This window comes from Vibrio sp. TRT 21S02 (genome assembly GCF_050113675.1).
Taxonomy (GTDB): Bacteria; Pseudomonadota; Gammaproteobacteria; order Enterobacterales; family Vibrionaceae; genus Vibrio.
The window spans coordinates 1-57,671 of record NZ_JBNJOI010000012.1; the positions used below are offsets into that span (position 1 = coordinate 1).

The 57,671-nt window shown below is 45.1% G+C and carries 56 protein-coding genes, 1 pseudogene and 2 riboswitches (1 of these 59 running past the window's edge); of the genes and pseudogenes, 39 read left to right on the forward strand and 18 right to left on the reverse strand.

Going from position 1 to position 57,671, the window contains the following annotated elements:
- The 7 genes and pseudogenes from ACQEXU_RS15355 to rplI form a co-directional block, all read left to right on the forward strand.
- Positions 1-96, forward strand: a pseudogene (locus ACQEXU_RS15355) (elongation factor Tu); the annotation flags it as partial.
- Positions 97-422: 326 nt separating this feature from the next.
- Entirely contained in the window at positions 423-614 is a 192-nt protein-coding gene (locus tag ACQEXU_RS15360) for a (2Fe-2S)-binding protein (RefSeq protein ID WP_367988020.1), read from the forward strand.
- Between the two features lie 71 nt (positions 615-685).
- Positions 686-1,171, forward strand: a complete 486-nt coding sequence (gene bfr / locus ACQEXU_RS15365; RefSeq protein ID WP_427011488.1) for a bacterioferritin — start codon at positions 686-688, stop codon at positions 1,169-1,171.
- 248 nt (positions 1,172-1,419) lie between these two features.
- A complete protein-coding gene (rpsF, locus tag ACQEXU_RS15370) occupies positions 1,420-1,809 on the forward strand; it encodes a 30S ribosomal protein S6 (protein WP_367988023.1) in 390 nt (129 codons plus the stop codon).
- Positions 1,810-1,817: 8 nt separating this feature from the next.
- Entirely contained in the window at positions 1,818-2,120 is a 303-nt protein-coding gene (gene priB / locus ACQEXU_RS15375) for a primosomal replication protein N (protein ID WP_367988024.1), read from the forward strand.
- A gap of 16 nt (positions 2,121-2,136) precedes the next feature.
- Positions 2,137-2,364 carry a 30S ribosomal protein S18 gene (rpsR, locus tag ACQEXU_RS15380; RefSeq protein ID WP_000090472.1) on the forward strand — a complete coding sequence of 76 codons (228 nt, stop codon included), beginning with the start codon at positions 2,137-2,139 and terminating at the stop codon, positions 2,362-2,364.
- A 33-nt stretch (positions 2,365-2,397) separates the two neighbouring features.
- Positions 2,398-2,850 (forward strand): 50S ribosomal protein L9, encoded by a 453-nt coding sequence (rplI, locus tag ACQEXU_RS15385; RefSeq protein WP_427011489.1) that lies wholly within the window; start codon positions 2,398-2,400, stop codon positions 2,848-2,850.
- A gap of 82 nt (positions 2,851-2,932) precedes the next feature.
- Here the strand turns inward: rplI and ACQEXU_RS15390 are convergent, their stop codons facing one another.
- Complete coding sequence (locus tag ACQEXU_RS15390) at positions 2,933-3,697, reverse strand: DUF481 domain-containing protein (protein ID WP_427011490.1); 765 nt, start codon at positions 3,695-3,697, stop codon at positions 2,933-2,935.
- Positions 3,698-3,870: 173 nt separating this feature from the next.
- On the opposite strand from ACQEXU_RS15390, the gene ACQEXU_RS15395 reads away from it, so the two are divergent.
- Both ACQEXU_RS15395 and alr read left to right on the forward strand, forming a co-directional pair.
- Positions 3,871-5,295: a replicative DNA helicase gene (locus tag ACQEXU_RS15395; protein ID WP_367988027.1), complete on the forward strand. Its 1,425-nt coding sequence runs from the start codon at positions 3,871-3,873 to the stop codon at positions 5,293-5,295.
- A gap of 13 nt (positions 5,296-5,308) precedes the next feature.
- On the forward strand, positions 5,309-6,382 hold the full coding sequence (gene alr, locus ACQEXU_RS15400) for an alanine racemase (RefSeq protein WP_427011568.1): 1,074 nt from the start codon (positions 5,309-5,311) through the stop codon (positions 6,380-6,382).
- A 44-nt stretch (positions 6,383-6,426) separates the two neighbouring features.
- Here the strand turns inward: alr and ACQEXU_RS15405 are convergent, their stop codons facing one another.
- Positions 6,427-6,846 carry a secondary thiamine-phosphate synthase enzyme YjbQ gene (locus ACQEXU_RS15405; RefSeq protein WP_427011491.1) on the reverse strand — a complete coding sequence of 140 codons (420 nt, stop codon included), beginning with the start codon at positions 6,844-6,846 and terminating at the stop codon, positions 6,427-6,429.
- 291 nt (positions 6,847-7,137) lie between these two features.
- Here ACQEXU_RS15405 and pgi point away from each other — a divergent pair, with 291 nt between their 5' ends.
- Entirely contained in the window at positions 7,138-8,799 is a 1,662-nt protein-coding gene (pgi, locus tag ACQEXU_RS15410; protein ID WP_427011492.1) for a glucose-6-phosphate isomerase, read from the forward strand.
- A 57-nt stretch (positions 8,800-8,856) separates the two neighbouring features.
- Here pgi and ACQEXU_RS15415 read toward each other — a convergent pair whose 3' ends face one another.
- From ACQEXU_RS15415 to msrA, 8 genes are all read right to left on the reverse strand, one after another.
- On the reverse strand, positions 8,857-9,753 hold the full coding sequence (locus ACQEXU_RS15415; protein WP_427011493.1) for a TIGR03899 family protein: 897 nt from the start codon (positions 9,751-9,753) through the stop codon (positions 8,857-8,859).
- A 298-nt stretch (positions 9,754-10,051) separates the two neighbouring features.
- Entirely contained in the window at positions 10,052-10,555 is a 504-nt protein-coding gene (locus ACQEXU_RS15420) for a DUF3299 domain-containing protein (protein ID WP_427011494.1), read from the reverse strand.
- Positions 10,556-10,559: 4 nt separating this feature from the next.
- The gene (locus ACQEXU_RS15425) at positions 10,560-11,819 is read right to left on the reverse strand and encodes an ABC transporter permease (RefSeq protein ID WP_367988033.1); all 1,260 of its coding nucleotides are present in this window, start codon (positions 11,817-11,819) and stop codon (positions 10,560-10,562) included.
- A complete protein-coding gene (locus ACQEXU_RS15430) occupies positions 11,816-12,526 on the reverse strand; it encodes an ABC transporter ATP-binding protein (RefSeq protein WP_367988034.1) in 711 nt (236 codons plus the stop codon). The genes ACQEXU_RS15425 and ACQEXU_RS15430 overlap by 4 nt, the downstream gene beginning before the upstream one ends.
- Positions 12,527-12,593: 67 nt before the next feature.
- Positions 12,594-13,277 (reverse strand): zinc uptake protein ZrgA, encoded by a 684-nt coding sequence (gene zrgA / locus ACQEXU_RS15435; RefSeq protein WP_427011495.1) that lies wholly within the window; start codon positions 13,275-13,277, stop codon positions 12,594-12,596.
- A 48-nt stretch (positions 13,278-13,325) separates the two neighbouring features.
- Positions 13,326-13,559 carry a DUF2607 family protein gene (locus ACQEXU_RS15440; protein ID WP_427011496.1) on the reverse strand — a complete coding sequence of 78 codons (234 nt, stop codon included), beginning with the start codon at positions 13,557-13,559 and terminating at the stop codon, positions 13,326-13,328.
- Positions 13,560-13,696: 137 nt separating this feature from the next.
- Positions 13,697-14,248, reverse strand: coding sequence for a YtfJ family protein (locus ACQEXU_RS15445; RefSeq protein WP_427011569.1), 552 nt, complete (start codon positions 14,246-14,248; stop codon positions 13,697-13,699).
- 88 nt (positions 14,249-14,336) lie between these two features.
- Complete coding sequence (gene msrA, locus ACQEXU_RS15450) at positions 14,337-14,966, reverse strand: peptide-methionine (S)-S-oxide reductase MsrA (protein WP_427011497.1); 630 nt, start codon at positions 14,964-14,966, stop codon at positions 14,337-14,339.
- Positions 14,967-15,086: 120 nt separating this feature from the next.
- On the opposite strand from msrA, the gene tamA reads away from it, so the two are divergent.
- The 3 genes from tamA to ACQEXU_RS15465 are packed head-to-tail and all read left to right on the forward strand — an operon-like array spanning position 15,087 to position 20,946.
- Entirely contained in the window at positions 15,087-16,802 is a 1,716-nt protein-coding gene (gene tamA / locus ACQEXU_RS15455) for an autotransporter assembly complex protein TamA (RefSeq protein ID WP_427011498.1), read from the forward strand.
- On the forward strand, positions 16,799-20,587 hold the full coding sequence (gene tamB / locus ACQEXU_RS15460) for an autotransporter assembly complex protein TamB (RefSeq protein WP_427011499.1): 3,789 nt from the start codon (positions 16,799-16,801) through the stop codon (positions 20,585-20,587). The genes tamA and tamB overlap by 4 nt, the downstream gene beginning before the upstream one ends.
- A gap of 11 nt (positions 20,588-20,598) precedes the next feature.
- Positions 20,599-20,946, forward strand: a complete 348-nt coding sequence (locus tag ACQEXU_RS15465) for a gamma-glutamylcyclotransferase family protein (protein ID WP_427011500.1) — start codon at positions 20,599-20,601, stop codon at positions 20,944-20,946.
- Positions 20,947-20,976: 30 nt separating this feature from the next.
- Here ACQEXU_RS15465 and ppa read toward each other — a convergent pair whose 3' ends face one another.
- Together ppa and fbp are read right to left on the reverse strand one after the other, a co-directional pair.
- Positions 20,977-21,504 (reverse strand): inorganic diphosphatase, encoded by a 528-nt coding sequence (gene ppa, locus ACQEXU_RS15470; RefSeq protein WP_427011501.1) that lies wholly within the window; start codon positions 21,502-21,504, stop codon positions 20,977-20,979.
- Positions 21,505-21,698: 194 nt separating this feature from the next.
- The gene (fbp, locus tag ACQEXU_RS15475) at positions 21,699-22,715 is read right to left on the reverse strand and encodes a class 1 fructose-bisphosphatase (RefSeq protein WP_367988044.1); all 1,017 of its coding nucleotides are present in this window, start codon (positions 22,713-22,715) and stop codon (positions 21,699-21,701) included.
- Between the two features lie 305 nt (positions 22,716-23,020).
- Here fbp and mpl point away from each other — a divergent pair, with 305 nt between their 5' ends.
- The 5 genes from mpl (at position 23,021) to thiQ (ending at position 28,523) form a co-directional block, all read left to right on the forward strand.
- Positions 23,021-24,373 carry a UDP-N-acetylmuramate:L-alanyl-gamma-D-glutamyl-meso-diaminopimelate ligase gene (gene mpl / locus ACQEXU_RS15480; protein WP_427011502.1) on the forward strand — a complete coding sequence of 451 codons (1,353 nt, stop codon included), beginning with the start codon at positions 23,021-23,023 and terminating at the stop codon, positions 24,371-24,373.
- A gap of 14 nt (positions 24,374-24,387) precedes the next feature.
- A complete protein-coding gene (locus tag ACQEXU_RS15485) occupies positions 24,388-25,011 on the forward strand; it encodes a flavin prenyltransferase UbiX (RefSeq protein ID WP_427011503.1) in 624 nt (207 codons plus the stop codon).
- A gap of 45 nt (positions 25,012-25,056) precedes the next feature.
- Positions 25,057-25,171, forward strand: a riboswitch (TPP riboswitch).
- A gap of 63 nt (positions 25,172-25,234) precedes the next feature.
- A complete protein-coding gene (gene thiB, locus ACQEXU_RS15490) occupies positions 25,235-26,227 on the forward strand; it encodes a thiamine ABC transporter substrate binding subunit (RefSeq protein WP_427011504.1) in 993 nt (330 codons plus the stop codon).
- A gap of 9 nt (positions 26,228-26,236) precedes the next feature.
- The gene (gene thiP / locus ACQEXU_RS15495) at positions 26,237-27,832 is read left to right on the forward strand and encodes a thiamine/thiamine pyrophosphate ABC transporter permease ThiP (RefSeq protein WP_427011505.1); all 1,596 of its coding nucleotides are present in this window, start codon (positions 26,237-26,239) and stop codon (positions 27,830-27,832) included.
- On the forward strand, positions 27,819-28,523 hold the full coding sequence (thiQ, locus tag ACQEXU_RS15500; RefSeq protein ID WP_427011506.1) for a thiamine ABC transporter ATP-binding protein: 705 nt from the start codon (positions 27,819-27,821) through the stop codon (positions 28,521-28,523). Before thiP ends, thiQ begins: the two co-directional genes overlap by 14 nt.
- Positions 28,524-28,595: 72 nt before the next feature.
- Here the strand turns inward: thiQ and yjgA are convergent, their stop codons facing one another.
- A complete protein-coding gene (gene yjgA, locus ACQEXU_RS15505) occupies positions 28,596-29,123 on the reverse strand; it encodes a ribosome biogenesis factor YjgA (RefSeq protein WP_367988050.1) in 528 nt (175 codons plus the stop codon).
- 118 nt (positions 29,124-29,241) lie between these two features.
- On the opposite strand from yjgA, the gene pmbA reads away from it, so the two are divergent.
- On the forward strand, positions 29,242-30,585 hold the full coding sequence (pmbA, locus tag ACQEXU_RS15510; RefSeq protein WP_427011507.1) for a metalloprotease PmbA: 1,344 nt from the start codon (positions 29,242-29,244) through the stop codon (positions 30,583-30,585).
- Between the two features lie 64 nt (positions 30,586-30,649).
- Here pmbA and lysC read toward each other — a convergent pair whose 3' ends face one another.
- A complete protein-coding gene (gene lysC / locus ACQEXU_RS15515; protein ID WP_427011508.1) occupies positions 30,650-32,002 on the reverse strand; it encodes a lysine-sensitive aspartokinase 3 in 1,353 nt (450 codons plus the stop codon).
- A gap of 108 nt (positions 32,003-32,110) precedes the next feature.
- Positions 32,111-32,289, reverse strand: a riboswitch (Lysine riboswitch).
- 177 nt (positions 32,290-32,466) lie between these two features.
- Between lysC and ACQEXU_RS15520 the strand changes: the two genes are divergently transcribed.
- Entirely contained in the window at positions 32,467-33,585 is a 1,119-nt protein-coding gene (locus ACQEXU_RS15520; RefSeq protein WP_427011509.1) for a pyridoxal-phosphate-dependent aminotransferase family protein, read from the forward strand.
- A gap of 50 nt (positions 33,586-33,635) precedes the next feature.
- Here the strand turns inward: ACQEXU_RS15520 and ACQEXU_RS15525 are convergent, their stop codons facing one another.
- From ACQEXU_RS15525 to ACQEXU_RS15540, 4 genes are all read right to left on the reverse strand, one after another.
- Positions 33,636-35,399, reverse strand: coding sequence for a PglL family O-oligosaccharyltransferase (locus ACQEXU_RS15525; RefSeq protein ID WP_427011510.1), 1,764 nt, complete (start codon positions 35,397-35,399; stop codon positions 33,636-33,638).
- Between the two features lie 73 nt (positions 35,400-35,472).
- Positions 35,473-38,295 carry an excinuclease ABC subunit UvrA gene (gene uvrA, locus ACQEXU_RS15530; RefSeq protein ID WP_427011511.1) on the reverse strand — a complete coding sequence of 941 codons (2,823 nt, stop codon included), beginning with the start codon at positions 38,293-38,295 and terminating at the stop codon, positions 35,473-35,475.
- Positions 38,296-38,432: 137 nt separating this feature from the next.
- Positions 38,433-39,305 carry a UTP--glucose-1-phosphate uridylyltransferase GalU gene (gene galU, locus ACQEXU_RS15535; RefSeq protein ID WP_367988056.1) on the reverse strand — a complete coding sequence of 291 codons (873 nt, stop codon included), beginning with the start codon at positions 39,303-39,305 and terminating at the stop codon, positions 38,433-38,435.
- Between the two features lie 118 nt (positions 39,306-39,423).
- Positions 39,424-40,068, reverse strand: coding sequence for a LuxR C-terminal-related transcriptional regulator (locus tag ACQEXU_RS15540; RefSeq protein WP_427011512.1), 645 nt, complete (start codon positions 40,066-40,068; stop codon positions 39,424-39,426).
- Positions 40,069-40,312: 244 nt separating this feature from the next.
- Between ACQEXU_RS15540 and ACQEXU_RS15545 the strand changes: the two genes are divergently transcribed.
- From ACQEXU_RS15545 to ACQEXU_RS15635, 19 genes are all read left to right on the forward strand, one after another.
- Positions 40,313-40,684 carry a VanZ family protein gene (locus tag ACQEXU_RS15545; protein WP_427011513.1) on the forward strand — a complete coding sequence of 124 codons (372 nt, stop codon included), beginning with the start codon at positions 40,313-40,315 and terminating at the stop codon, positions 40,682-40,684.
- Positions 40,685-40,818: 134 nt separating this feature from the next.
- Complete coding sequence (locus tag ACQEXU_RS15550) at positions 40,819-41,346, forward strand: single-stranded DNA-binding protein (protein WP_367988059.1); 528 nt, start codon at positions 40,819-40,821, stop codon at positions 41,344-41,346.
- Positions 41,347-41,479: 133 nt separating this feature from the next.
- The gene (csrD, locus tag ACQEXU_RS15555) at positions 41,480-43,489 is read left to right on the forward strand and encodes an RNase E specificity factor CsrD (protein WP_427011514.1); all 2,010 of its coding nucleotides are present in this window, start codon (positions 41,480-41,482) and stop codon (positions 43,487-43,489) included.
- A gap of 6 nt (positions 43,490-43,495) precedes the next feature.
- Positions 43,496-44,935, forward strand: a complete 1,440-nt coding sequence (locus ACQEXU_RS15560) for an MSHA biogenesis protein MshI (RefSeq protein WP_427011515.1) — start codon at positions 43,496-43,498, stop codon at positions 44,933-44,935.
- Positions 44,932-45,582, forward strand: coding sequence for a type 4a pilus biogenesis protein PilO (gene pilO, locus ACQEXU_RS15565; protein ID WP_427011516.1), 651 nt, complete (start codon positions 44,932-44,934; stop codon positions 45,580-45,582). The genes ACQEXU_RS15560 and pilO overlap by 4 nt, the downstream gene beginning before the upstream one ends.
- Complete coding sequence (locus ACQEXU_RS15570) at positions 45,575-45,898, forward strand: MSHA biogenesis protein MshK (protein WP_427011517.1); 324 nt, start codon at positions 45,575-45,577, stop codon at positions 45,896-45,898. The genes pilO and ACQEXU_RS15570 overlap by 8 nt, the downstream gene beginning before the upstream one ends.
- A 15-nt stretch (positions 45,899-45,913) precedes the next feature.
- Entirely contained in the window at positions 45,914-47,560 is a 1,647-nt protein-coding gene (gene mshL, locus ACQEXU_RS15575; RefSeq protein WP_427011518.1) for a pilus (MSHA type) biogenesis protein MshL, read from the forward strand.
- Positions 47,561-47,563: 3 nt separating this feature from the next.
- On the forward strand, positions 47,564-48,406 hold the full coding sequence (locus ACQEXU_RS15580) for an ExeA family protein (RefSeq protein WP_427011519.1): 843 nt from the start codon (positions 47,564-47,566) through the stop codon (positions 48,404-48,406).
- Positions 48,403-49,452 carry a tetratricopeptide repeat protein gene (locus ACQEXU_RS15585; RefSeq protein ID WP_427011520.1) on the forward strand — a complete coding sequence of 350 codons (1,050 nt, stop codon included), beginning with the start codon at positions 48,403-48,405 and terminating at the stop codon, positions 49,450-49,452. The genes ACQEXU_RS15580 and ACQEXU_RS15585 overlap by 4 nt, the downstream gene beginning before the upstream one ends.
- On the forward strand, positions 49,442-51,166 hold the full coding sequence (locus ACQEXU_RS15590; RefSeq protein ID WP_427011521.1) for a GspE/PulE family protein: 1,725 nt from the start codon (positions 49,442-49,444) through the stop codon (positions 51,164-51,166). The genes ACQEXU_RS15585 and ACQEXU_RS15590 overlap by 11 nt, the downstream gene beginning before the upstream one ends.
- Before the next feature lie 9 nt (positions 51,167-51,175).
- The gene (locus ACQEXU_RS15595; RefSeq protein ID WP_367988068.1) at positions 51,176-52,396 is read left to right on the forward strand and encodes a type II secretion system F family protein; all 1,221 of its coding nucleotides are present in this window, start codon (positions 51,176-51,178) and stop codon (positions 52,394-52,396) included.
- Between the two features lies 1 nt (position 52,397).
- The gene (locus ACQEXU_RS15600) at positions 52,398-52,859 is read left to right on the forward strand and encodes an MSHA biogenesis protein MshF (RefSeq protein WP_427011522.1); all 462 of its coding nucleotides are present in this window, start codon (positions 52,398-52,400) and stop codon (positions 52,857-52,859) included.
- Between the two features lie 73 nt (positions 52,860-52,932).
- The gene (locus ACQEXU_RS15605; protein ID WP_427011523.1) at positions 52,933-53,505 is read left to right on the forward strand and encodes a prepilin-type N-terminal cleavage/methylation domain-containing protein; all 573 of its coding nucleotides are present in this window, start codon (positions 52,933-52,935) and stop codon (positions 53,503-53,505) included.
- A gap of 39 nt (positions 53,506-53,544) precedes the next feature.
- Positions 53,545-54,000, forward strand: a complete 456-nt coding sequence (locus ACQEXU_RS15610; RefSeq protein ID WP_427011524.1) for a type II secretion system protein — start codon at positions 53,545-53,547, stop codon at positions 53,998-54,000.
- Between the two features lie 124 nt (positions 54,001-54,124).
- On the forward strand, positions 54,125-54,601 hold the full coding sequence (locus tag ACQEXU_RS15615) for a type II secretion system protein (RefSeq protein WP_427011570.1): 477 nt from the start codon (positions 54,125-54,127) through the stop codon (positions 54,599-54,601).
- A complete protein-coding gene (locus tag ACQEXU_RS15620; protein WP_427011525.1) occupies positions 54,598-55,149 on the forward strand; it encodes a type IV pilus modification PilV family protein in 552 nt (183 codons plus the stop codon). The genes ACQEXU_RS15615 and ACQEXU_RS15620 overlap by 4 nt, the downstream gene beginning before the upstream one ends.
- Positions 55,149-55,856: a PilW family protein gene (locus tag ACQEXU_RS15625; RefSeq protein ID WP_427011526.1), complete on the forward strand. Its 708-nt coding sequence runs from the start codon at positions 55,149-55,151 to the stop codon at positions 55,854-55,856. Before ACQEXU_RS15620 ends, ACQEXU_RS15625 begins: the two co-directional genes overlap by 1 nt.
- Positions 55,846-56,265 (forward strand): MSHA biogenesis protein MshP, encoded by a 420-nt coding sequence (locus ACQEXU_RS15630; RefSeq protein WP_427011527.1) that lies wholly within the window; start codon positions 55,846-55,848, stop codon positions 56,263-56,265. The genes ACQEXU_RS15625 and ACQEXU_RS15630 overlap by 11 nt, the downstream gene beginning before the upstream one ends.
- Positions 56,262-57,671, forward strand: partial view of a DUF6701 domain-containing protein gene (locus ACQEXU_RS15635; protein WP_427011528.1) — the start only. Its footprint extends 1,983 nt past the window's final position; only the first 1,410 of its 3,393 coding nucleotides appear in the window; the start codon lies at positions 56,262-56,264; the stop codon falls past the right edge of the window. Before ACQEXU_RS15630 ends, ACQEXU_RS15635 begins: the two co-directional genes overlap by 4 nt.

The window sequence follows — 57,671 nt, forward strand, 5'->3', positions numbered from 1 at the left end:
ATCGCACCAATCGCGATGGACGAAGGTCTACGTTTCGCGATCCGTGAAGGTGGCCGTACAGTTGGTGCTGGTGTTGTAGCTAAGATCTTCGAATAATTCTTAATGAATTAATTGAAATCTTGCTCTTTTCTTCATTTTTGAAGAAAACGCACTAAGAAAAAGGGAAGCTTCGGCTTCCCTTTTTCGTTTTCTGTTATAAGGGTAAGTGTTTAAATAACAGTAGGTACTAACGAATAATTAGTTCTTAAACAGGAAGTTAGTTATTTATCCATATGGTTACTCCGGTTTTTGACTGAATGACCATGCGCTGTAGCAAATTTTCTTATAACAAATCAGTCTTAATATTCACTTTAACCAAGTAGTAATAACAACGATTCTCGTTTATATTTACTTTGTCTCTTAGTGAAGTATTTGGAAGTTGTATGTACGTTTGTGTTTGCCATGGTGTATCGGATAAAAAAATTCGAAAGCTTGTTCAGAATGAAGGAGTTACGGATATTCGGGGCATTAAACGTTGTACGGCTTTGGGTAGTCAGTGTGGCAAATGTGTTCGCCATGCTAAAGAGCTCATTAGTGAAATCGCTGTATTTGCTGAGCTAAAACAAGCAAGTTAGCCATTTTAACGCTTTTTGACACCTTCTTAATTGGTTCTACATTTAAAGGAGCCAAACAGGAGGGCTTTGTCATGAAAGGCGATCCAATCATAATCCAACATCTCAATAAAGTGCTCGGTAACGAGCTTGTCGCTATTAATCAATACTTTCTTCATGCTCGCATGTATAAAGACTGGGGCTTAAAACATTTAGCTCATAAAGAATACGAAGAATCTATTGATGAAATGAAACATGCTGATGAACTCGTCGAGCGTATTTTATTCCTCGAAGGGTTACCTAATCTACAAGATCTCGGGAAGCTGATGATTGGTGAAAATACCAAAGAAATGCTTGAGTGTGATCTAAGAGTTGAAATGGCCGCTATTCCGGATTTAAAAGCCGCTATTGCTTATGCGGAAGATGTCCATGACTATGTATCACGAGATCTGTTTCAAGATATTTTGGAAGACGAAGAAGAGCACGTTGACTGGTTAGAAACACAACTTGGTTTGATCAAGCTAACTGGTATCGAAAATTATCTCCAAGCGCAGTATGTAGATGATGATGAAGACGATTAAAATTCTAGCGTAAATCATATGGCCGTTGTGAATGAAGCAGCGGCTTTTCTTTTTCTGGCCCTTCATTTATTAAATCAAAATCGAACATGGAAATAAGGTCAGCATCTCAGTGTGATTCCTCTTGCTAATACTGCTTTCTTTCTGTACTATTCGTGCTCTTAAATTCTCGGTCAATTATCTTTAGTTCCTTGCTTCCTCTGGATGACCGAGCCATTTGTGGAAGCTGAATAATCCGTAAGGAGCAACCAATGCGTCATTACGAAATCGTATTCATGGTGCACCCAGATCAAAGCGAGCAAGTTGCTGGCATGATCGAGCGTTACACTGGTTCTATCACTGAAGCTGGCGGTAAAGTACACCGTCTAGAAGACTGGGGTCGTCGTCAACTGGCTTACCCAATCAACAAGCTTCACAAAGCTCACTACGTTCTAATGAACGTTGAAGCTGACCAAGCTGTAATCGATGAGCTAGAAACTGCTTTCCGTTTCAACGATGCAGTTCTACGTAACATGATCATGCGTACTAAAGCGGCTATCACTGAGCAATCTATCATGCTTAAGCAGAAAGAAGAGCGTGCAGAGCGTGCTCCTCGTCGTGAAGAGCGTGCTGAAGCTAAGCCAGAAGCAGCTGCTGAGTAATTTCTCTTATGACCAACCGAATGGAGCTTTCTGGCACCATAGCCAAACCGCCCATTCGTAGTAAAAGCCCCAGTGGTATAGAACACTGTCGATTTTGGTTAGAGCATCGCTCTACGGTTATTGAGGCTGACCTACCTCGACAAGTTTATTGTCGAATGCCGGTAGTTGTTAGTGGGCAAAGGTCACAAGCAGACACTCAGAATTTAGTACAAGGCAGTAACATTAAGGTGAGTGGATTTGTCGCTTACCAAACCGGCCGAAATGGCGTTGGTAAATTAGTGTTACACGCCGACAACATTACTCAAATTTAAGATCAGGAGATAGCCCATGGCTCGTTTCTTCCGTCGTCGTAAATTCTGCCGTTTCACTGCAGAAGGCGTACAAGAGATTGATTACAAAGACGTAGCAACTCTTAAAAACTACATCACTGAAGCTGGTAAAATCGTACCTAGCCGTATCACTGGTACAAGTGCTAAGTACCAGCGTCAACTAGCTCGCGCTATCAAGCGTTCACGCTACCTAGCTCTACTACCGTACACTGACAAGCATCAGTAATCGGTTCGTTTTATTAAGAAAGAGGATTAAACAATGCAAGTTATTCTACTTGATAAAATCGGTAACCTAGGTGGTCTTGGCGACACTGTAAACGTTAAATCTGGCTACGCTCGTAACTTCCTTATCCCTCAAGGTAAAGCAGTTATGGCAACTAAGTCTAACGTTGAAATGTTCGAAACTCGCCGTGCTGAACTAGAAGCTAAAGTTGCTGAGCAACTAGCTGCTGCAGAAGCGCGTGCTGAGAAAGTTAACGCTCTAGAAGCAGTTGTTATCGCTTCTAAAGCTGGTGACGAAGGTAAACTGTTCGGTTCTATCGGTACTCGTGACATCGCTGATGCAATCACTGCAGCAGGCGTTGAAGTTGCTAAGAGTGAAGTTCGCCTTCCTGAAGGTGCTCTACGTAACACTGGTGAGTTCGAGATCAGCGTTCAACTTCACTCTGAAGTTTTCGCTGCTGTGAACCTACAAATTGTTGCTGCTGAGTAATTCAGTACCAAGACGAATATGAAAAACACCAGCTTCGGCTGGTGTTTTTTTATGTCTTTAATTTGCTCTAATCGCAACGCTATTAGAATAGAAATAGTAAGTTTGCAGAGAAGACAGTATCTGCTTTTTTAAGCCCTTCAGGTACCTTATCGTGGTACTGGCGAGAGTGGGTTAGCTTAAGTGCGATATCTTCTGTGATGTTGTTGGTAATGCTGATATCACTATCGGTTCGGGTGTTGCTGTGTCCAGACACCATGGTTAAGGTTGCACCGACCCGTAAATTGTCCAGCGCTTGCCACTCGCTATTAATCTTGCCACGAAAAATCGCTTCTTGGACGATGTCAGGAAAAATGATGTCATCGTCATCTATTTCATCATGATTAGGTTCTTGGTAGCGAAAGCCTGGCCCCACTTCAAGCTCAAATACGAACGTATCTGTGTTAGAAAACTGGTAACCCAAACCACCTGACATGGTGTAATCCTTAAAGTAGGCACTATAGCGTGAGTCAACGCCTTTAAAACTGCCATACAAGTAGGTTTTAGGACCTAACTTATAGTCACTTTGTGCGGTATAAGTGGATTGACGCTTATCTTCTTCACCATCTTTGTACAGCAAGTAAAACTTCCATTCACCACTGGTACGGTGGCGCCCAGACGTATAATCGGCACTTAATCGAGAGTTCAGAGATTGTGAATCGGAGTTGCCGGAGTGAGACTGGTAACCAAACTCAACTTCGCTATTCCAAGGTGATGGGACCTCAATATCCTTTGAGTCTTTGGTGGCATCTTGCGCGTAAACAAAAGGTGCGCTTAACAGCGTAATCCCAAGAAACCATATTTTCGACACAAAGTTCTCCGATATTGATGAAGCTAATGGGTGAATATTAAAAACTTCGCCTCGCTTGTCCGTCAGCAACAGGTTAATTCTCCTTAAGAAAATCACAAACCCTATCCTACATAATTACAAATCAATTATTCTGGTTATAATGGGCGGTTAGTTAGTAGTTTTTGAGCATCCTCATGGCAGACACCAGAATCGATACAAAGTTGGATCCACGTAAGCGCAAACCGTTAGATGCGCAAGTCGACGCAATTAAAGTTCCTCCTCATTCTCTAGAAGCAGAGCAGTCCGTAATTGGTGGTTTGCTGTTGGACAATGAGCGCTGGGATACGGTCGCAGAGCGTGTGGTTGCAAAAGATTTTTACAGCAGACCACATCGATTGATTTTCGATGGGGTGAAAACGATTCTGGAAGACAGTAAGCCGCTCGATCTGATCACTCTATCGGAGTTTCTTGAGCAGCGTGAGCAGCTAGAGGATGTTGGCGGTTTTGCTTACCTTGCTGATCTGGTTAAGAATACCCCGAGTGCTGCCAATATCAACGCATACGCCGATATTGTGGCTGAGCGTGCGTTAGTTCGTGACTTGATTGGGGTCGCAAATGAAATTGCAGATGCTGGTTACGATCCGCAAGGGCGCAGTTCAGAAGACTTGGTCGATCTTGCGGAAAGTAAGGTTTTTGCGATTGCTGAGTCTCGTACTAATGAAAGTGAAGGCCCTCAGAACGTCGATAATATTCTTGAGAAAACCCTTGAGCGTATCGAACTCTTATATAAAACCCCACAAGATGGTGTAACGGGTGTTGACACTGGTTTTACCGATTTAAATAAGAAAACTGCGGGTTTGCAGGGATCGGACTTGGTGATTGTGGCAGCGCGTCCATCGATGGGTAAAACCACCTTTGCGATGAACCTGTGTGAGAATGCGGCGATGTCACAAGACAAGCCGGTTTTGATCTTCTCACTGGAGATGCCTTCAGAACAGATCATGATGCGTATGTTGGCGTCACTGTCTCGTGTTGACCAAACCAAGATCCGTACTGGCCAGCTTGATGATGAGGATTGGGCGCGTATTTCTTCTACCATGGGGATCCTGATGCAGAAGAAAAACATGTACATTGATGACAGTTCTGGTTTAACACCAACCGAAGTTCGTTCTCGTGCTCGTCGTATTGCCAGAGAGCATGGTGGGTTATCAATGATCATGGTCGACTACTTGCAATTGATGCGAGTGCCTGCGCTGTCAGATAACCGTACACTCGAAATTGCCGAAATCTCTCGCTCATTAAAAGCGCTGGCGAAAGAATTGAACGTTCCTGTTGTTGCTCTGTCTCAGTTAAACCGTTCTTTGGAGCAGCGTGCAGACAAACGCCCAGTGAACTCTGATTTGCGTGAATCGGGCTCTATCGAGCAAGATGCCGACTTGATCATGTTTATTTACCGTGATGAAGTTTATAACCCAGAAAGTTCGATGAAAGGGACGGCAGAAATCATTTTAGGTAAGCAACGTAACGGCCCGATTGGCTCGGTACGTTTAACTTTCCAAGGACAATGGTCTCGTTTCGACAATTATGCTGGCCCAGCATTTGATATGGATGATGAGTAATTCAATGAGCTATATGAAAGCAGCGACGGCATGTGTAGAGCTATCTGCACTGCAACATAACCTGCAACAGATCAAGCAACAAGCGCCACACAGTAAAGTGATGGCAGTTGTGAAAGCGAATGGCTATGGTCATGGGCTGCGTCATATTGCGAAACATGCACAGGGAGCCGATGCTTTTGGGGTTGCGCGTATTGAAGAAGCGCTTCAACTGCGCGCCAGTGGTGTCGTGAAACCGATCTTATTGTTGGAAGGTTTCTATTCTTCTGGCGATTTGCCTATTTTAGTCACCAATAATATTCAGACCGTCGTTCATTGCGAAGAGCAGTTAGATGCGTTAGAGCAAGCAGATCTTGAAGTTCCGGTTGTGGTCTGGCTGAAAGTTGATAGTGGCATGCATCGCTTAGGGGTGCGCCCCGAACAATTCGATGAATTTGTTCACCGTTTAAAAGCATGCAGCAATGTGGCGAAACCATTGCGTTATATGAGCCATTTTGGTTGTGCTGACGAACTGGATAAAAGTACCACCAATGAACAAGCGGATCTGTTCCTGTCACTGACTGATGGATGTGAAGGTGAGCGCTCTCTCGCTGCTTCTGCGGGGTTACTTGCTTGGCCTGACAGCCAATTAGATTGGGTTCGTCCGGGCATTATTATGTATGGCGTTTCTCCATTTAATGACAAATCGGCAGCAGAGCTAGGTTATCGATCTGTTATGACTCTTAAATCCCACCTTATTGCCGTGCGGGATGTGAAAGCGGGAGAAAGTGTCGGGTACGGTGGGATCTGGACCAGTGAACGCGACACTAAAGTCGGTGTAATTGCCATTGGTTACGGAGACGGCTATCCAAGAACGGCTCCGAATGGGACACCAGTGTTAGTTAATGGTCGAAAAGTGCCAGTAGCTGGACGAGTCTCGATGGATATGCTGACGGTGGACTTAGGACCAAACGCTAGCGATCTCGTTGGTGATGAAGCCATTTTATGGGGACAGGATCTGCCAGTTGAAGAAGTAGCGCAGCACATTGGCACCATTGCCTATGAGTTGGTTACCAAGTTAACCTCTCGTGTTGAGATGGAATACCGTTAATTAGACAGAAATGCAGGCTTTCAGCCTGCATTTTTTATAGGTGGTTATTCACCTTGTATGGTCGCAATTATTTTTCGGCTACCACCGTGATCACGATGTTCCCCCAAATAAATGCCCTGCCATGTTCCTAATGCTAAACGTCCGTTACTGATAGGGATGATTACGCTCGCACCCAATATCGAGGCCTTGATATGTGCAGGCATATCATCATCACCTTCGTAGGTATGTTGGTAATAAGTAGCACGTTCTGGCACAAATTGGTTGAAGTGCTGCTCCATATCAAGACGAACAGTTGGATCGGCATTCTCATTTAAGGTCAAACTGGCAGAGGTGTGTTGAATAAAGAGCTGTAACATTCCCACAGAAAGACCGTTAATTTGAGGTAATTGTTGTTCAATTTCATCAGTGATCAGGTGAAAACCGCGCTTTCTAGCTTGGAGTTGGATCGTTCGTTGAACCCACATATGGCATCCTCTATATTCTATTTGGCAAATGAATAGAGAGGCGTTATCTTCTCTATCCAGATATTATGGTTCTTCTGACCATTGGAATTGCTTTACGTGACCTACCTCAATGATGGGGTAAATCGGCTGAGTCATAATTGCGACTTGAAAATTTATTACAAAGTTTTTGCTGCAATTTCGCAATGTAGAAACGACACTAATTTTATTTGCTTAATCGGGGGCTTCTGCAATTCTAAACATTATGCTTAGGATTTGTAGAGTGAAACCTACTGTAACATCGGGATCAATACCATGTTGAAAAATATCAACCCAACGCAAACACCAGCGTGGAATGCACTGACTGCACACTTCGAATCTGCACAAGATATGGATCTAAAAGCGCTATTTGCTCAGGACGCGACTCGTTTTGACAAATTTTCAGCACGCTTTGGTGACGACATTCTTGTCGATTACTCTAAGAACCTGATCAACGAAGAAACACTAAAGCACTTGTTTGCGTTAGCACAAGAAACAGAGCTTAAGTCTGCAATTGAAGCGATGTTCAGTGGTGAAGCGATTAACCAAACGGAAGGTCGCGCTGTACTTCATACGGCTCTTCGTAACCGCAGCAACAAGCCAGTAATGGTGGATGGCGAAGACGTGATGCCTGCAGTTAATGCAGTACTTGAGAAAATGAAATCGTTCACTGACCGCGTTATCGGCGGCGAGTGGAAAGGTTACACAGGCAAAGCGATCACTGATATCGTAAACATCGGTATCGGTGGTTCTGACCTAGGTCCTTACATGGTGACTGAAGCGCTAGCACCATACAAAAACCACCTAAACCTACACTTTGTTTCTAACGTTGATGGTACTCATATCGTTGAAACATTGAAGAAAGTAAACCCAGAGACAACGCTATTCCTAGTTGCGTCTAAGACGTTTACCACTCAAGAAACCATGACCAATGCCCACAGTGCGCGTGATTGGTTCCTAGCTTCTGCTGGTGATGAAGCACACGTTGCTAAGCACTTTGCGGCGCTTTCAACCAATGCACCAGCGGTATCTGAGTTCGGTATCGATACTGACAACATGTTCGAGTTCTGGGATTGGGTTGGCGGCCGTTACTCACTATGGTCAGCAATCGGTCTTTCTATCGCTCTAGCTGTCGGTTACGACAACTTCATCGAGCTGCTAGATGGCGCGCATGAGATGGATAACCACTTCGCGTCTACTGAACTAGAAAGCAACATCCCTGTGATCCTTGCGCTTATCGGTCTGTGGTACAACAACTTCCACGGTGCTGAATCAGAAGCAATTCTACCTTACGATCAGTACATGCACCGTTTTGCTGCGTACTTCCAGCAAGGCAATATGGAATCAAATGGTAAGTACGTTGACCGTGACGGCAATGCCGTAACTTACCAAACTGGCCCAATCATTTGGGGTGAGCCGGGTACTAATGGCCAGCACGCGTTCTACCAGTTGATCCACCAAGGTACTAAACTGATCCCATGTGATTTCATCGCACCAGCAATCAGCCATAACCCAGCAGGCGATCATCACCAGAAGCTAATGTCTAACTTCTTTGCTCAAACAGAAGCGCTGGCATTTGGTAAAGATGAAGCAACAGTAAAAGCGGAATTTGCTAAAGCAGGTAAGAGTGAAGAAGAAGCGGCGACACTAGCACCATTCAAAGTGTTTGAAGGAAACCGCCCAACGAACTCAATCCTAGTTAAGCAGATCACACCTCGTACGCTAGGTAACTTGATTGCGATGTACGAGCACAAAATCTTTGCTCAGGGCGTTATTTGGAACATCTTTAGTTTTGACCAGTGGGGCGTGGAACTTGGTAAGCAACTTGCGAACCAAATTCTACCAGAGTTAGCTGACAGCTCAGATATTAGCTCTCACGATAGTTCAACAAACGGTTTGATCAACGCATTTAAAGCATTTAAAGCATTTAAAGCATAAGTTGTTTGCTGCTTAAAATAGAAAACGCCAGCCTAAAGGCTGGCGTTTTTGTATGGGTTAAACGGTGTGATGCACCGTGTTTTTCACTTCCGTATGTACGGTAAATTTCTGACTCAGCACCGCCATCATTTGATCGTAATATTGCATATTGGGTTTATTGCCTAACAGCTTGCACAGTTCATTGCCAGTTGGACTGAAGCGGTAATAAAGTAAACGAATTCCTTTGCCATGAGCTTGCAGTGACAACTGCTTACCTTGATATTTTAATGGTAAAGCTGGCTCCAGTTCGATTTCACCAGATTCTAATTCAGTGCCGTGCATGAGGCCTAGTTCAAACAACACCAATAGGCTGGAGTAGGGTAATTGGAAGCTGCCAATATTAATATTGCTGGTCGTGCTGCGTTTACCAAAGCTAAAGATGCCTCCTTGAGCGCGGTACCCCACCAATAATTTACGACTGTTGTCGCCACCAAAACTGCAGGCAAGAGAAGCTGCACGTTGTAAAATTTGCGCTTCTTTCGGAGTCATGTCTTGCAGCACTTTCAACGCTTTCATCGAGGTGGAGCCGGGGTTGGTTACTTCACGTTTCAGTACCTGTGCCCAAAGTCGCTGCATTGATGGATTATGAACTTCCTGAGCCATATCGAAAAAGCGGTACAGCCAATCTTGGTCTGGATCGCCAGCCGTTTCATCTTTGCACGAGAGGTGAGCCAGTTTGAGAATTTGTTCGAGGTTTTTCTGCCGCTGTTCTCTGCGCTTTCTTTCTCGATTTAATGCTCGTTCCAGCGCGGGTTTTTCTGGCTTTTCTGTCTGCAGCAGGGCATCCAGACCGTTGATTTGAGCAATGTTAAGGATGCGACTTGCACTGTCTTTTATGTAGGTACTTTTCTTGTCCTGACGCGAGCTTTGGCTGGGCTCGTGCTCGATCACGACAGGTTTATTGCTCTCGGCCATAATCTTTAACTCGAAACTTTAGTGGTAATAAAGAATTACTCTACCTCGGAAAACCGAGCCTCGCTACTGAAACTATGTGAGCCGCTTTAGAAATTTGCGCTATCACAATTGATAATAAATTGTTAAAATTGTTATTGAAGTTTTTGAGAGGGCTTATGAAGTTTCTGAATGAAAATAAACTGAGAAAGCACCTGTCAATCGCCTTGCTTTTGCTATTTTACCTTGCTGTTCTGGTTTATTTGTCCAGATACATAAGTTAAAGCAGGATAATTAACAGGTGTCTTTTTGTTAATCTTGTTTACATATCGTCGTATTCAGCGATTGCTGTTCCTTCGATGACGTAACCTGTTTCAGCCAGTTCATGGCTAATAGTTTCTGTTTTTAATGTACCTATCACGTAAATCACATCCCATAATTGTTGTACAGGCGCGCCTTTAGGGAATCGTACATAAATAATTTGATTCGGTGGTGGTGGTGGCACATGAATGCATGCGCCAAAATATGGCACTAATAAAAACTCTGTTACGGTATTTTCATCCCCTTCTAATGGGATCACAAACCCAGGGATTTTCACCTTACTACCATTCAGCTCTTGTCGTACGCTGCCAACTTTGGATTGCTGAGCGGCATTGCCTGAATGATCTTGTGCCATCGGCATGCCGACAGCATCAAACTGATTTCGCTCTTTCTCTGGCACCAGATCTATCCAGTCCAAGGTTAAAATATCTTCCGAGGCGTAGCTGTAGGGGGCTGCAAAAGCCGTAAATACCAGCAGCAATGGAAGCAGCAGTTTTCTTATCATCGTATTAAATCCTAATTGTCATTCCGTCACTAAGAGATTGTCGGTAAGCGCGCAGTGCCGGAATAAATCCGATCACGATGCCCGCCAGTTGAACAAAACCTAATAGCATCCATTCGTGTGGGGTGATTGAAGTAATTGCCAGATTGAGTCCGTAATTTTGTTGGATAAAAGGGTGCGCTAAGCCAAGCAGCAAATAAACGCCGAGCACTCCAGCAATAATACCAATACTGGTGAGTGCGCTGGCCTCTAATATCAATAGAGAAAACACATGGCGTGGTCTTGCCCCCATCGCGCGGAGAATTGCCATCTCACGACGACGTTCCTGTAAGCTGGTCAATAAACTGCTCAACATCCCCAGTAAGCCTGCTACGACTACAAAGATAGAAACAGCCATCAATGCTTGTTCTGCCACAGACATCATGCCCCATAATTCATGCAGCGCGACACCCGGCATAATCGCGCTGAGTGGCTCTTTAGGGTAAGTGTTGATCTGTCGTTGTAGCGCGAAGGTCTGTATTTTGGATTTTAGCCCAAGCAACATGGCCGTGATTTGCTTTGGTTGGAAATCGTATTGCTTAAGTTGCTCCGCACTTGGTGTGTTACCAAGATGAGCGCCTGATTCCCAGCCGACATGAATAGCTTCGATGGCTTCCAGCGAAACGTGGACGGTTTTATCCACTGGTGTCCCTGTTGGTGCAAGAATACCGACGACTTTAAAAGGTAAGTTTTCGTGGCGGCTGAAGCCCACGTCGCTGATCCCATGCGCGATAATAATTTCACTACCAATCTGGTAGCCGAGCTGTTTGGCAACATCGGCGCCAAGTACGGTTTCAAACAACCCATGAAATTCTTGACCTTGCTGGAAGGCTAACGGTTGTTTCTGCCCATAGCGGTAATGTTCGAAATAGCTGTGATTCGTGCCCATGACACGAAAGCCTTTATGGGAATCGCCTAATGAAATGGGGATTGCCCATGCGACACTGCGGTGTTGGCTAAATTCCTGATAGCTTTTCCAGTCAATGTTATTGGTTGCATTACCAATGCGAAATACTGAATACAGCAGCAGGTTTACCTGTCCAGAGCGCCCACCGACGATTAAATCTGTTCCTGAAATGGTGTTGGCAAAGCTGCTTTTGGCTTGGGTTCGAATGCGCTCTACTCCCATAAGCAGTATGACAGAGATAGCGACAGTAAGAATGGTCAGAATAGCAGTCGCTTTACGGTTACGAACGCTTTTCCAAGCTAGGGTCATCGTGGTACTCATGCTACCCCTCCGGCTTGGTTGAGTTTATTTAGGTGCACCGTCTGGTCAAATAGAGATTCCAATGTTGGATCATGGCTGACAAACAGTAGCGTCGATTTCGCTTGATTCGATTGCTCCATTAACAGCTCAATAAACGCCGCTCGGTTTTCATAATCTAGTGAAGAGGTGGGTTCATCGGCAATGATTAATGGTGGTGCGCCAATCAAAGCTCTGGCAGCGGCGACGCGTTGTTGCTGACCAATACTGAGCTCAACGACAGGCTTGTTGATGTAGGAAGAAGGAAGATGCAATCTATCTAGCAGTTGTTTCGCTTCATGGTGAAGGTCGCCTTGCACGCGTTGTTTACGTAACGCAGAAAAGCGGCAGGGAAGTGTCACATTTTCTACAACACTTAAGTACGGCAGCAAATTAAATTGTTGGAAAATATAACCAAGATGATCAGCACGGAAGCGGTCACGTTGACTGCCTTTCATGGCTGATAAATTTTGTCCCAGTACGTAAACATTCCCTTGTTGTGGGCGATTAATACCGGTGAGAAGGCTTAGCAGTGTCGATTTACCACAGCCGCTTGGGCCTTTGATAAATAAATGCTCACCCGCTTGAATACGAAATTGAGGAATATCCAGAGTCGGTTCGGCTGTTTCACTCCATCGAAACACCACCTGTTGCAGTTCAACAACAGGATTTGAGCGCGAGACTTGTTTCATCGTCATCTACCCGGTTCTTTATTCACATAAGTCGCGCTGGCAAAACGGTTCTGCCAGCGCGATATGGTTATAGTGAAATAACAGTTTTCTTCGCCGAAAGCTCAGTGGCTGTTTGGACTGAATCTGTCAGTACATTTGCGCTGATGGCTTTGGTGTTACCGAAATTGGTGAACCAGTGTGTATCGATCTGTTTAAGTTCACTGATGTTATCGCAGTGATACTGATATTGAACGGTAAATGATCCATGGCCACTGTGTTCAGCATGAGCTTCATGTTGGGCATGATCGTGGTGTTGCTCATGTTTTTCGTCATGCTTGTGATGATCATCATGGTCATGATGTTCATGCGCTTTATCATCATGCTGGTCGTGGTCGTGGTCGTGGTCGTGGTCGTGGTCGTGGTCGTGGTCGTGGTCGTGGTTATCCGCCCCCAAGGTATGTTTGACACTCGCCGTTTCAAGGTGACATTTCGCACCGCTGCTTAATGTGAAAATAGAGTCAGCATTGTTGAGTAACTCTTCTGCTTGGCGTAAAGCGAGCTTTTGTTCATTGTTTTTCGGGGCGTGCTCAAAGCCAATCACATCCGCGCCGGGAGCGGTGATTTCAATCAGTAGATCTTTTCCATCTTGAGCAATATTGAATTCCACATGTCCGTGAACGTGAGCTTCATGTTGACGAAACCCTTCTTCAGCAAATGCAGATGCGCTAACCGCTAGCCCTACAAACAGAGCTACTTGAGAATATTTAGACATTGTTTTTCCTATAATTTTAGTTAAATCGTTCAGTAATCTGGGATCTAATTAAACTATAGGCGGTGAACGTGCTTGATAGGAAAAAGGAAAATAAAACGTTTGAGCCACCAACGGTTGAGGTTCGCGAACTTCAATCGATGGGGTATTGAACCAAATAAGAGGTGGCGTTGAAGCGCCATGATGGGCACTTGCAAACAGTTGGCAGTGATGCTGTGCATGATGTTCTGGTGTGATGTCTAATTGATGCTCAATATAGGCAAAGTTCAGCCATACGGTGAGCACAACCGCACACAGGGCAAGCAATTTACAACGGTGTGAATTGAGGTTAAACAGCACAGCAGTGACAACAGCAAAAGACCAGAAGTGTTATACCATAACATTTCTGGTCTGATCGGTGAAAGGGTTATCTGTAACCAATATTAAAGGCTTTGCTTTATCAGTGATAAAACTTGTTCGATATCCGCTTGGCTCAGCGCTCCCTCTTTTACAAACAAGATTTTGCCTTGTTTGTCTTGCACTATGATGGCAGAAGATTCTTCTTGTAGCTGCCACCCCTGAGCCACGACACCATTTTCATCAAGGACGATAGATGACCAAGGAAACTCTGCTTTACTGTCTTCGGCTGAAGATTTCACCAAAGAACCAGTTCCCCACATGGCATCATCCTGATTAATAATGGTGGTTGTTTGGTATTTTTCGCCAGAAAATTCGGCTGCAGTCAGTGCTGCCATTAATGGCGCATTCATTTCTTTGGCAGCACTACGCCCTGCGATTGCCTGAATGACACGGACTTTTCCAAGCATGTCAGCCGTTTTCCAACGGTGATAAGTCGGTTTATCTTGCTGAATGAGGATCTCACCGTGTTGGTCGATGGTTGCAGCTGGTAAGGTTTCACCAACCGTTAGGTTGTGTGCAAGAGCAAGAGTGGGAGAGCAAGCCACGATCAAAGCTAACAGGGTTTTGTTTTTCATCATATTTCTTCCTTTTGTTTGGTGCGCAGAAAGTATATACCCAAAAATATTGAGCTGTTAGAAACGTGGTAATAATTTGGGCTGAGGGTTACTCTTGCGAAGGTGGAAAGCAGACACCAGTGCCGCCCAAGCCACAGTAGCCGTTAGGATTCTTTGCCAAGTATTGTTGGTGATAGCTTTCCGCATAGTAGTACTTACCAGCGGGTAGAATTTCGGTTGTAATTTCGGTCGGGGTACCCAGCAAAGCTTGGTATTGTTGTTTGGACTTGAGCGCCTGCTGGTATTGTTCGTCATTGTATACGTAGATAGCTGAACGATATTGGGTTCCGAGATCATTACCCTGACGCATGCCTTGTGTCGGATCATGACGCTCCCAAAAACGTTGAAGCAAGGCTTCTAGTGAAATAATGGCGGGGTCAAACACGATGCGAACCACTTCAGTGTGTCCTGTTTTGCCTGAGCATACTTCGTCATAGGTTGGATTTGGGGTAAAGCCACCGCTGTATCCTACTGACGTGCTGACAACACCTTCTAACTGCCAAAACAAACGTTCTGCGCCCCAAAAGCACCCCATACCAAACAGAATTTTCTGTTCTCCTTGTTTTGGCTCACTTGTGAGACTGGATTGGTTGACATAGTGAGAATCTTCAATCAAGAGTTGAGTTTCTCGCCCCGGTAAGGCATCTTGAACCGTGACCATCGTTTGTTTGTTGTGCATTCTGTAACTCCTTCCTAAGTTTGTCTTGATTGTTAGACAATCAATTGACGGTTCCTGTACAGACTTATCTATTTACTGGCGTTATTATTCGCTCTACGTTGTATGTGTTGTTAATTAAGCATGTTAAGAAAACCATTACCAGTATTAATCGCGCTGATGTTTTTACCAACGACTGTGTTGGCCAATGATGTTGAACTCACGATTAAAGGTCTAGATGGTAAGCTTGAAGAAAATGTGGATGCTTACCTTTCTTCTATTCCCAAGACCGATTACGACACGACACTGCGCTTTCAGGCTCGGATTGAGCAAAGTGCGACTGAAGCACTTAATGCTTTAGGTTATTACCATCCAGAGTTTCGTTTTGAAGTTTTAGAAAAAGACCAAGAGCTGGTGGCTTATATTACGCCAGGTGAGCCAGTGATTATTGCTGAGCTGGATGTTCGTATTGATGGTGAAGCAAGCGAAGATCCACAATTTGCCAGTTTGATCACCAAAAGCTACTTAGGGGCTGGAGAGATACTTGAGCATAATCGCTACGACAACCTGAAATCTAAGATCCGCAGTCTAGCGTTGAAAAAAGGTTACTTTGAAGGTGACTTTACTCAAGCGCGTCTGGAAGTCTCCCCTGAGCTGAATCAGGCATATGTTCGTTTGCATTTTGATAGTGGTATTCGCTATCAGTTTGGTGAAACCAGCATTGAAGGCAGCCAGATAGACACTGACCGCGTGCTATCGATTAGCCCATATCAGCAGGGTGAACCTTATTCCGTTTCTAAAGTGGGCGCATACAACCAAGATCTTTCCAATACGGACTGGTTTTCTTCCGTATTTGTTGAACCCGATCTCTCGAATCTCGGCGAAGGACGAGAGTTACCAATGAAAGTTTCGTTGGCACCTCAGGCTCGGAATAAGATAGAAACGGGTTTGGGATATTCCACGGATGTTGGTGTTCGAGGTTCTTTGAAATGGAAGAAACCTTGGGTCAATTCACGTGGACACAGTTTTGATAGTAGCTTCTCCCTTTCCGCGCCTGAGCAGACGATCACAGCGGGTTATCGTATTCCGTTGGACGACGTTTTGCATCAGTACTACAAGATCCAATATGGGATGAAGAAGCAAGATAGTCGCGATACGAAGAGTTTGGAATCCAATTTTGCGATTGAACGACACTGGTTGTTGGATAACGGTTGGCACAGAACCTTATTTATTCGTCATTTGATGGAAAACTACGAACAAGGTCTGCAAGACGACAACGGTCAATTTGTGCTGCCAGGGATCTCATACTCACGCAGCCGTACCCGAGGTGGGGCGATGCCAATGTGGGGTGATCGCCAGAGTGTCACTCTTGAATATGGTGACCCAGCAGTTTTATCGGAGACTCGTGTACTGCGCGTGCAAGCCACTACGTCTTGGATCCGTAGCTTAGGTAACAACCATCGTGGCTTATTCCGCATTGATGGTGGTGCGAATATTACTGATGAATTTGAAAAACTGTCACCCTCTTTACGTTTCTTTGCTGGTGGCGACAACAATTTGCGCGGTTATGGTTATGAAAGTATTTCTCCACGAGATGCGAGTGGTGCATTAACTGGTGCGCAATACATGGCAACCACGTCATTAGAATATCAATATCGCTTAACCGGAAACTGGTGGGCTGCGATGTTTTATGACTACGGTGATGCCTTTAACGATACACCTGATTTCAAAAGTGGTGTCGGTGCAGGGATTCGCTGGGCTTCGCCTGTCGGACCGATACGTTTAGATTTTGCTTGGGGCTTGGATGCTGCACCGGGCGATGAATTCAAAATCCATTTTACCTTGGGGCCTGAGCTATGACCAAAGTGGTTTTTAAGTGGTCTAAGTGGCTATCTGCATCCTTATTGGGACTGTTACTGTTTTTACTTGTCGCATTAGTCGGTATTTTGTTTACCAATACTGGCTTGAACTTTGTGCTTTGGGGCGCTCAAAAAGCGCTCCCTGAATTGAAAGTGGAATCGGCCACTGGTGCGTTAGTTCCTCGCTTTACGTTGACGAATGTGAGTTATCAGGATGCATCGTTAGGTATTGATGCCGATGTACACATGCTGACATTAGGTATGAATGCCGCTTGTTTTACTGAGCCTGCCTTGTGCATTAATGATGTTGCTATCGATGGCTTGCATTTCAATATGCCAGAGTTGCCGCCTTCTGAGGCGCAAGAGCCGGAACCTGCGGAAGAATCAGCCGCCCGCATTACTACACCTATCGCTATCAATGTAAACCATTTGGCGTTAACAGATATTGACCTCAATATTTTAGGGAATCAGGTTCAATGGCAGCAGTTTTCCTCTGCCCTGCAATTTCAAGGCAATCGCCTACGTTTACACCCAACGATCTGGAATGATGTTCGTGTTCAGCTCGCCCCATCTGAAGCCTCTGAAACGGACGAATCAACAGAAGTAAAGGGTGGCGATCAAACAACACCGGACGCAAAAGCCGAGCCACAAGATATCGTCTTACCGGAGGTAACGCTACCGCTCCAAATTGAGTTAGTTCGCTTTGATCTACGCCGTTTCACCTTAGAACAAGAAACCCCAATCACAATTGACCATCTTGGTTTAGAGGTATTGGCTGCCGAGCAGAACGTTTCGATCAAAACCCTAGAACTGACAATGCCTCAACTGGATGCGACGCTTGATTCAAATATCACCTTAACAGGTGACTATCCGTTGGATCTTAATTTAGTGGCGACGGTCAAAGATGAGATGGCCAAAGGGCAAAAGCTTAAAGTTGCGGCGAACGGCAGCGTGGCAGACCTTGCGCTCAATGCTTCGTTATCCGGCCTTGCTAAAGCCGAGCTTAATGCGAACGTACAGCCACTCAAAGCGGATCTCGCCTTTGATGTTGATTTATCTGCGGGCAAGGTGCAATGGCCACTTACCGGGAAAGGGGATTACCACGTTGATTTAGACCATCTGACGGCCAAAGGGGCGCTGTCTGGCTACCAACTATCACTCGATACCGATATCAAAGGAAAAGATATTCCAGCGCTTAGTGCCTCTATTGATGGCAAAGGCACTTTATCTCAAGTGGATATTGACCATATCGAGCTCGATACATTAGGCGGTAAGGTGACAGGCCAAGTGATGGCTAACTGGGATCAACCAATTAACTGGCAAGCAGCGCTGGCGCTACAAAATATTCAGCCAGGTCTTCAATGGCCGGAAGCTGAAGGCAATATTAGCGGCAAACTCTCGACCAATGGATCATTGACTGAGCAAGGGGGCTGGAAAGTTCAACTGCCGCTCTTGGATATTGATGGCATGTTCCGAGGGTATCCTCTCAATATTGAAGGGGAGCTGAGTGCGTCCGATATTGCTGGAAAAGGGGATTTCAAAGTGGATACGCCACGGTTGGTGTTATCCCACGGTCCAAATGGCTTGCATGCAAAAGGCAAGCTGGATAAAGAGTGGCGCATGGATGTCACGATCAATGTTCCAGATCTAGAGAAGTCGGTCCCCGATCTTAAAGGAACGGCGAATGGTGAGGTCCATCTAACTGGGCCGTTGAAAGCACCGGAAGTTAAAGTTGATCTGGATATAAATTCTGTAAAATGGCAAGACTTGGCGAGTATTGAGCACATCTCAGTTTACGGTGATGTCAAACCACTGCCAGATCCGATGGGCTCGCTTAAGTTAACTGTTAATCGCGCTCATTATGAAGATAATGTACTCAATGATGCTCGACTTGAGTTCAGTGGTAATCAACAGCGTCATGAGCTCACTTTGGATGTTAACTCCAATGTTGTGACCACACGTTTAGCATTAAATGGCACCATGCTCAATAAGCCGAGCTTAGTGTGGAAAGGGGCATTAGAGCGTGTTGAAATCCTATCTAAGCAAGGTAAGTGGTTATTGAACCACCCCACTAAAGTTGGCTATGACGTGGACAAACAACAAGCCAGTGTTGCTGCGCATTGTTGGTTGCAAGGGAACTCATCCGTTTGTCTCGATAAAGACATCGTGGCGGGACAGCAAGGGGAAGCCACGCTTTCAGTCAAGGATTTCGATTTTTCACAAGTTGCGATGTTCTTACCGCAAGAGACTGAGTTACAAGGTCAAGCAGATGCACATGTTTGGGCAAAGTGGGCTCCGAAAACAGCACCTCAGCTTAAGTTTGACCTGACCTTACCGAAAGGCAGTGTGACGCAGAAGCTCGAACCGAATGTAACTTTTGGTTGGGAGTCGGTCACGCTGGATGCAAACCTTGCGAATAATAAATTAGAAGCGAAGTGGCTATTTGATGTCACTGACAATGGCGATGTGTCTGGTCATATCACCATTCCTAATGTTCAGGTGGAAGATAAGCAAATAGATGGCCGCTTAAAACTGTCTACGTTTAATTTGGATTTCTTAGCGCCAATGGTTGGGCAATACAGTCAGTTGAAGTCAAACATAGAAACCGACCTCGCGATCAAAGGGCCATTGTTGCAACCGAAAGTGAATGGTCAGTTTTTGATTGATGATATTTTGTTACATGGCGATATCACGCCAGTTGAAATCGATACAGGCCGAGTCGCTATCGATTTTACTGGTTATCAAGCGAAACTGAATGCCGCCATTCATACTCCAGATGGTGAGTTGGATATGCTGGGTGATGCGGATTGGCAAGACTTAGCGAATTGGCATACCAACGTGCGCATTTTTGCCGATGAACTCAAAGTTGAAGTGCCACCTATGGTCAAAATGAAAGTGATCCCAGATATGACGATTGCTATCACACCAAAAGAAGCGAAAATTGATGGTGACATAGAGCTGCCTTGGGGGCGCATTGTGGTGAAAGATCTGCCACCGAGTGCGGTAGGTGTGTCGAAGGACCAAGTGATCGTCAACAGTGATCGAAAACCAGTGAGCGAAGAGTCCATTGTGCCATTTAAAGTGGAAAGTAACGTCCACATTAAGATCACGGATGACTTTAGACTGTCTGCTTTTGGTCTAAAGGGTAATGTCGAAGGTAACCTCAAAGTTGCTCAACGTGACAAAGGTCCATTTGTGAATGGTGAAGTCCAGATTGTTGATGGAGAATACAGCTCATTTGGTCAGGACTTACTGATCAAAGAAGGTAAAATCCTGATGAATGGCCCAGTGGATCAACCTTATGTCGCCATCACGGCGATTCGTAATCCAGCTAACACCCAAGACGATGTGATTGCCGGCGTGAAAGTGACGGGTTCAGCAGATGAACCATCGCTAACGATCTTCTCTGAGCCATCAATGCCGCAAGCCAATGCTTTGTCGTACCTGCTCCGTGGTCAAGATATAGATGGAGAGTCAGGTGGTAATGCCATGACGACGACCTTGATTGGGTTGAGTTTGGCACAAAGTGGTCGTGTAGTTGGAGAAATTGGTGAAGCTTTTGGGGTTCAGGATCTTCAATTAGATACCGCAGGATCGGGTGATGACTCTCAGGTCACGGTCAGTGGCTATGTGCTGCCGGGGCTTCAGGTGAAATATGGTGTAGGGATATTTGACTCAGTTGGTGAGTTTACGGTGCGCTACCGCCTTATGAAGGATCTCTACGTTGAAGCAGTATCTGGCCTTGATAGTGCCGTCGATCTGCTGTACCAGTTTGAGATTAAATAGGGAGACAATGGATGCAACATTTAGTTTTTGTCTATGGGACGCTGCGTCAGGGAGAGAGCAATCATCATTTTCTGGCAAGCGCTCAGCTACTGGGAGTGCACGAAACGCAACCAACTTACGCACTACATGACTTAGGGGCTTACCCAGCCCTTACGGAAGGGCAACACTCCATTCGTGGTGAAGTTTACCTCATTGACAGCGATACATTGCAAACGCTGGATAGGTTGGAAGAGGTGCCAGTGGAATATCGCCGTGAAACCATAGATACCCCCTTTGGTGTTGCGTGGATCTATCTCTATCAAGATGCCAATCAGTTAGATAGCCTGATTGCTACTGGCGATTGGTGCCAACGAGTGTAAAAAAAGCCAGCGTTGCTGGCTTTTTCTTGATTACTTTTGTGCTCGCTCGTAAGAGGTGAGAATTTCTTCACGGGCCGCAGCGGCATCAGCCCAGCCATCGACTTTTACCCACTTTCCTGACTCAAGCTCTTTGTAGCGTTCAAAGAAGTGTGTGATTTGTGCCTTTAACAACTCAGGCAGATCACCGACATCTTGAATGTGGTCATACTCTTTTGACAGTTTGCTGTGTGGCACCGCAACAACTTTGGCATCTTCACCCGATTCATCGGTCATTTTTAACATGCCAACTGGACGGCAGCGGATCACCGAGCCCGGTAGTAATGGATGCGGTGTGGGAACCAACACGTCAACAGGATCACCATCGAGTGACAAAGTGTGGTTAACGTAACCGTAGTTGCAAGGGTAAAACATCGGTGCAGACATAAAACGATCGACAAATACCGCGCCAGAGTCCTTATCAACTTCATATTTGATAGGGTCAGCATTAGCTGGGATTTCGATGACCACATAGATGTCATCGGGTAGGGACTTACCCGCAGGTACGTTATTTAAGCTCATTGAATTATCCTTTTCCTTAAGGGCTGAAACGAGGTCAATCGACCTGAGTTGCCATCAAATTTAACGGAAAATCGTACGAAATGTAACCTCGTTGCCGATGAACTTTCATGGTAGGCGTTATCTTTAAAAAAATAAGCCACCAACAACATCATTTTAGTTGGTTATAAAAAACGCCTGCATAGCAGGCGTTAGTATTATTCTTCGTTTGGATTGAGTTCTAAAAACTCTTCTACTTTCCTCACCATATTTTTCGAACCGACGAAAAATGGCACACGCTGATGCAATTCGGTTGGCTTAATATCGAGGATCCGATTCACGCCATCTGAAGCCAAACCACCCGCTTGTTCAATGAGGTATGCCATAGGATTACATTCGTAAAGCAGGCGCAGCTTTCCGCTTGGGTGACTTTGAGTGCTTGGGTACAGGTAAATGCCGCCTTTGAGTAGATTACGGTGAAAATCAGCCACCAGCGAGCCAATGTAGCGCGATGTATAAGGGCGTTTCTCTTCCGGTTTATTTTCTTGGCAGTACTTAATGTATTTCTTTACCCCTAGCGGGAAGCGGATGTAATTACCTTCATTGATCGAGTAGATGGTGCCATCTTGTGGGATCATCATATTTTCATGAGACAAGCAGAACGTGCCTAGTGAAGGATCATAGGTAAAACCGTTGACGCCATGGCCTGTGGTGTACACCAACATGGTGGATGAGCCATAAATCACATAGCCAGCAGCGACCTGTTTGTGTCCCGGTTGAAGAAAATCTTCCTGAGTTGGTGGGGTTCCGATAGGGGAGACGCGGCGGTAAATCGAGAAAATGGTGCCGACTGACACATTCACATCGATGTTGGACGATCCATCTAAGGGGTCCATCAACACCACGTATTTGGCATTTTTGTTTAACTCTTTACTAAATGCGACGGCTTCGTCTTCCTCTTCACTGGCGACACCACAGACTTGATCGCGTGCTTCAAGTGCTGCTTTGAATTTTTCGTTAGCGTAAACATCCAGTTTTTGTTGAGCCTCTCCCTGAACATTTTCAGTACCGACGGCACCTGTAATATCACCAAGTCCAGCCGCATTGATTTCTCGGTTGACGATTTTCGCAGCAAGTCGAATCGAAGAGAGAAGAGATGATAGATCACCGCTAGCGTGGGGGAAGTCCGCTTGTTTTTCAACAATGAACTCGCCAAGGGTGCGCATTCCAGACATGTTATTTCCTTAAACTTCACTCAAATTAAAATAGGGGGAATAAGCCAAGTATGATCTCTTATGGATCATTGGTAGGCTTCATTGCAAAGTGTAAGAGTTGGATCTTTTTATTGGTAATGAACTAACTGTTTGAGATCTCAATTTAATTGTCGACTTGATTCTCGTTTGCATTCAGTCAAAAACTGCCCAATAGTTGAGCGGTTGAGTCCAGCCTCGGTCAAAGGGTGATCAAAGAGGTTCGCATTTCAGGCCATAATCGCGATAATGAAGATCGATTAATTTCAGCACATGACAAGGTCAGGTTTATGCATATTCATATCTTGGGGATCTGCGGTACTTTTATGGGTGGCGCAGCGGTTCTAGCGCGTCAACTCGGGCATAAAGTCACCGGGAGTGATGCCAATGTTTATCCACCAATGAGTACATTGCTAGAGTCTCAAGGCATTGAAATCATTGAAGGCTTTGACCCATCACAATTGAATCCTGCCCCAGACCTTGTGGTGATTGGTAATGCGATGAGTCGTGGTAACCCGTGTGTCGAGTATGTGCTGAATAACAACCTGCGTTACACCTCAGGCCCTCAATGGCTACAGGAATTTTTATTGCATGATCGTTGGGTGTTGGCGGTGTCCGGTACCCACGGTAAAACAACCACTTCAAGTATGTTGGCTTGGATTCTGGAAGCATGTGACTACCAGCCCGGTTTCTTAGTCGGTGGCGTGCTGGGCAACTTTGGTGTGTCGGCTCGATTGGGGGAAAGCATGTTTTTCGTGGTTGAGGCCGACGAATATGACAGCGCTTTTTTCGATAAACGTTCTAAGTTTGTTCACTACCATCCGCGTACGCTGATCATGAATAACCTTGAATTTGATCATGCAGATATTTTTGATGATCTCGAAGCGATTAAGCGCCAATTCCATCACTTGGTGCGCACCGTTCCGGGTAATGGGCGCATTCTTGCACCAAAACAAGATCAGGCTCTGGTGGATGTGTTGCAACGTGGCTGTTGGTCTGAGACGGAGTACTCTGGCGAAGAGGGGGATTGGTGTGCAGAAAAAGTGACGCAAGACGGCTCACAATTCCACGTACTCTACCAAGGTGAGCGTGTAGGTACGGTAACATGGGATTTGGTAGGGGATCACAATGTTGATAACGCCTTGATGGCGATTGCGGCAGCTCGACATGTTGGAGTGACACCAGATTTAGCTTGTGAAGCACTGGCTAAGTTTATTAATACCAAGCGCCGATTGGAGCTTAAAGGCGAAGTGAATGGCGTTACGGTTTATGATGACTTTGCCCATCACCCCACCGCGATTGAACTGACGCTGGGTGGCTTACGTAATAAAGTCGGAGAGCAAGAGATCATTGCGGTACTTGAGCCTCGTAGCGCGACGATGAAGCGTGGTGTCCATAAAGATACTTTAGCTGCGTCTCTCAAGCAGGCAGATAAAGTTTTCCTATACCAGCCAGATACCATTGATTGGTCGGTTGAAGACGTGGCGAAACAGTGTCAGCAACCAGCGTATGTCAGTAATAATATTGATCAGCTTGTCAGTGATATAGTCGCTCAGTCTGCTCCGGGTACTCAGATCTTAGTGATGAGTAATGGGGGCTTTGAAGGCATTCACGGCAAATTACTGGACAAGTTAGCACAATAAATTAGTGTTGAATTATGAGCGGAAATAACAAAGCGATAACACTGGCATGGACGGGCGCTTCCGGCGCACCTTATGGATTGCGATTGCTGCAATGCTTACTCGCGGCGGACTATCAAGTTTACTTGTTGATCTCATCTGCCGCTCGAGTGGTGCTGGCGACAGAACACAATCTGAAATTACCAGCTGGACCTGAGGCGGCGCAAAAAGCCTTGGTTGAGCACCTTAAGTGCGAGTCCGACAAACTGATTGTATGTGGTAAAGAAGACTGGTTTTCACCTGTGGCTTCGGGTTCGGCTGCGCCGAAACAGATGGTGGTGTGTCCGTGTTCAGCAGGGAGTGTCGCTGCCATTGCTCATGGCATGTCGGATAATCTGATAGAGCGTGCTGCAGATGTGGTGATCAAAGAACGCGGTCAATTGATGCTGGTGGTCCGTGAAACGCCATTTTCGACCATTCACTTAGAGAACATGCACAAGTTGTCACAAATGGGTGTGACTATCATGCCTGCGGCGCCCGGTTTTTATCATCAACCACATAGCATCGATGATTTGGTCGACTTTATGGTAGCTCGTATTCTTGACCATTTAGGGATAGAGCAAGCGCTGGTGCCTCGCTGGGGCTACGATCAGCGTCAGTGATAAACTTGTTGGTAGCCAAGTTGTGACATAACGATTACAATCCACCCATACTCATCGGGGAGCTATTGATTGGATCAATGAAGCTGAGATCGAGCACTGCTCGGGACCCGTAATACCTGAACCAGATAATGCTGGCGTAGGAATTGAGTCAGGATATTTATCGCCGACAGGACGATCAAACCCTACCTCAAGCCTGTGCCGCTCAACAAGGAGAGAGCGAGCCGTGAAAACCACTCTTAGCGCGATTGCCATCGCAACCATTACTTCATTTTCCGCACATGCCGCAGACAAGACTTTAACGGTTTATACCTATGACTCCTTTACGGCAGAGTGGGGACCGGGTCCGAAAGTAGAAAAAGCCTTTGAAGCCAAATGTGGTTGCGATATTAATTTTGTCGCCTTAGACGATGGCGTCTCTATTCTCAATCGCTTACGTTTAGAAGGCAAAAACAGCAAAGCGGATATTGTGCTTGGTCTTGATAACAACCTAATGGCTGAAGCAAAAAAAACAGGCCTCTTGGCACAGCACGATGTTGATACTTCCAATACCACATTACCAAATGGTTGGTCAGACAAGACCTTTGTTCCTTATGATTATGGTTACTTTGCTTTTGTTTATAACAAAGAAAAGTTGATCAATCCGCCAAAGAGTTTGAAAGAGCTAGTTGAGCAGCGTGATGATCTAAAGGTGATTTACCAAGATCCTCGTACATCCACGCCAGGGCAAGGCTTGATGTTATGGATGAAAGTGGTTTATGGCGATAACGTGACGGATGCGTGGCAGCAACTGGCTAAGAAAACGGTCACTGTTACTAAAGGTTGGTGGGAAGCGTATTCAATGTTTCTTGAAGGGGAGTCTGATATGGTGCTGTCGTACACCACATCTCCTGCGTATCACTTAATTGCCGAAAGTAATGCAAACTACGCAGCAGCCGACTTTACGGAAGGCCACTACACTCAGGTTGAAGTTGCTGCGAAGCTAAAAAGCTCACAAAACCAGAAGCTAGCAGATGAATTCATGCACTTTATTTTGAGTGATGAGTTTCAAAGCGTGATGCCAACGGGCAACTGGATGTACCCGGTTACTGACGTTAAACTGCCGCAAGGATTTGAAACGCTTACGGTACCGAAACAAGCATTGAGCTTTAGCTCCGATGAAGTGGCTGAAAACCGTAAGCCGTGGATTCGTGAATGGCAAAACGCGCTAACATTTTAAGGATTTTGTTTGAACAAGACGCCTAAGATCGGCATTGGGGTCGCGATAGTTATCGCGGCCTTTGTTATTTCAGCCTTGAGTGCTTTGTTGTTGGAAGCGCCGACGTTGGATCTGCGCCATATCTGGAATGATCGTTATTATCGCCATGTTACGCAGTTCAGTTTTTATCAATCTTTGCTTTCGACCCTATTAAGTGTGGGGTTCGCTATTCCTGTCGCCCATGCCTTGTCTCGACGTCACTTTTCCGGTAAGTCGCTACTACTTAAATTATTTGCAACCACGCTCGTTTTACCAGTCTTAGTTGGCGTCTTTGGCCTGCTGGCGATATACGGAAACAGCGGCGTGCTAGCTGAGCTATTTGAGGCTTTTGACCAAGCGTTTCCTTTTTCGATATACGGCCTCAATGGGATTTTGCTGGCGCATGTCTTCTTTAACTTACCTTATGCGAGTCGCTTGTTATTGCAATCATTGGAAGGCATTCCTGATGAACAACATAAACTGTGCGCGCATTTGGGGATGAGTCATTGGCAAAAATTCAAACTAGTAGAATGGCCAAGGCTGCGCCAACAAATACCGCATGTATGTGGTTTAGTGTTTATGTTGTGTTTCACCAGTTTTGCCGCCGTGATGGCACTTGGCGGTGGACCGAAATCTACCACCATCGAACTGGCCATTTATCAGGCGATAAAGTTTGATTTTGATCTGCAAACAGGGGCCATTCTGGCATTGTGGCAAATGCTACTGTGTGGCGTTATGGCGCTTTCGATACAACGCTTGGCGAAGCCAGTTTCAGTCAGCCGTGGCAGTCATCGTCGTTCAGCGACGCTTTACCAATCCTCTTTTAGGTCAACATGTTGGGACTGGAGTTGGATTGGTTTTTCGATGTTACTTGTTTTGCCTCCGCTCGCGATGGTGTTCATCAGTGGCTTAAACAGCCAAGCTTGGAAAGTGTTCAGTGATGACCGCTTTTGGTTGGCACTGAGTTCATCGCTGCAAGTGGCATCACTGGCGAGCGTTATTGCGCTAGTGGCAGGGATTACTATTCTACTGACGAGTCGTCACTGGCGAGTGCGCTCCCAACACTATCGCGCCGATCAAATTGAGTTGATTGGCACCATCATTTTGGTGACACCGGGCTTGGTCATTAGTACTGGATTATTCTTGCTATTACGCAATTTTACCGATGCATTCAGTTATGCCTTTTGGGTTGTGGTAGCAGTGAATGCATTGATGGGATTGCCGTATGTTCTGAAGACCTTATCCCAACCTATGTTGCATATAGAGCAGCGCTACCAGTATTTGTGTGCCTCGTTGGGCCTGACTGGGTGGCAGAGACTTAAGCTGGTGGAGTGGCGAGCTCTACGCAAACCGATGGCACACGCTTTTGCTATCAGCTTTATGTTTGCCATTGGTGACTTAAGTGCAATCGCGCTGTTCGGTAGCCAGCAATTTAGCACTTTACCGCTATACCTATTTCAGTTGTTAGGAAGCTACCAAATGCAGGCCGCTGCGGTGGTGTCACTCACGCTTTTACTACTTAGTGTGCTCTGTTTTACCTTGATAGAGACATTATTTAAAACAAAGGAAACTCATGCTAACGGTTAATCAGGTGAAGTATCACTATCACAATGAAATGTTTGCCTTTGATCTTGAAGTGCAGCCACAGTCGATCGTCGCATTTATGGGGCCAAGTGGCGCTGGTAAGTCAACGCTACTGGCATTAATGGCAGGCTTTATTGACCCTGTCAGTGGTGATATTACTGTTTCTGGCCAATCTGTTCTCGGTGAGCCGCCACATAAGCGACCATTCGCCATGCTGTTTCAGGAGCACAACCTTTTTGCTCATTTGAGTGTCAGAGACAATATTGGCTTAGGCATTCATCCGGGGTTAAAGCTAAATCAAAGTCAGCGAGAACAAATCGAAAAAGCGGCTCAACTGGTCGGCTTAACGGATTATCTTGACCGATTGCCTGAGCAGCTATCTGGCGGGCAACGGCAGCGAGTGGCGTTAGCCCGATGTTTTGTTCAGCCTCATCCTATCTGGTTATTGGATGAGCCATTTTCTGCGTTAGATCCGATCTTACGTGAAGAGATGCTTGTGTTGGTTCAGTCATTAGCACGGGAAAGAGGTGTAACGGTGGTCATGGTGACACACCATCTAAGTGATGCTAAAGCCATCGCCAGCCATTTTGCGTTTATGGCTAATGGCCGAGTGGATGTGACCGGTGAAATCTCACAGCTCAATGAGCAACATGACAATGCACATTTGCGTGAATTTGTGGCAGCAGGCCAATAATAATTTGAAGTAAAAAGCTGAACAAATAAAAAAGCCTGACTCACGTCAGGCTTTTTTGTCTTTGGTCGGCGTTTAGAACTCTTCGTCGTTAAGCTCTTTTAAGATTTGGAAGATCTCTCGTGCCGCTTTTGGTGTTTTTTCCGCTTTTTTCTCTTTGGCTGCCTGACGTGCAAGCTGGCGTAAGCGCTGACGATCTGCGGCAGGGTATAGTTCCATCACATCAGCGATAGCACTGTCACCTTCGCTGACCACGCGATCACGCAGCGTTTCAAGTTTGTGCAGTACCGCGGTATTTTGCGAGTGTTTATTACGGACTTTATCCAGTGCCGCTTGAATCGGTTCTGGATCTTCATGACGCATGAGCTTACCGATGAATTGTAGCTGGCGGCGTCGCGCTTCGTTTTTAAAACGCTGCGCATCTTTGATCGCATCCGCCAGATCTTCACTCAATGGAAACTTCTCTAAAACAGAAGGTTTCAAATTCACAAGCTCTTCGCCAAGCTTCTGTAATTCTTCCATATCACGTTTCATCTCGGTCTTACTTACCCAGATGATCTCTTCTTCCGGCTCCCAAGGCGCTTTTTGGTTTTTACGGGCCATGTTTAAACTGCCTATATCACTATCTCGAACTAATATTGATCTATTTTAACAAGAATCGTGGGGAGAAAGCGAAATTCTTGATATCCTAACTTCAATAGACGCAAAAATTGAATGAGATATGGACGTAAAACAACAAGTTGCTCAACAGCGTGTTGAGTTAGAAGCTGCCGTTGCTAAGGCGCTCGATATGGCTGCTGAAAAAGCGGATGCTGCGGAAGTCGCGATCACTAAAACTACCGGGATCAGTGTTTCGACCCGAATGTGTGAAGTTGAAAACGTAGAGTTCAACAGCGATGGCGCTTTGGGTATCACGGTATATCGTGGGCAACGTAAAGGCAGTGCATCAACGTCCGATCTGAGTGAAAAAGCGATTCAGCAAACGGTACTCGCCGCATTAGATATTGCGCAATATACCTCGGAAGATCCTTATGCAGGTCCTGCGCCGAAAGAGCTGATGGTGAAAGAGATCCCTGATTTGGATCTTTTCCATCCCGATACACCTGATCCTGATTACGCAGCAAAGATTGCCATTGCCGCAGAGCAGCAAGCGCTTGGTTTCAGTGATGCTATCAAACAAAGTGATGGCGCGAGCTATGATAGCCATTATGGCTTGAAGGTATACGGAAATAGCCATGGTTTACTTGCCAGTTATGCATCCAGCCGCCAAAGCACCAGCTGCTGTGTGATTGGCCAAGGAAAAAATGGCGAGATGGAACGTGACTACAGCTATACGGTAGCACGCCACAAAGATGATTTGTGGAGCCCGGAAGAGGTGGGACGTCGTGCGGCGGAAAAAACAGTCAGCCGTTTAGATGCCAAAAAATTAGCAACTGGCCAATACCCAGTGATGTTTGCCGCTGATGTTGCAACAGGGTTGATGGGACATTTGGTCATGGCGATCAGTGGCGGTAACTTGTATCGCAAATCCTCTTTCTTGCTTGATCACCTTGGCAAACAGATTTTACCTGAATGGTTTAATATCGAAGAAAAACCCCATGTACTGCGTGGCTTAGCATCTAGCCCATTTGATAGCGAAGGTGTGTTTACCCAAGATCGCCAAATCATTACCGATGGTGTGCTATCGAGCTACCTATTAACGAGTTACGCGGCGCGTAAGATGAATATGACGCCAACAGGCCATGCTGGTGGTATTCATAACTGGTTTGTACAATCGACAGGACAAAGCTTTGAGCAGATGCTAAAAGAGCTAGGTACTGGTCTGCTGGTTACGGAAGTGATGGGACAAGGTGTCAACGTGGTGACTGGCGATTACTCTCGTGGTGCAGCGGGATTCTGGGTTGAAAATGGTGAAATTCAGTACCCTGTCTCTGAAATCACCATCGCGGGTAACCTCAAGCAGATGTTTAGCCAGATTGTCGCGGTTGGTAAAGATGTTGAAACGCGCTCACAAATCCAAACAGGTTCGGTTCTATTGGAATCGATGAAAGTAGCGGGTGAGTAAGCATTACCGTTTTAGTCGATACAAAAAAGGTTGGCATATGCCAACCTTTTTTCTTGATAACGATCTAGCCTTCAAACAGTTCGGTATGCAGTTTTTGAATTGCGGCTTTGGAAACTGACTCGTGCAGTAAAAAGCACAAATTATGCGGGCTGGCGCCGTAACAAATCATACGCAGATTAAAGTCTTCCAGTGTGCCAAAGACTTGCTTTGCGTAGCCTTTGCTTTCACTCATGTTGTTCCCGATAAGCGCGACCAGACATAGGTTGTGTTCCACTTCCACAGTACATAACTCTTCAAGTTCACGTTTCGCTTCTTCAGGCAACTGCGGTGCACCACCTGACGTATCAGTTTGGTCAAGTGTTAAAGAGACACTGATCTCTGATGTGGTGATGAGATCCACCGAGACTTTGTGTTTGGCTAAGATTTCAAAAACTTTAGCTAAGAAGCCATAGGCGTGGAACATCTTTGCACTGCGTAGTGTGATCATGGTTTGGTTGCAACGAAGTGCTAGGGCACGGAACAGTGGTGAGCTTTCCACTTGGTGTCGAATCCAAGTGCCGCCTTTTTCAGGCTCTTTTGAGGAGCCGACAAAAACAGGAATATCATGACGCAATGCCGGAACAAGCGTGGAGGGGTGAAGGATCTTGGCACCAAAATTGGCCATTTCAGAGGCTTCACTGAAGCTGATTTCAGGAATTGGTGAAGCTTTGGCTGCAATGCGTGGATCGGTGGTATAGATGCCAGGTACGTCCGTCCAGATCTCTAAGCCTGCGGCTTCAACGGCTTCGGCAATGAGTGCCGCACTGTAATCGCTGCCACCACGACCTAAGGTCGTAGTATTGCCATGTTCGTCTGAGCCAATAAAGCCCTGTGTAATCACCACATGTTCACGACAAAGCGGTACCAGTTTCTCTTGTGCTAGCTGATAAATAGTCTCAACATCGGGTTCAGCTTTACCAAAATTATTGTCGGTGCGTAAAATATCTCGGATATCAAAGCGGACGGCATTCACACCACGTTCGCGCATTAACTGAGTCAGTAGATGTGTCGACATAAGTTCGCCACAAGCAACCAAGTGATCCGTAAGCTTTGCACTGGCTTGGATGGAGGCCGCTTCGGCAAGACTGGTGACGGTATCTAGAATGGCATACACTTCGGTAGCAGTTGCTGTTGCATCTTGAAGCTGGCTCAATACCGCTTCATGAATATTCGCAAGTTGTTGCAATACTTCATTTCGGTGGTCGCTATCGGTGACACCATTGGCCAACTCAACCAATAGATTGGTTACGCCTGAGCAGGCACTGCTCACGACTAATTTGGTTTGTGTATTATTTTCTATGATGGCCGAACAGCGGCTCATGGCTTCAAAATTAGCGACACTGGTTCCGCCAAACTTGGCTACGTTAAATGCGCTCACAGCATTTCTCCCACGACTTCCTTAAAAATTACAGTTGTTGTAAATCAACATCCAATGTACGAAGAGAGTTTTAGAGCAATAGAGAGGTAGAGTTATTTTAGAAAGGATCTCCTCAGAAGCTCTTCATCAGATTTTGCTGATGACAGTTGATGGGACTCAACCCAAGTCAACCGACAGATCAAACCCGACAATTTTGATCTATCTCGGCACTGCTCCCCCTGAATGTTTTGTTTCGGAATTGCGGTTCCACAAAACATCTGCCTGGGCAGTGCTCCTCTTCTGCATAAAAGCCCATTCATTGAACGTTTTTATGTGACCTTTGTCAATGAGTAATTTCACCATATAGAAGTAAATGGTTAACAACTTTGTGACACTGGTTTGACCTCTAGACTTAGGGCTAATTGCCGCATTGGATTATTTCTATTACTGTGAATAGATGCCTTATTAAGCTGCCAGGAGCAATTATGACAATTCAAAGCTTTAATCCACCACGCCGTATTCTTATGGGCCCCGGCCCGTCCGACATTTCTCCACAAGTATTACAGGCCCTGAGTCGACCGACTGTTGGTCATTTAGACCCACTTTTTATCCAGATGATGGATGAAGTGAAGCAATTGCTTAAATATGCGTTCCAAACAGAGAACGACTTTACCATTGCGGTTTCAGCGCCCGGTAGCGCCGGCATGGAGGCTTGCTTTGTCAACTTGATAGAGCAAGGAGATAAAGTCATTGTTTGTCGCAATGGAGTATTTGGCGAGCGAATGCGTGAGAATGTGGTTCGTGCAGGTGGTGAAGCGGTTGTCGTGGATGACGAATGGGGCCAGCCAGTTTCACTTGCTAAAGTAGAACAAGCATTAAAAGAGAATCCTGATGCCAAAATTCTGGCCTTTGTTCATGCAGAAACATCCACAGGGGCATGTTCTGATGCTCAAGCATTAGGGGCGCTTGCCAAGCAATATGGTGTATTGAGTATTGTGGATGCGGTGACGTCGCTTGGCGGCGTCCCACTTAAAGTCGATGAATGGCAATTGGATGCTGTGTATTCAGGCAGTCAGAAGTGCTTATCCTGCGTGCCGGGGTTGTCACCCGTGACATTTTCTCCAGCGGCAATTGAGAAAATACAATCAAGAAAAACGCCAGTACAGAGCTGGTTTCTCGATCAAAGCTTAGTGTTAGGCTATTGGAGTGGGGAAGGAAAACGCAGTTACCATCATACCGCACCAGTGAATAGCCTTTATGCGCTGCATGAAGCGCTGCTGATATTGAAAAATGAGGGGTTAGATAAGGCTTGGCAGCGACACCGCATCATGTATGACAAGCTTAAGGTAGGATTGCAGAAACTGGGCTTCGAATTTGTGGTTGAAGAAAGCTCTCGCTTGCCTCAACTGAACGCGGTATATGTGCCTGAAGGTATCGATGAAGCTCATGTTCGTCAGCATTTATTGACCAATTACAATCTTGAAATTGGTGCGGGTTTAGGGGCATTGGCAGGAAAAGCGTGGCGAATTGGTCTTATGGGGTATGCTGCACGTGAAGAAAACGTCGCTTTGTGTTTGAAAGCGTTGGAAGAATCGCTCTCTTAATAAAGGGCTAATTGAGAAAGTTAAGGGCGACATGTTGTCGCCCTTTTTATTTACTCTTTTGTCGCGCCTTGCTGAGCTGCACTGATTGTTGGTGGGATATATTGCACCTCAGTAAAGTCGATATTAGGGAATAAAAATTGCGCTTCACTGCGGATTTGTTCTGCTCGCCCATCTTGTCCTAAGCCTTGATAGGCCAAGATCAAGTTATTGTAAAATGCAGGTCTTGGTTTGCTTTTTATGATATTCAGTGACCAATCAATATAGGGCTGAATCAGTTCCGCATCTTGTTTGAATAAACCGATATTAAGATAAGTACTGTAGATATCCCAATCGTAGCGATCTTTCCAGACGACTGGGTTAGTTACTTGCTCCAAAATCTCAGGATTGGATGGATTTGAGGTTTCGTATTTGGTGAGCACGTAATTGGTATGGAGCGCGCTGAGCATATACACGCTGGTCAATATCGGCAAAACTAAGCTTGTGACTCTGAGTAAGGTTTTACTAACGATACTAAACGAAACTTCTCGTTGGCTCGATACGCGTTGATCTACCCAATAAAGCAAAATAATAAAGACGAGCCAATGCACTGCGGAGTGATAAAACGGGTATTCAAGTTGGGAATGCAGCACGATGGGAACAAACAAGGCAAACATTGCCAAGCGTGTTCCTTTTTTAGCTTGGTAGAGGCGCGCGAGTACAAGGCCTGCGGCGAGAAGGATGCCCAACACGGGGAGTAGACCTCCTTCAACTGCCCAGTAAAGGAGCTCATTATGGGGGTGATCCATCGAAGGGAGCCCTGCTTTGTAATCAGGATTGAGTTGGTGTTGTCTAGCGGTATATAAAATGTACTCAGACTCAAACTTTCCGTAACCATAGCCAGTAAAAGGCTTTTCGACCACCATATCTAGCGTTTGAGGAAAGGTGTAGCTTCTCGGGCTTTCCATATGCACTTTGTCTGCCGCGATACCGTCACTTGAACTCATTACGATGGTTAACCCTACAATGATGCCACTCACTGAAAAGCCGAGCCAACCCCAGAAACGTTTTCGATTGGCAAAACGGTATAGGTAAGGCAATAACATGACGACAGAAAGGACAGAGGCCAACCAGCCAGTACGAGAACCAAGAATGATCAATAGCGGCAATGTCAGAAGTGGCAGTAGATAAAGTAGGGCAACATCACTAATTTTCCGATGATACTTCACCGGCTGACGAGCAAGCAGATAGCCAGAAATTGCAAGGCCAGTAGCAAGAAAACTGGCCATCACATTGGGTTGTTGGAAAATACCATAAGGGCGGTTGGCTAGAGTGTCATAACCAAACAGGTTACCGGGCTTAAGCATGGTGTATTGAAACCAACCTAATAAGGCTTCGATGACTACCCCAATGACGATAAACCAGAGTAGTCGCTGTTTTTGTTTGTTACTGAAGCGAAATTGCTGCAATACGATAAAAAACAGTAACCCTGCCCATAGCCCTGTGAGTTTGCCAACCGAATGGGATAGGCTGGAATCAGGGTAGATCACCGGTAAGGTGAGCATGATGGCGCTGATAAACAGGCCTATGGTCAGTTTGTTATAACGAAGAGCTTGTTCGGTGCCCAGTTGATATAACCCAAGGGCTAAAGCGAAACTAAAGGCTAACCATGTAGTTGGATTGAATGATAAGGCGAGTCCAGAGCCTCCTGGATTTGGCATAAAAAAGTGCATGGCAATCACAAACAACACTGCAAGCGAAACCAGAAAAGGTTTGTTCAGTGGAAGTTTGGTCGCTTGAGGTTCAAGCTGAGTGCCAGAAAGGTGTACCGTCGCCATTGTATTTGTTGCCTCAACATAAAAAGAAACCAGCGATGACATGTCGCTGGTTTTACGACTTTACTACTTTTTATTAGTCTAACATAGGCTTAAGGAATCGTGCTGTGTGCGAACCTTCGACTAATGACACATCTTCCGGTGTGCCTTGTGCAATGATTTCACCGCCGCCTTGTCCTCCTTCCGGACCTAAGTCGATGATCCAGTCGGCTGTCTTGATCACATCGAGGTTGTGTTCAATGACGACGACGGTATTGCCATGATCACGTAGGCGATGCAGTACTGTAAGTAACTGTTGGATATCGTGGAAGTGCAACCCTGTCGTCGGCTCATCTAAGATGTATAAAGTTTTGCCTGTATCGCGTTTAGAAAGCTCACGAGCCAGTTTTACCCGTTGTGCCTCACCACCTGATAGCGTTGTTGCCGCCTGACCGAGTCGGATATAGGACAAGCCTACATCCATTAATGTTTGCAGTTTACGCGCAATCACGGGGACTGGATCGAAGTATTCACGTGCGTCTTCCACTGTCATTTCCAAGACTTCATCAATGGTCTTGCCTTTGTAGCGTACTTCTAGTGTTTCTCGATTATAGCGTTTGCCTTTGCACACATCACAAGGGACATATACATCAGGGAGAAAGTGCATTTCTACTTTGATCACACCATCACCTTGGCAGGCTTCACAGCGTCCGCCCCGAACGTTAAAGCTGAAACGTCCCGGTTTATAGCCGCGAGAACGAGATTCTTGAGTGCCGGCGAATAGCTCTCGGATTGGGGTAAAGATGCCCGTATAGGTGGCTGGGTTTGAACGCGGAGTTCGCCCTATTGGACTTTGGTCGATATCAATGACTTTATCAAAATGCTCTAGCCCTTGGATCTTTTTGTATGGTGCAGGTGTCGCGGTTGTGGCGCCATTGAGCTGAGTGTGGGCAATCTTAAAGAATGTATCGTTAATCAGAGTCGATTTACCTGAGCCAGAAACGCCAGTAATACAGCTAAATAACCCGACAGGGATGGTTAGGTTAACATCTTTTAAGTTGTTGCCAGTCGCGCCAGAGAGTTTCACCACTTTCTTTTTGTTTATTGGCGTGCGCTGTTTGGGGATTTCAATGGCTTTTTTTCCGCTGAGGTATTGGCCTGTCAGAGATGCAGGATTGGCGATGATCTCTTCCATTGTACCTTCCGCCACCACAGAGCCACCGTGCACACCGGCGCCAGGACCGATATCGATGACATGATCCGCCATGCGAATGGCGTCTTCATCATGTTCAACCACTAAAACGGTATTTCCCAGATCGCGCAGATGGGTCAGAGTTTGTAGTAAGCGTTCGTTGTCTCGTTGATGTAGGCCGATTGAAGGCTCATCTAACACGTACATGACGCCCACTAATCCGGCGCCAATTTGACTTGCCAGACGAATACGTTGTGCTTCTCCGCCAGATAACGTTTCTGCACTACGGGAAAGGTTTAGATAGTTTAGTCCCACATTAACAAGGAATTGCAGCCTGTCATTGATCTCTTTCATGACCTTTTCTGCAATTTGAGCACGTTGTCCTTCGAGTGTTAGCGACTGGAAGAAAGAAAGTGCATCGGCAATGCTGAGTTCGGTAATTTCAGGCAATGTGGTGTCATCAATAAACACATTTCTCGCTTCTAAACGCAGGCGGCTACCATTACAGCTGGTACATGACTTGGTCGAAATGTATTTGGCCAAATCTTCACGCACCGCGTTTGACTCTGTATCGCGATAACGACGTTCGAGGGTATTAAGGATCCCTTCAAATGGGTGGCGTTTCACACGAATATCACCACGGTCATTGATGTATTTAAATTCAATTTCTGTGCGACCTGAGCCTTTTAAGATGATGTCGCGTGTTTTACTTGGCAATGACATAAAGGGCTTATGTAGATCAAACCCATAATGTTCCGCTAAAGAGGTCAGCATCTGAAAGTAATAGTAGTTTTTCTGATCCCAGCCACGGATGGCACCTTGCGCCAAGCTAAGAGTGTCATCTTGAATCACTCGCGCGGGGTCAAAATACTGCTGCACACCTAATCCATCACAGGTACCACAAGCACCTGCTGGGTTGTTGAATGAGAACAGGCGAGGTTCAAGCTCTTGCATGCTGTAACCACAATGTGGACAGGCAAAATTAGCAGAAAACACAGTTTCTTCACCGTCGCCATCCATCGGTGCGACAACGGCGATGCCACCAGATAACTCTAGTGTTGTTTCAAATGATTCAGCAAGGCGTTGCTGGAGATCGTCACGTACTTTAAAGCGGTCAACTACCACTTCAATCGTATGCTTTTTATGCAATTCAAGTGTCGGTGGATCAGATAAATCGCAAGTTTCACCATCAATGCGTGCTCGAATAAACCCTTGTGCCGCTAAATTTTCAAGCGTCTTGACATGCTCACCCTTTCGCTCCTTCACGATCGGAGCAAGTAACATCATTTTTGAACCTTCTGGCAGTTCAAGAACTTTATCCACCATTTGGCTGATCGTTTGGGCGGCAAGTGGTGCGTGATGTTCTGGGCAGCGAGGTTCACCAACGCGAGCGTATAATAAACGCAGATAGTCGTAGACTTCGGTGATGGTACCTACGGTAGAACGGGGGTTATGAGAGGTAGACTTTTGTTCAATAGAAATCGCAGGTGATAAACCTTCAATATGATCAACATCAGGCTTTTCCATCAGTGATAAAAACTGACGAGCATAGGCTGACAATGACTCAACATAGCGGCGCTGACCTTCAGCATAAAGGGTGTCAAAGGCGAGTGATGATTTGCCTGAGCCGGACAGGCCTGTGACCACAATCAATTTATCCCGAGGGATGGTTAGATTCACATTTTTCAGGTTGTGGGTTCGGGCACCACGAACTTCTATTTTGTCCATTCTCTTGCTCTGTGTAATACCAAGTCGCCCAAGTATTACATAGTGCGATAAATGTGCAAAGATGTTACTGGATAAAAAAACAGTAAAAAGGCGATTCATTTCTGAATCGCCTTTTAAGTCATATAGATAGAAAAATATTATTTTTCTTTCGTTGTGACTTGTTTGCCAAGCTCATTTTTCTTGCTGTCTTTTAGGTACAGGTTTTCGAAGCAGTAGTTTGTTGCTTCGATATAACCTTCTACACTACCACAGTCAAAACGCTTGCCTTTGAATTTATACGCAAGTACACAACCCGCTTTTGCTTGCTTCAATAGCGCATCAGTGATTTGAATCTCGCCGCCTTTACCTGGTTCAGTATTTTCGATTAGTTCGAAGATATCTGGAGTTAGGATGTAACGACCAATGATTGCAAGGTTGCTTGGTGCCGTTCCTTGTTCTGGTTTCTCAACCATATCATCTACACGGTAAATGTCGTCTTTGATCATTTCGCCAGAAATAACACCGTATTTGTGTGTTTCGTCTTCTGGTACTTCTTGAACAGCAACGATTGAGCAGCGGAACTGTTTAAACAGCGCAACCATTTGTGCTAATACGCCTTCTTCTTCGTTGACACAAAGGTCATCCGCTAGCACAACAGCAAATGGTTCGTCACCAACCAGTTCACGACCAGTTAGGATTGCATGGCCTAGGCCTTTCATTTCTTGTTGACGAATGAAAGTGAAGTTTGCACTGTCGATGATGTTACGAATATCAACCAGCAGCTCTTCTTTGTTCGTACCGCTGATTTGGTGTTCTAGTTCGTAGTTTTTATCAAAGTGATCCATGATGGAGTGTTTGCCACGACCAGTAACAATACACATGCCGTCCATACCTGCCTGGATTGCCTCTTCAACGCCATACTCAATAAGAGGTTTATTTACAACAGGCATCATCTCTTTTGGCATTGATTTAGTTGCCGGTAGAAAACGAGTACCATAGCCAGCTGCCGGAAACAGGCACTTTTTAATCATGATAGAACCCTTTCTTTGTCTATACTTCATTTCAGTTGGCGCCACCTTAGCACGGTTTATATAAGTAAATAATGAATGAAACGGTTCAAATATAACATTTTCGTGTAGTGAATTAAATTTAAGACAATATGTGTTGTCTTGCCCATGCCGCTGCTTGCAATCGGTTTTTGACGGAGAGTTTTTTATAGATCTGATAGAGGTGAGATTTGACGGTAAACTCGCTAATAAACATCTCTTCCGCGATCTGAATATTCGAAGCGCCAGTTTTTAGATAACTAAGTAGTTGTATTTCTCTATTGGTCAAGTCAACCGTCGCTGGAGCAGTTTGACAGTCGACGGCTTGACGATAATAGTGCAACAATTGAGAAGCTACTTTTCTAGGCAACCAGTTTTGGCCGTTAATGATTTCGGCGCACCCATGTGCGATGGCTTCCATGCTATCTGTGTTATAAAACAAGCCCTTTAGATTTCCCATCGCTAGGAGTTCATCCGTTGTCAGTCGTTTATTGACATTAAACACAATGACCTCAAACAGTTTGTTGACTAACGGAAGAGCGCGCAATTGAGAGTTAATTGCATGATGGTCAGAATAATTGATTAATAAAATTTTATGCCGATGTTGTCGATCGGCCAGCATCAGTTCTTCGGGTTTTACCATAGGGATAGTTAAGCCGAGTTTGTCTTCAATATCGGTGACAAATGGTTCTTGTTCTTTTTGCAAGCATAAGTGATGTATGGTTCGGGTATAGCTGCTTCTATTCACTCGAGACTCTCCTAATAATCATGAGCTTCTCAGAGTGAAAGAACTTTGGTAAAAGTGCTAACGAATGACTTACTTTTGCGTTTTGTTTCATATCGGTCGGTAATTAAGCGATTGCTCACTATTTTTAGCTTTGATTTGTGTCGAAAAATCTACTCCATCGAAAGTTGGTATTCTTCTTGTTCAGGTTGAATCGCCTTTTTCTCCCAGTATCATGTAGAACTTTTATTTATCCGTATCATTTCCAATGAAAAAAATACACGATTTACTTTGCCAATACTGGGTGGCACTGTCAGTACTGATATTATTACTTATCACGGTACTTTCTCTAACACCGCTTCCTGAGCTTCCTGCTGTTCCTGGCTCCGACAAATCGCATCACTTTATTGCTTACGGAGCATTAATGTTTTCTGTTGGCCTGCGTAAACCCAAATACTGGTTATTTGTTGGTGCTTTTTTTGTCGCTTGGAGTGGGGCGATCGAGTTGATCCAGCCATACGTAAATCGCTATGGGGAGTGGTTAGATCTTGCTGCTAATGTTGGTGGTCTAACGACCGGTTTTGTCGCTGGCCGTTTATTTAGTTATCTCATCGCTAGAATGGATAACTCAGCTCATTGATAGAGAACGAAATCTGTCGGTGAGTTTGACTGTCATGTCTCAAAGCGTGATTGATAGTGATTTGTGCCGTTAATAAAGCGTGCTATCCTATACTGCTATTTAACCATCCAATAAAGAAACAGACGGAGCGAAACATGGCGAGCCGTGGAGTAAACAAAGTAATTTTAGTTGGTAACTTGGGTAATGATCCTGAAGTTCGTTACATGCCAAGTGGCGGCGCTGTGGCAAACATTACTGTTGCAACCTCAGAAAGCTGGCGCGATAAGAACACAGGCGAACAGCGTGAAAAAACAGAATGGCACCGTGTTGCTCTGTTTGGCAAATTAGCTGAAGTCGCAGGTGAATACTTACGCAAAGGTTCTCAGGTATACATTGAAGGCCAACTTCAAACACGTAAGTGGCAAGACCAAAATGGCCAAGAGCGTTACACGACAGAAGTTGTGGTACAAGGCTTTAATGGTGTAATGCAAATGCTAGGAGGCCGTGCTCAAGGGGGCGCACCTGCACAAGGAATGGGTGGCCAGCAGCAAGGCGGTTGGGGTCAACCTCAGCAGCCAGCAATGCAACATCAACCAGCTCAGCAACCACAATCGCAACCAAAACAGGCTCAGCCACAATATAATGAGCCACCGATGGATTTTGATGACGACATCCCGTTTTAAGCGATTAAACAGTAAAAAAAGCCGCGTATTCAGCGGCTTTTTTATATATTGAACTATACAACTACCTTCTAATCGCCAGTAGTGAGTCTTCTATTTTTTCTGGCATCATCTTTTTGAAAAGGAATTCGGTCTAGTGAGGTATACGCCTACCTTAAAGCTGAGTACTCGATTGGTTGCATTTGTAACGATGATCGTGATCAGCGCCATGTTCATTTTGTTTCTCGGTGGGACTTTGTCTTTTAAACAGCTTGGGCAAGAATATCTCGATCACTCTTTGATTGGTATTGTCGAGGTCGTGGACAAAGAAATGGAAGATCCTGATGCTGCATATTCAATGCAACGGTGGATGCCTAAGATGTTGCAGGCATCAAACATTGTTGAAATGGAATTGTCTTCCTCCGTTGGAGTGATCTATCGCTTCAAAGATACCTCTTCAAAATACGATCCAGCACTCCTGTATGAAGTCAGCTTTGAGTTGCAAAGAAATCAAGGTTATAGCATCGCGTTTAAAGCCATCCCTCCTTACATTGGCTACGGTTATTCGATGCAAGCTCTTCTGTCGATCACGCTCTCGGTGTTACTGATCATCTTTTGCTTAATGCAAGGCGTAAAGTGGCTTAAAAAACAATTATATGGCTCGGAGTTATTGGAAGAGCGAGGACGGATGATCTTAGCGGGCCGAGTGGAAGAATATGCCAAAGGAGACATCAACGAATGGCCTTATACAGCGAGTGAAGCCTTAGACCGCGTTATTGAAGAGTTGCAAGATGCTCGGCAGGAGCGCAGTCGGTTTGATACTTTTATCCGAACACAAACGTTCCTCGATCAACTGACAGGTGCCGCCAACCGAGTATTGTTTGATAGTAAGTTGGAATCAGCAGTGACGGAAAGTGGGGCAAATGGTGGCGTTCTATTGTTACGGATTGATGATTGGGATGCACTGAAAGAAGAAAGCGGCAAGCAAATTGCCAATGACTTTATCGTTGAAGTTGGTGAAGGGCTTTCGAACATTATTCAACGTTATCCTGACGTTATTCTCTCTCGATATTATGATTCTGACTTCGCCATTTTTGCGCCACACTTAAATAGCAAAGACGTGTCAAATATCGCCATTAACTGCTTAAAGCAAATCGCGAAACTTACCCCTCCAGATCCATTAGAGCCCGATAATTGGTGCCATATTGGCATTAGTATGTATCGTGAAGGTGAGCGGCAAGGTCGTATCATGGATGAAGCGGAGACCGCATTAAAAAGTGCACAGCTACAACGGGTAAATACATGGAACCGTTTCAAGAAAGTGGTCGCTCAAGATGAAGAGCGAGGCAGTGTCCGTTGGAGAACGCTTTTTGATCAGGTGTTGAAGCCTGAAAAGTTGTTTATTTTTGAGCAGCCATGTTACTTACTTGATAGTCAGCAAGAACTGCAAATTGATCATCATGAGCTATTTGTGCGGATTGATGATCCAGAAAAAGGATTGATTAAATCCTCTCATTTCAATGCGGCTATTGAATCAGTTGGTTATGAAATGACCTTAGATAAGGCAAGTTTCTCTTTGATTATCAACTTTTTGAAGTCATCCTCTACGCATTCTCTAAACTATTCTGTTAATCTTTATGTCACTCCTTTTGCTGATCGTGAATATCGAAAATGGTTTAGGGATGAGTTACTTCAGTTACCCATTGATAAACGTGGTTTGCTAACGTTGGAATTTGCTGAAGCGAGATTGGTGAAACACCTCGATTATATGCGACCCATTATTAAGATGGCATCAGGCTTAGGGTGCAAAATCATAGTGGGTCAGGCTGGGCGCTCAATAGTGAGTACGCATTATCTAAAAGATCTGCCAATCCATTATTTAAAACTCCACCGGAGTCTGATTAAACAAATTGATCAGAGGCATGAAAACCAACTTTTTGTGCGTAGTTTGCTTGGCGCATGTAGAGGGCTTAAAACTCAACTCATTGCTGTCGGTGTTGAAACGAAAAATGAATTCAACACGGTGATTAAGCTAGGGGTGAATGGTGTTCAAGGACGCTTCTTTAAAAAAGAAGAACAATTGCTTCCAATTGAAAAACAGACCGCTATGAATGATTTTACGACTAAAGTAAAAGTAGGGCGGCGAAACCGGTGGCGGAAAAAATAAAACTGAATGAAGATGCACTCAATTTTAGGTAAATTCAAAAAACAGAATGATTCGGCTGAATGTGTGAATGCCATTGTTCAACCCAGCGCTATCTATCTTACTACACCATCGAATGCGTTACCTCAACATATCCCTCTCAAAGGGCAACCATGGGTTGAGGTGCTTCTTTCTATTCTTCAAGCATCTGCACAGAAAGGAAGCCAAGTTAACCTTGTCCTGCATTCTGGTTTGTATCAGACCTATCAAATAGAGAAGCCAAATCTTCCTCATGATGAACTTCAAGTTGCCCTCCCATTTCTGCTTAAAGATCTCATTTCAGAAAAAGTCACAGAAATCATTGCCGATGCTGCCGTGTTGCCAGGAAGTAATAAGCTTCAGGCGTACGTGATTTCCAAGTCCGTTATTCTGGAGTTACACCGAAAGCTAGCAGGAGTAGACCTGCGTCTTGGAAAAGTTTTAGTTGAAGAGGAAGTGTGGGCACATTCGGTAGACGAACCGAACGATTTTCTGTTACTCCAACGTAGTAAAGAGAGTGGTTATAAAGTTAGTGCATACGTAGCAGGAAGCTGTGCTTTCCAACGCCATATCCGAGGTATAACGCCTCCTTTAACCGGTGTTGCTAGTAGTGTATTGCAGTTAGATGGTATCGCACTGGAACTGCAGCGATCGATTGACTATTTATCCTCTCAGCTACGTGGAACGTCGATCCACCAAATGAAAATTTGCTGTGATGAAGAAGAGCAGCAAGAACTCGCGAATGCCTTAGCAGAGCGTTTAAGTGTGAAAGTGAGTGCTCTTTCTGAGCGAAATGATGAGTCGGGGTTAGTCTTATCCCACTGTGTTACACGCATCGAATCTGAAGAAATTAACCTATATCCCGAGTACTTAAAACCTAAAAAAGATTACTTCAGTCTTCCGTTCATTGTTGCATGTTGGGCGGGGATAGCCGTGTTATTACTTGCCGTATTCGGATTGTTTCAATTTCAACAAACTAAGCTTGAACGCGAGTTACACGTGCAAAGGGCGCAAGAAAGCGAGTTTACTCAACAACTCACCAGCTTGAATCAGCGTTTGGCACGTCATAAGCCTTCCCCTGAAAAAGTGGCTGCGGTTGCGCGGCTTAAATTGGAAATTCAATCGAAACAAGACTCCATGACAGCGATGGGCGAATACGATGAATCACAACAAGTTGGCTATTCTGGCGTCATGCGTTCATTGGCCCAGTTAGGCCGTGATGATATAGCATTGCGTCAGATCCGCATGGATGCTCACTCTCTTGATCTTCAGGGAGTTGCTCGAGAGCCTAAGGCAATACCAAATTGGGTGAGACAGTTTAAACAAGAGTTGAACCTCATTGGTCGAACGTTTGAAAAGCTAAAAATTGGTCGCAATGAAAAGGACATCATTACCTTCGAGCTGACAGCGAAAGACGGAGGTCAACCATGAAGCAGCAGTGGCAACAACTAAGTGATAAGTTTGCTTCCTTAAGTGGTCGTGAAAAGGGACTGATCTCAATATGTGGTTTTGTGGCCATTTTTATTGGCCTTGCCGTGTTATTGGTTGAACCATCATTGAAGGTCAATAACGAGCTGAAGAAACAAATTGACACTACTCAAGTGAATAACCAGCGTTTAGAAGGCGAAATTCTGACGGTGACCGCCAAACTTAAGAAAGATCCCGATCAAGAGATCAATATGGAATACAGCCAGTTATTGACAGAAAGCCAGAATTTATCGCAACAATTGGCGAAGATCATCGAAAATCTCATTTCTCCTTCAGAAATGGCACAGTTATTGGAAGAGGTTTTAACTGAGAGCAAGGAATTGCATCTAGTTTCTCTAGAGTCATTGCCAGCCGAGCCCATTACATCGGACTCTGAAGGGAAAGACTATACTGGTTATTATTTACACCCTGTGCGTGTGGAATTGACGGGCAGTTACTTTAATATTCTGGCTTATCTTGAAGCGTTGGAGTCACTGCCAGTGAAGTATTATTGGCGTAGCTTTACCTACAAAGTGGAAAGCTACCCGTCAGCTCGATTAGTCATGGAAGTGTATACCTTGGGAACAAGACAGGAGTTTATTGGTGGTTAAATGGTGGTTTGTATTTAGCTGTTTGATTTCGGCAAGTAGTTTTGCTGCCAGTGATCCAACTGCACCATTAGATTGGACTCAATCAACTTCCCCTCAATCGAATAGTAAAAAAGCTGTTTATTCGTTACCTAAACTGCAAAGCATTATCTGCGTTAACGGCTCAGACTGTCAGGCGATTATGGGTAATAAAGTATTGGAGCGTGGGCAAGTGATTAATGGCTTTCGAGTCATCAACATTGATGCCGAATTCGTGACGGTTTCAAAGGGGAAAAGGCAGTGGAAATTAGAACTTTTCTCTAAAGATGTAAAACAATAAGGTTATCAGAATAGTATGCGTAAACTCGTTTTAGCTATCACCATCGCCTCACTGGCAGGATGCTCAATGGGACACCGGGATCCGGTGGAAGCAAAAAGTGCCCTTAATCAGGCGATTAATGAGTCTAATAGCAAAGCTATCGATGTGTTGCCTGCATCTGTGGAAGCAGATTTAATGCCTGAGTTAGACTCGGCAGTCTCACCAGAAAATCAAACGTTGAAACGCTACCGTATTAAAGCGGATGCCGTGGAAGCTCGTGCATTTTTTACCAGTTTAGTGCGTGGCACGGAATACAGCGCAGCCATTCACCCTGGCGTAAAAGGCAAAGTGACGGTTAACCTTACTGATGTCACCCTTGATGAAGTGCTTTCGGTGATCCGTGATATGTACGGCTATGAGATTGAACTCTCAGGAAAAGTCATTCAAGTTTATCCTGCCGATCTTCGTACAGTGACCCTTCCTGTCGATTATTTGCAGTTTAAGCGTTCGGGACGTTCGCTAACATCAATCACAACCGGAACAATTACAAACACAGACACGGATTCAGACTCCTCTTCTTCGTCTTCAAGTTCATCTTCATCAAATTCTTCTGGTAGCAGTAGCTCAAGCAGTGCCAAAGGTGGAACTGAAATCGAGACCATCAGTGAAAGTGATTTTTGGCCACAGTTACAAACGGCCGTTGCTCAGCTGATTGGCTCTAGTGATGGTCAAAGTGTAGTGGTTACCCCACAGGCTAGTTTGATTACCATCCGTGCTTACCCTGATCAGATTCGTGAAGTGCGAAATTTTATTGGAGCTTCACAAGAGCGCATGCATCGCCAAGTGATCTTAGAGGCAAAAATTCTAGAAGTGACCTTGAGTGATGGTTATCAACAAGGCATTAACTGGTCTAAAGCTTTTTCCTCTAATGGTACGGACTTCACTATTGGTCAAGGAAGTCTTCCACAAGACCCGGGCTTTACGCTACCTGGTTTAGATGCGATAGGTACCTTACTTGCAGGACAAAGCAATATTGTTATTTCCAGTGGTAGCTTTGACGCTGTATTGAATTTCATGGCAACTCAGGGTGATTTGAATGTTCTGTCCAGTCCGAGAGTAACGGCATCGAATAACCAGAAAGCTGTGATCAAAGTGGGTACCGATGAATATTATGTAACGGACTTATCGAGCGTTGTTGGAAGTGGTGATAACGCAAATCCAGCACCAGAAGTTGAGCTTACACCATTCTTTTCGGGCATCTCTCTTGATGTGACGCCACAAATTGATGATGCGGGGAATGTGTTATTGCATGTGCACCCTGCAGTGATTGAAGTGGATGAGCAAGTGAAAGAAATTGGTTATGGCAACACCAGTATTACCTTGCCTTTAGCTCGCAGCTCAATTCGTGAGTCTGACTCGGTGATTCGTGCTCAAGATGGTGATGTAGTGGTTATTGGTGGTCTGATGAAATCCAATACGTTCGACCGGGTATCAAAAGTCCCATTATTAGGTGATATACCGGGTGTAGGTCATTTATTCCGAAATAAGTCGAAGCTGACAGAAAAAACCGAATTGGTCATTTTGCTCAAGCCAACGGTGGTCGGTGTGAACACTTGGCAAAAAGAATTGGAACGCTCGCGTGACTTGTTGCAAGAGTGGTTCCCCGAAGAAGATAGCCAGTAATGTATGTATTTGGAGCACTTTGGTCTTAAGCAAGCCCCATTTCATCTAACCCCAGACACAGAAATGTTTTTAGGGTTAGCCCCACACTATGAAGCGATTCAAACTGTGTTAGCTGCGTTAGCTATGGATGAAGGGGTGATTAAAGTCAGTGGAGAGGTGGGGACCGGAAAAACCATGGTTTGTCGGATGTTGATAAACCAAATGGGGGACGATGTTCAACTGGTTTATTTACCGAATCCCGCTTTAGATGGTGATGAGCTACGTCAAGCTATTGCTAGAGAACTTGGATTGGAAAGTAGCGCTGTTACGGTCGTCGGTGATATTCAGGAACGGTTGCTTGCTTTAAACAAACAAAACAAAAGTGTTGTTCTGGTTGTCGATGAAGCCCAAGCCCTTAGTGATGAAGCATTAGAAGTATTGCGTTTATTTGGCAACCTCGAAACGGAACAAAGCAAATTGTTGCAAATCGTGTTGTTTGGACAACCTGAACTTGATGAACGGTTAGCACTGCACCATTTACGCCAGCTTCGTCAACGAATTAGCTACAATGTTTCTTTACGTGCTTTAAATTTCAATGAAGTTGTTGCTTATATCGATAGCCGCTTAACAAAAGCAGGTGGCGTGAGTTCGATATTCAACCTTGCTCAAAAAAAAGCAATTTGGCGAGCAAGCCAAGGAATACCTCGGCTGATCAACCAAATCACCAGTAAAGCAATGGTATTAGCGTGCTGCCAAGCTACGATGCAGGTGAGCAATCACCAGTTATATGACGCCATTCACGATACTTTTGATAGCTGTAAGCCTAGATTTAAAAGCCCGCGCTTGTGGGGATGGAGTAACACATGAGTGCTATTAATGATGCGCTAACGGATTTAGCTGAAAAGCGCCGCTCAACACAGAATATTGTAAGAGCAGACGTACCAAAAATTAAACAACGGCCTGTTTTACCTTGGCTTATCGCAGGATTTACTTTAAGTATGGCGATGGGCGGATGGGCGGTGTCACAATCCCAACCAATTTCCGTTACGCAGCCTAGCTATTCTTCTCAACCTATCAATGACGAGCAAGCCAGTATTGAGGTTATGCTTGCCCCATCTCCGACAAGCAAAAAGAGTCGTACCGATAGCGAACTTTATTTTGCCTCTAATTCTGTAGCCCAACCAACTGGAACAACAGAAAAAGCTGGACCGGTTCCGGTAAAGAAAAGTACAACTTCAAAGACCGCCCCCGTAAAAGAGCATCTAGAAAACACCAACCCAATTCAACCTCAAAATGTCATTGTTGAGCAAGTGGAGCTTTCTCCGGAGCAATTGGCTCAAAAGGCCATCATTCGTGCAGAAAAAGCCATGGAGAGCAACAAGCTAGATGAGGCGTTAACCCAATTTCAAATAGCACTTCGGCATACCCCTTCTGATAGCAATGTGAGAAAGAAACTGGCGGCACTTTATTATGGGAAAGGGGATACCCGCAAGGCGGCAGAGCTGTTGCAAAAAGGGATCCGGCAATATCCTAATGATGAAGATGTACGTATAGCATTGGCTAAGTTGCTAATAAAAGAGAATCAACAACAAGCGGCTTTAGTGCCACTAATGCAACTAACCAAGCCTGCCAGCGTAAAATATTTGTCTTTGCGAGCTGCATTGGCTCAGAAAGCTAATCAGGATGCATTAGCGCTTGAAAGCTATCAACAACTGGTTCAGTTAGAACCAGAGAATGGACGTTGGTGGCTTGGGTTAGGTATTCAACAAGAGCGAGCTCTTAACCTCACTTCTGCACAACAATCCTATAAGAAAGCGCTGTTGAAAGTCGGCATTTCGAGTCAATCACAACAATTTATTCGCGATCGGCTAACGCTACTCAGCCGTCTAGAGGAGAAGCCGAATGCAAATTAAGCTGCGTAAACGCCTTGGTGACTTGTTAGTTGAAGAAGGCATTATTACCGAAGAACAAGTTGAGCAAGCTTTAGCTGCGCAGAAAACGACAGGACGTAAATTAGGTGCCGCCCTGATCGAGCTGGGATTTCTTACTGATCACCAAATGCTGACTTTCTTATCTCAGCAGTTAAGTGTACCTCTTATCGACTTAAGCCGCGCGAATGTAGATGTCGATGCGGTGCAATTGCTATCCGAAGTTCATGCACGACGTCTTCGTGCGATGGTTATTGGGCGTAATGGCGATACATTACGTATTGCCATGAGTGATCCTGCAGACTTATTTGCCCAAGAAGCGCTGTTGAGCCAACTGCCAAATTACAATGTAGAGTTTGTGATCACACCAGAGAAGCAGTTGGTTGAGGGTTTTGATCGCTATTATCGTCGTACTAAAGAGATTGCCTCGTTTGCGGAGCAACTCCAAGCAGAGCACCAAGTTACTGAAGCGTTTGATTTTAATATCGAAGATCAAGATAGCGAAGAAGTGACGGTTGTTAAGCTGATCAATTCATTATTTGAAGATGCGATCCAAGTGGGGGCATCGGATATTCATATTGAGCCGGATGCAAATATTTTACGCTTAAGACAACGTATCGATGGTGTATTACACGAAACTTTATTGAATGAAGTCAATATTGCACCAGCACTGGTCCTTCGCCTTAAGTTGATGGCAAATCTCGATATTTCAGAAAAACGCCTACCTCAAGATGGTCGCTTTAATATTAAAGCTAAAGGACAGTCGGTCGATATCCGTATGTCGACGATGCCTGTGCAATATGGCGAATCGGTCGTTATGCGTCTGCTAAACCAATCAATGGGGATACGCAAACTAGAGGAGTCGGGGATACCTGCTGACCTGCTAGAAAGGCTGCGGCGCCAATTGAAACGCCCTCATGGCATGATTTTGGTAACGGGACCAACAGGCTCTGGTAAAACCACCACCTTATATGGGGCACTTAGTGAGCTCAATGAGCCCGGTAAGAAGATCATCACTGCTGAAGACCCAGTGGAATATCGCTTACCGAGGATCAGTCAGGTTCAGGTAAATCCTAAAATTAACCTCGATTTTTCAACGGTCCTGAGAACGTTTTTACGTCAGGATCCTGACATCATCCTCGTCGGGGAGATGCGAGATCATGAAACGGTCGAAATTGGTTTACGAGCCGCTCTGACTGGCCACTTAGTTCTAAGTACCTTGCACACCAATGATGCCATAGACAGTGCTTTGCGCATGATTGACATGGGCGCGCCAGGGTATCTTGTCGCAAGTGCGGTGAGAGCCGTTGTGGCTCAGCGACTGGTACGTAAAGTATGTCCAGACTGTAAAACTCAGGATGATGTGGATGAGTCACGCCGTCAGTGGCTTGCACAGCGTTTTCCAAATCAAGAGAGTGCCAATTTTATGCGTGGTCGAGGTTGCCAAAATTGTAACCTCACTGGTTATCGTGGGCGTGTAGGGGTATTTGAAATGCTCGAACTTGATCATGCCATGATGGATGCTTTGAGAGCCGACGACGCTGTGTTATTTGCTCAACAAGCGCGAAACAATGAAGAGTACAAGCCATTGTTAGCTGCGGCGATGGAGTTAGCATTAAAGGGTGAAGTGAGCCTGGATGAAGTGATGAATCTCGGTGAAGGTGATGCATCCGGTATGACTCAGGCTATTTATATTTAAAGGTAAATCATGCCGATATATCGATATCAGGGGCGAAGCTCTGATGGTGCAAAGATTTCTGGGCAAGTGGAAGCGGCTAACGAAGAGTTAGCTGCTGAATCGTTACTGAGTAAAGGAGTGATCCCAACCTCGATTACTTCGGGAGCTTCAGCAAGCAGCTTCAATATCGATCTTAAAGCCTTGTTAAAAACAGCTGTTCCACTTGAAGTGATGGTGATATTTTGCCGACAGCTGTATAGCTTGACCAAAGCGGGGGTTCCTTTACTGCGTTCGATTCGTGGTTTGACCCAAAATTGCAGCAATAAACAGCTCAGAGAAGCCCTAGAAGAGGTGACGCAAGAGTTAACCAACGGCCGTAATTTGTCAGCATCGATGCAAATGCATTCCACGGTATTCAGCCCTTTGTTTGTATCCATGATCAATGTAGGTGAAAACACAGGTCGCTTGGATGAAGCACTACTTCAGCTTGCTAATTATTATGAACAAGAGTTAGAAACCCGTAAGCGGATCAAAACGGCAATGCGTTACCCGACGTTTGTCATCAGCTTTATTGTTGTGGCCATGTTTGTCCTCAACTTAAAGGTGATCCCTCAGTTTGCCAACATGTTTAGTCGGTTTGGTGTTGATCTTCCGCTACCTACAAGAATTTTGATCACGACTTCCGACTTTTTTGTCAATTACTGGGTGTGGCTGCTTGCCGCCATGGTTGGAGCGCTATTTGCATTTCGAACTTGGTTGAATACCGCCAATGGCCGAGAGCGTTGGGATAAGTTTAGACTCAGGATGCCTGTGGTCGGCGGCATTGTGAATCGGGCACAACTTTCTCGATTTTCTCGTACTTTTGCGCTAATGCTTAAAGCAGGGGTGCCGCTAAACCAATCATTGTCGTTATCCGCAGAAGCTTTAGATAACAAGTTTCTTGAAGGGCGATTATTGGAAATGAAGGCCTCAATTGAAGCAGGTGGAACCATTTCTTCCACTGCAATCAATAGCGGTGTTTTTACCCCTTTGGTTATTCAAATGATTTCTGTCGGGGAAGAGACTGGCCGTATTGACGAACTGTTGTTAGAAGTTGCCGACTTTTATGACCGTGAGGTCGACTATGATTTGAAAACGCTGACGGCACGTATCGAGCCTATCTTGCTCGTTGTCGTTGCCGGTATGGTGCTAATACTGGCCCTCGGCATTTTCTTGCCTATGTGGGGCATGCTCGACGCGCTTAAGGGATAACATGCTTCAAGTGGCACAACGTGGACGGTTTGCATTATGGCTTACCATTGTGACTGTTTTGATCGCTGTTTTTCTATACTCGTGGAAGCAGGTAGAAAAAGAGGCGATGCATACCAATCTGTTGGTTGCTAGTAAGCGAATGACTGAACGTGCCAGTTTTTATAAGCAGGAATGGTTACTGCATGGACAACCTTCAGAGCTGGTGGTAGAGCCACATACTTTGCGCTTTTCTGCAAATGGATGGTTAGTACCAATAGATGAGCAGGGTAATATTGAATGTATGAAGTGGTTGGAGATTCTTTATCCTGAAAATCGAGTTTTAGTTGCTGAAGAGTCAGAAATGATAACTAACTCAAGTAATTGGCTCGTGAAATGTAGATACTTAGATGGAGAGCATCAGGCTGTAGAGGTTGAGCTAAAGGATGGTAAATTCTCTGTTGGTATAAACTTTATTGCTAAATAGCATTTTTATTATTTTACACGGCGATATATTATTAGTGTGCATTGACGTCGTACAAACTCAAGTGTGAGGCATTATGTATAGCAGACAGTCTGGTTTCTCTCTGGTTGAGCTAGTGGTAGTCATTGTTGTTGTGGGTTTATTAGCCGTTGCAGCACTGCCTCGGTTTCTTGATGTTACTGATGAAGCAAAGAAAGCCAGTATTGAAGGTGTCGCGGGTGGTTACGCAACTGGCGTGCTTTCTGCAAGGGCTCAATGGGAGGCAGAAGCTCGCCCCTCACGCATAATCAGCGGCGAAAAGTACAACACGGTGAATTACGATGGTGTCGATTTCTGGTTAACCCGAAGCAAAGATAGTAATGGCAGCAATACTGATTTTCGTGATGGCTATCCGTTGGGGCTAGATACTGGTGGGGCCTTCCCCTCAGGGCTGACCGAACAAGCTTGTGTTGACCTGATGAACAATCTGTTGCAAAACCCACCCAAGGTAGGGACACAGACAGAAGCGGATCAGGATTCAGATATTAAATACGCCGCAGTGGCAAATACAGGCGCTGCAACATGTACCTATATTCAACAGGAAGGGGGAAGCGCTCACCAATTCGTATATGAAGCGAAAACTGGTCGCGTTACCGTTTCGTTGCAGTAACAAAAACAATAAATATTCATTTTTAGAGAGACGTAAACTATGAAAAGACAAGGCGGTTTTACCCTTATCGAGTTGGTGGTGGTAATAGTTATTCTGGGTATTCTGGCTGTAACGGCAGCACCTCGTTTTCTTAATCTACAAGATGACGCTCGTAACGCGTCTTTGCAGGGTTTAAAAGGTGCAATGCAGGGAGCGGCTGGCATTGTATATGGCAAATCGGCAATCAATGGCACAGAAAGTGGCAATGGCTCTATTTCTATGGGCAATGACACGGTTAATACTACCAATGGTTACCCTGAAGCAAGTGAGAATGGTATCGGTAAAGCAGTTAGTGGTCTTGCTGATGATTGGGAAGTGGTGTCTGGTTCTAATTCAACAGGTACTGTTGCTTATACCTTCAAAGGTTATACAAGTGCTACTAATTCATCTTGCTCTGTTAAGTATGATATGGCAACGTCCGACAGTGAGCCTACAATTACGGCAAACGATTGTTAATATAAGAAAGGCCAGCAAAGCTGGCCTTTCTTCTCTATTCTTCTCAAAAATTCTTTCAAAACAATTGCTCAAGTTATATTGAGGTATACTAACTAATACCAAGGAATGAGGTGAGCATCGCGTGATGGTATATAGATCTTCCCAAGGATTTACTCTGGTCGAGTTGATCGTCGTGATCTTACTGATCGCTATTGTGTCTGCCTATGCTGCAAGTCGCTATATTGGTGTGGGGAGTTTTTCAGCCTTTGCCGCACAAGAGCAAATGATTTCTGTGATCCGGCAAGTCCAAGTGAATCGGATGCAATCCAACCTAGGTGATAGCAGCGCAAATACGAATTTTATCCTCTCTATTGGTAATCAATGTGTTGGCTCTTTAGCAGCATGCTCATCTGGGAGTCATGAATCTCGCAGTGACCTAGTTCGGGTTCCAGAACTGAGTTTTTCTGCTACACCAAACTTATCAACAGTCACCTTTGATCTTCTCGGGAATCCCGAAGGTGCAGCAAGTAGCGGCATTAATATTTTATTAACGGCATCGGACAGCCAGACAAGAGTGTGTGTTAACAGCCAAGGATATGTGTCTCGTGGGGTGTGTCTATGAGCTCAAGTCGTTGTCTTTCTAAGGGGTTTACTCTGATTGAAAGTGTGATTGTGATTGTAGTGATGGGGCTTGCAATGATTACTATTGTTAGCTTTCTCCAGCCTCAAATTGAGCGTTCGGCGAATCCTCATTATCAGACTCGCGTGGCGGCACTAGGACAAAGTCTAATGGCTCAAATCCTTGCACAGGGCTTTGACCATAACAGTGACTTCAATGGTGGGCGAGTGCGGTGTGGGGAAACGATCGTAGGAGAAACGGTTCCTTCTTGCACTGCTGCAAATGACTTGGGGCCAGAAGAGTCTGATGTTCTGCAATACAATGACGTGGATGATTACCACGGCTGTTGGACGCCAGAAGGAACAGGTGGATGCGGTAATTTGAATACCTTGCTTGGTGAGGCACAAACGACCTATCAAAACTTCAGAGTTGATGTTGTGGTTAATTACCCTTCGGGTTACAACGCTTTCACAATAAAGAGAGTATTACTGACCATTTCTGCCAGTAATCAAACGCCTATTTCTCTTACTGCCTATAAGGGGAATTATTGATGAAGCGAAATGGATTTACCCTTATTGAAATGATCCTAACCATCATTGTTGGCGGGATCTTAGTGTTAGGAATCGCTGGCTTTGTTGAGTTTGGTGCACAAGGGTATGCCGATACAGTCGAGCGTCAGAGATTACAAACTCAAGCTAGGTTTGTTCTGGAAAAAATGACCCGAGAAATCCGCCATGCGCTGCCAAATGTGTTCACCAGTAGTCAAAATGGCACACAATCTTGCTTCTCCTTTTATCCGATTGACTATTCAGGGTTCTATTCAGTTTCTGGTGCGGATTTACAATTCATTGTTGGCCAAGATGGTGCTAGTCAAAGTGTATTGGCGCCTCGAACCTTGATCATTAACCCCACCTCTTCGCTTTCTCAGGCGGATAACGTTATTTCCCTCAGCTCTGTTACGCAATCTGGTGCGGTGTTCTCCATCGCAAATGTTGCCAGTTCAATTGTTGGGGACTCCGTTGGAAGTCGTCATTACATATTCAGCGCCAGCAATCAGGTGACCTATTGCGTCGATCCATCAGAAGGTTTTATCCGCCGAAATAATACTGTGGTTGCCGATAGTGTGACAAAAGGGAGCTTTGACTATTCAGGCGCTAATATCCAACGTGGTGGATTAGTGCATATATCCCTTCAATTTAGTCGAGGTGATGAGCAAACTCACTTTGAGCAAGATGTGCAGGTGCTAAATGTTCCATAATAAGAGTAAACAACAAGGAAACCTGTATGTCGTTGTCGTATTTACCTTGGTCGTACTGGGTTTTCTCGCGTCTACATTAACTCGAATTGAATGGTCTAATAACGACGCATTTACTAGAGATATTTTAGGCAATCAGGCTTGGTTACTTGCTCATTCAGCCAATGAGTGGGCATTAACTCAAATGTATCCACTGAGCACTGTAACTCCTGACTTGGCCGTAAATTGCAGTGCTGTCAGTGGCGCAGTCTCAAGCGTGACTGCTTCCAGCTGTCAAGCACCTGTGATCCGGTGTGAGTCTCGTGGTGCATTAAATGGTCGCAATATGTATCGGTTAGAGTCTCAGGTAACGTGTGGCAGTGGGGTATTTGAGGTAAGACGGGTACAAGAGTTATGGGTGACAGACGAATGATGTACAAGCGCGTGTTGTATCGATTATTGTGGATATGTAGCTTATTGATTGCCTTGAGCTCATTTTCTGTGAATGCCAATCAGTGCCTTGAGAGTGGTACTCGAGTGGATGCCCGTAAGGGATTTTGTGTCACTTTTGAGATGGAGTCAGAAGGCTCAAACCGAGTAAGGTTAGTTGGCTCCTATTATTATCCGGTTTGGACTGATGATACGAATTTTCGTTCATACAACCCTGCTTTTTATGAGCGTAGCTATATTTATGAGGGGAAAACTCGTACCTTTCAAGTCAAATTTGACAGTGTGAGGGTTGATGCCCAAGGCAATATTTTGGGGACTTTGAGTTACTATGTTGATGGCGTTCGCAAAGAGTATATTTCCAACTACAACCTTACCAATACAACTGGTGCCAATGGATTTTACTCACCATCTATTCGTATTGATTTAGTTGGTTATGAATTTAATGCTGAAGTGGAAGATCATAACTGTATTACTGAAGGGGCTTGCGGCACCTTGCCTGAAGACGAAGCCTTGTCTGATTTGATCTGTAAGTATGTCCCATCTGTTGCACAAACAAACTCTTATTACAATGGTCAGATATATTCGGGGAGCATCGGTTTTTCCGGGTTGAGTAACTACATCCATCCTGTCAGAGACAATCAGGGGTTAGCGTTTTATCAGAATCAGGGTAACCGTGCCCAATGTAAGTATCCCTCTTCAACCAAAACATGCCTTATTGATCGGACGCCAATAGAGGATTTTCCTTTTACATTTTCTGCATATAACGCACAAGGGCGACCGGATAAACGTTGTCGTTCAGGCTCCTGTCCTACGTTGCCGCCAGGTGAATATGGTGATTTAGTGGTGGATGGCTCACGAACGCAAGTGCTCAGTGGCGGTGTTTATTACTTCGATAAGTTAGATCTTTCTGCCACTAGATCTGCCATTCAAATCCAAGATAAAACGCAGATCCACTACAATCAAATCGTTTTTGCCAATGCATCAGTAGGGATTAATGCGAAAGGAAAACCTGAAGATCTGTTAATGATTGGTCGGGGCAATAATGCCCACTTCGTATTACCTACTCAGGCAGACAAAATAGTGGTGAATGCATACATTTATGTTAACCCTTACTCTGTGACCCGAGGTGGCGTAGATATTGGAGGCAACAATAATACGATTAAAGGTGGGATCACGGCTTACAGCCTTTATGTCAGTGGCAATTACAATAACCTGTACGGCGACAGTGGGTTAACTTGTGGTGAGCCACCGACTGCATCCATTTCTCGGCTTGAAGTGTTACCGAATAACTATCATCTGACGTGTGAAGACGAAAATAAAGTTTACGTGGTTGCATACGATAGTAATGGGACCCGTTTATATGATGTTGGAAACGAAACGGTGACTTTG

Excerpts from the sequence above, each read along its gene's own strand:
- ACQEXU_RS15360 (WP_367988020.1), top strand. The coding sequence starts at position 423 with ATGTACGTTTGTGTTTGCCATGGTGTATCGGATAAAAAAATTCGAAAG.
- bfr (WP_427011488.1), top strand. The coding sequence starts at position 686 with ATGAAAGGCGATCCAATCATAATCCAACATCTCAATAAAGTGCTCGGT.
- rpsF (WP_367988023.1), top strand. The coding sequence starts at position 1,420 with ATGCGTCATTACGAAATCGTATTCATGGTGCACCCAGATCAAAGCGAG.
- priB (WP_367988024.1), top strand. The coding sequence starts at position 1,818 with ATGACCAACCGAATGGAGCTTTCTGGCACCATAGCCAAACCGCCCATT.
- rpsR (WP_000090472.1), top strand. The coding sequence starts at position 2,137 with ATGGCTCGTTTCTTCCGTCGTCGTAAATTCTGCCGTTTCACTGCAGAA.
- rplI (WP_427011489.1), top strand. The coding sequence starts at position 2,398 with ATGCAAGTTATTCTACTTGATAAAATCGGTAACCTAGGTGGTCTTGGC.
- ACQEXU_RS15395 (WP_367988027.1), top strand. The coding sequence starts at position 3,871 with ATGGCAGACACCAGAATCGATACAAAGTTGGATCCACGTAAGCGCAAA.
- alr (WP_427011568.1), top strand. The coding sequence starts at position 5,309 with ATGAAAGCAGCGACGGCATGTGTAGAGCTATCTGCACTGCAACATAAC.
- ACQEXU_RS15405 (WP_427011491.1), bottom strand. The coding sequence starts at position 6,846 with ATGTGGGTTCAACGAACGATCCAACTCCAAGCTAGAAAGCGCGGTTTT.
- pgi (WP_427011492.1), top strand. The coding sequence starts at position 7,138 with ATGTTGAAAAATATCAACCCAACGCAAACACCAGCGTGGAATGCACTG.
- ACQEXU_RS15415 (WP_427011493.1), bottom strand. The coding sequence starts at position 9,753 with ATGGCCGAGAGCAATAAACCTGTCGTGATCGAGCACGAGCCCAGCCAA.
- ACQEXU_RS15420 (WP_427011494.1), bottom strand. The coding sequence starts at position 10,555 with ATGATAAGAAAACTGCTGCTTCCATTGCTGCTGGTATTTACGGCTTTT.
- ACQEXU_RS15425 (WP_367988033.1), bottom strand. The coding sequence starts at position 11,819 with ATGAGTACCACGATGACCCTAGCTTGGAAAAGCGTTCGTAACCGTAAA.
- ACQEXU_RS15430 (WP_367988034.1), bottom strand. The coding sequence starts at position 12,526 with ATGAAACAAGTCTCGCGCTCAAATCCTGTTGTTGAACTGCAACAGGTG.
- zrgA (WP_427011495.1), bottom strand. The coding sequence starts at position 13,277 with ATGTCTAAATATTCTCAAGTAGCTCTGTTTGTAGGGCTAGCGGTTAGC.
- ACQEXU_RS15445 (WP_427011569.1), bottom strand. The coding sequence starts at position 14,248 with ATGAAAAACAAAACCCTGTTAGCTTTGATCGTGGCTTGCTCTCCCACT.
- msrA (WP_427011497.1), bottom strand. The coding sequence starts at position 14,966 with ATGCACAACAAACAAACGATGGTCACGGTTCAAGATGCCTTACCGGGG.
- tamA (WP_427011498.1), top strand. The coding sequence starts at position 15,087 with ATGTTAAGAAAACCATTACCAGTATTAATCGCGCTGATGTTTTTACCA.
- tamB (WP_427011499.1), top strand. The coding sequence starts at position 16,799 with ATGACCAAAGTGGTTTTTAAGTGGTCTAAGTGGCTATCTGCATCCTTA.
- ACQEXU_RS15465 (WP_427011500.1), top strand. The coding sequence starts at position 20,599 with ATGCAACATTTAGTTTTTGTCTATGGGACGCTGCGTCAGGGAGAGAGC.
- ppa (WP_427011501.1), bottom strand. The coding sequence starts at position 21,504 with ATGAGCTTAAATAACGTACCTGCGGGTAAGTCCCTACCCGATGACATC.
- fbp (WP_367988044.1), bottom strand. The coding sequence starts at position 22,715 with ATGTCTGGAATGCGCACCCTTGGCGAGTTCATTGTTGAAAAACAAGCG.
- mpl (WP_427011502.1), top strand. The coding sequence starts at position 23,021 with ATGCATATTCATATCTTGGGGATCTGCGGTACTTTTATGGGTGGCGCA.
- ACQEXU_RS15485 (WP_427011503.1), top strand. The coding sequence starts at position 24,388 with ATGAGCGGAAATAACAAAGCGATAACACTGGCATGGACGGGCGCTTCC.
- thiQ (WP_427011506.1), top strand. The coding sequence starts at position 27,819 with ATGCTAACGGTTAATCAGGTGAAGTATCACTATCACAATGAAATGTTT.
- yjgA (WP_367988050.1), bottom strand. The coding sequence starts at position 29,123 with ATGGCCCGTAAAAACCAAAAAGCGCCTTGGGAGCCGGAAGAAGAGATC.
- pmbA (WP_427011507.1), top strand. The coding sequence starts at position 29,242 with ATGGACGTAAAACAACAAGTTGCTCAACAGCGTGTTGAGTTAGAAGCT.
- ACQEXU_RS15520 (WP_427011509.1), top strand. The coding sequence starts at position 32,467 with ATGACAATTCAAAGCTTTAATCCACCACGCCGTATTCTTATGGGCCCC.
- ACQEXU_RS15525 (WP_427011510.1), bottom strand. The coding sequence starts at position 35,399 with ATGGCGACGGTACACCTTTCTGGCACTCAGCTTGAACCTCAAGCGACC.
- uvrA (WP_427011511.1), bottom strand. The coding sequence starts at position 38,295 with ATGGACAAAATAGAAGTTCGTGGTGCCCGAACCCACAACCTGAAAAAT.
- galU (WP_367988056.1), bottom strand. The coding sequence starts at position 39,305 with ATGATTAAAAAGTGCCTGTTTCCGGCAGCTGGCTATGGTACTCGTTTT.
- ACQEXU_RS15545 (WP_427011513.1), top strand. The coding sequence starts at position 40,313 with ATGAAAAAAATACACGATTTACTTTGCCAATACTGGGTGGCACTGTCA.
- ACQEXU_RS15550 (WP_367988059.1), top strand. The coding sequence starts at position 40,819 with ATGGCGAGCCGTGGAGTAAACAAAGTAATTTTAGTTGGTAACTTGGGT.
- ACQEXU_RS15560 (WP_427011515.1), top strand. The coding sequence starts at position 43,496 with ATGAAGATGCACTCAATTTTAGGTAAATTCAAAAAACAGAATGATTCG.
- pilO (WP_427011516.1), top strand. The coding sequence starts at position 44,932 with ATGAAGCAGCAGTGGCAACAACTAAGTGATAAGTTTGCTTCCTTAAGT.
- mshL (WP_427011518.1), top strand. The coding sequence starts at position 45,914 with ATGCGTAAACTCGTTTTAGCTATCACCATCGCCTCACTGGCAGGATGC.
- ACQEXU_RS15580 (WP_427011519.1), top strand. The coding sequence starts at position 47,564 with ATGTATTTGGAGCACTTTGGTCTTAAGCAAGCCCCATTTCATCTAACC.
- ACQEXU_RS15585 (WP_427011520.1), top strand. The coding sequence starts at position 48,403 with ATGAGTGCTATTAATGATGCGCTAACGGATTTAGCTGAAAAGCGCCGC.
- ACQEXU_RS15590 (WP_427011521.1), top strand. The coding sequence starts at position 49,442 with ATGCAAATTAAGCTGCGTAAACGCCTTGGTGACTTGTTAGTTGAAGAA.
- ACQEXU_RS15595 (WP_367988068.1), top strand. The coding sequence starts at position 51,176 with ATGCCGATATATCGATATCAGGGGCGAAGCTCTGATGGTGCAAAGATT.
- ACQEXU_RS15600 (WP_427011522.1), top strand. The coding sequence starts at position 52,398 with ATGCTTCAAGTGGCACAACGTGGACGGTTTGCATTATGGCTTACCATT.
- ACQEXU_RS15605 (WP_427011523.1), top strand. The coding sequence starts at position 52,933 with ATGTATAGCAGACAGTCTGGTTTCTCTCTGGTTGAGCTAGTGGTAGTC.
- ACQEXU_RS15610 (WP_427011524.1), top strand. The coding sequence starts at position 53,545 with ATGAAAAGACAAGGCGGTTTTACCCTTATCGAGTTGGTGGTGGTAATA.
- ACQEXU_RS15615 (WP_427011570.1), top strand. The coding sequence starts at position 54,125 with ATGGTATATAGATCTTCCCAAGGATTTACTCTGGTCGAGTTGATCGTC.
- ACQEXU_RS15620 (WP_427011525.1), top strand. The coding sequence starts at position 54,598 with ATGAGCTCAAGTCGTTGTCTTTCTAAGGGGTTTACTCTGATTGAAAGT.
- ACQEXU_RS15625 (WP_427011526.1), top strand. The coding sequence starts at position 55,149 with ATGAAGCGAAATGGATTTACCCTTATTGAAATGATCCTAACCATCATT.
- ACQEXU_RS15630 (WP_427011527.1), top strand. The coding sequence starts at position 55,846 with ATGTTCCATAATAAGAGTAAACAACAAGGAAACCTGTATGTCGTTGTC.